The 57,671-nt window shown below is 54.0% G+C and carries 51 protein-coding genes (1 of these 51 only partly in view); 33 read left to right on the forward strand and 18 right to left on the reverse strand.

What is annotated here, in order from left to right; genetic code table 11:
- The first annotated feature begins 154 nt into the window (after positions 1–154).
- From KCR01S_RS09270 to KCR01S_RS09285, 4 genes are all read left to right on the forward strand, one after another.
- Positions 155–1,081, forward strand: a complete 927-nt coding sequence (locus tag KCR01S_RS09270; protein WP_061282351.1) for an ABC transporter ATP-binding protein — start codon at positions 155–157, stop codon at positions 1,079–1,081.
- Positions 1,078–1,848 carry an ABC transporter permease gene (locus KCR01S_RS09275; RefSeq protein WP_052282997.1) on the forward strand — a complete coding sequence of 257 codons (771 nt, stop codon included), beginning with the start codon at positions 1,078–1,080 and terminating at the stop codon, positions 1,846–1,848. The genes KCR01S_RS09270 and KCR01S_RS09275 overlap by 4 nt, the downstream gene beginning before the upstream one ends.
- A 111-nt stretch (positions 1,849–1,959) precedes the next feature.
- The gene (locus tag KCR01S_RS09280; RefSeq protein WP_061282353.1) at positions 1,960–2,400 is read left to right on the forward strand and encodes a PTS sugar transporter subunit IIA; all 441 of its coding nucleotides are present in this window, start codon (positions 1,960–1,962) and stop codon (positions 2,398–2,400) included.
- Between the two features lie 63 nt (positions 2,401–2,463).
- Positions 2,464–3,693 (forward strand): polysaccharide deacetylase family protein, encoded by a 1,230-nt coding sequence (locus KCR01S_RS09285; RefSeq protein WP_061282355.1) that lies wholly within the window; start codon positions 2,464–2,466, stop codon positions 3,691–3,693.
- 35 nt (positions 3,694–3,728) lie between these two features.
- Here the strand turns inward: KCR01S_RS09285 and panD are convergent, their stop codons facing one another.
- The 9 genes from panD to thpR form a co-directional block, all read right to left on the reverse strand.
- Complete coding sequence (panD, locus tag KCR01S_RS09290) at positions 3,729–4,109, reverse strand: aspartate 1-decarboxylase (RefSeq protein WP_052282994.1); 381 nt, start codon at positions 4,107–4,109, stop codon at positions 3,729–3,731.
- A 277-nt stretch (positions 4,110–4,386) separates the two neighbouring features.
- Positions 4,387–5,235: a pantoate--beta-alanine ligase gene (gene panC / locus KCR01S_RS09295; RefSeq protein WP_061282357.1), complete on the reverse strand. Its 849-nt coding sequence runs from the start codon at positions 5,233–5,235 to the stop codon at positions 4,387–4,389.
- Positions 5,236–5,246: 11 nt separating this feature from the next.
- Complete coding sequence (panB, locus tag KCR01S_RS09300; protein ID WP_061282359.1) at positions 5,247–6,038, reverse strand: 3-methyl-2-oxobutanoate hydroxymethyltransferase; 792 nt, start codon at positions 6,036–6,038, stop codon at positions 5,247–5,249.
- A gap of 120 nt (positions 6,039–6,158) precedes the next feature.
- Complete coding sequence (gene folK, locus KCR01S_RS09305) at positions 6,159–6,638, reverse strand: 2-amino-4-hydroxy-6-hydroxymethyldihydropteridine diphosphokinase (RefSeq protein ID WP_061282361.1); 480 nt, start codon at positions 6,636–6,638, stop codon at positions 6,159–6,161.
- Entirely contained in the window at positions 6,635–8,032 is a 1,398-nt protein-coding gene (pcnB, locus tag KCR01S_RS09310) for a polynucleotide adenylyltransferase PcnB (protein WP_167348822.1), read from the reverse strand. The genes folK and pcnB overlap by 4 nt, the downstream gene beginning before the upstream one ends.
- A 61-nt stretch (positions 8,033–8,093) precedes the next feature.
- Positions 8,094–8,984, reverse strand: coding sequence for a tRNA glutamyl-Q(34) synthetase GluQRS (gluQRS, locus tag KCR01S_RS09315; protein ID WP_061282365.1), 891 nt, complete (start codon positions 8,982–8,984; stop codon positions 8,094–8,096).
- Positions 8,985–9,053: 69 nt separating this feature from the next.
- The gene (gene dksA, locus KCR01S_RS09320; protein WP_035891939.1) at positions 9,054–9,509 is read right to left on the reverse strand and encodes an RNA polymerase-binding protein DksA; all 456 of its coding nucleotides are present in this window, start codon (positions 9,507–9,509) and stop codon (positions 9,054–9,056) included.
- Between the two features lie 156 nt (positions 9,510–9,665).
- Positions 9,666–10,388 (reverse strand): DNA/RNA nuclease SfsA, encoded by a 723-nt coding sequence (gene sfsA / locus KCR01S_RS09325; protein WP_061282367.1) that lies wholly within the window; start codon positions 10,386–10,388, stop codon positions 9,666–9,668.
- A 13-nt stretch (positions 10,389–10,401) separates the two neighbouring features.
- Positions 10,402–10,932, reverse strand: coding sequence for an RNA 2',3'-cyclic phosphodiesterase (thpR, locus tag KCR01S_RS09330; protein WP_061282369.1), 531 nt, complete (start codon positions 10,930–10,932; stop codon positions 10,402–10,404).
- Positions 10,933–11,004: 72 nt separating this feature from the next.
- On the opposite strand from thpR, the gene hrpB reads away from it, so the two are divergent.
- The 6 genes from hrpB to fhuB all read left to right on the forward strand — a co-directional run bounded on the left by hrpB (position 11,005) and on the right by fhuB (position 22,258).
- Positions 11,005–13,434 carry an ATP-dependent helicase HrpB gene (gene hrpB, locus KCR01S_RS09335; RefSeq protein ID WP_061282371.1) on the forward strand — a complete coding sequence of 810 codons (2,430 nt, stop codon included), beginning with the start codon at positions 11,005–11,007 and terminating at the stop codon, positions 13,432–13,434.
- Between the two features lie 120 nt (positions 13,435–13,554).
- A complete protein-coding gene (gene mrcB, locus KCR01S_RS09340) occupies positions 13,555–16,098 on the forward strand; it encodes a bifunctional glycosyl transferase/transpeptidase (RefSeq protein WP_061282373.1) in 2,544 nt (847 codons plus the stop codon).
- Positions 16,099–16,323: 225 nt separating this feature from the next.
- A complete protein-coding gene (gene fhuA / locus KCR01S_RS09345) occupies positions 16,324–18,543 on the forward strand; it encodes a ferrichrome porin FhuA (RefSeq protein ID WP_061282375.1) in 2,220 nt (739 codons plus the stop codon).
- Positions 18,544–18,591: 48 nt separating this feature from the next.
- On the forward strand, positions 18,592–19,389 hold the full coding sequence (fhuC, locus tag KCR01S_RS09350) for a Fe3+-hydroxamate ABC transporter ATP-binding protein FhuC (RefSeq protein WP_061282377.1): 798 nt from the start codon (positions 18,592–18,594) through the stop codon (positions 19,387–19,389).
- Between the two features lie 2 nt (positions 19,390–19,391).
- A complete protein-coding gene (fhuD, locus tag KCR01S_RS09355; RefSeq protein WP_112202340.1) occupies positions 19,392–20,279 on the forward strand; it encodes a Fe(3+)-hydroxamate ABC transporter substrate-binding protein FhuD in 888 nt (295 codons plus the stop codon).
- Positions 20,276–22,258, forward strand: coding sequence for a Fe(3+)-hydroxamate ABC transporter permease FhuB (gene fhuB, locus KCR01S_RS09360; protein ID WP_061282381.1), 1,983 nt, complete (start codon positions 20,276–20,278; stop codon positions 22,256–22,258). Before fhuD ends, fhuB begins: the two co-directional genes overlap by 4 nt.
- A gap of 82 nt (positions 22,259–22,340) precedes the next feature.
- Here fhuB and hemL read toward each other — a convergent pair whose 3' ends face one another.
- Both hemL and KCR01S_RS09370 read right to left on the reverse strand, forming a co-directional pair.
- Positions 22,341–23,621: a glutamate-1-semialdehyde 2,1-aminomutase gene (hemL, locus tag KCR01S_RS09365; RefSeq protein WP_061282383.1), complete on the reverse strand. Its 1,281-nt coding sequence runs from the start codon at positions 23,619–23,621 to the stop codon at positions 22,341–22,343.
- A 170-nt stretch (positions 23,622–23,791) separates the two neighbouring features.
- On the reverse strand, positions 23,792–24,526 hold the full coding sequence (locus KCR01S_RS09370) for a GntR family transcriptional regulator (protein WP_061282385.1): 735 nt from the start codon (positions 24,524–24,526) through the stop codon (positions 23,792–23,794).
- 463 nt (positions 24,527–24,989) lie between these two features.
- Here KCR01S_RS09370 and tkt point away from each other — a divergent pair, with 463 nt between their 5' ends.
- The 6 genes from tkt to erpA all read left to right on the forward strand — a co-directional run bounded on the left by tkt (position 24,990) and on the right by erpA (position 31,321).
- Positions 24,990–26,981 carry a transketolase gene (gene tkt / locus KCR01S_RS09375; protein WP_061282387.1) on the forward strand — a complete coding sequence of 664 codons (1,992 nt, stop codon included), beginning with the start codon at positions 24,990–24,992 and terminating at the stop codon, positions 26,979–26,981.
- A 39-nt stretch (positions 26,982–27,020) separates the two neighbouring features.
- Positions 27,021–27,485 (forward strand): PTS sugar transporter subunit IIA, encoded by a 465-nt coding sequence (locus tag KCR01S_RS09380; RefSeq protein WP_061282389.1) that lies wholly within the window; start codon positions 27,021–27,023, stop codon positions 27,483–27,485.
- Between the two features lie 33 nt (positions 27,486–27,518).
- On the forward strand, positions 27,519–27,791 hold the full coding sequence (locus tag KCR01S_RS09385; protein WP_061282391.1) for a PTS sugar transporter subunit IIB: 273 nt from the start codon (positions 27,519–27,521) through the stop codon (positions 27,789–27,791).
- 38 nt (positions 27,792–27,829) lie between these two features.
- Positions 27,830–29,197, forward strand: coding sequence for a PTS ascorbate transporter subunit IIC (locus KCR01S_RS09390; RefSeq protein WP_061282393.1), 1,368 nt, complete (start codon positions 27,830–27,832; stop codon positions 29,195–29,197).
- 278 nt (positions 29,198–29,475) lie between these two features.
- Positions 29,476–30,894 (forward strand): H(+)/Cl(-) exchange transporter ClcA, encoded by a 1,419-nt coding sequence (gene clcA, locus KCR01S_RS09395; RefSeq protein ID WP_061282396.1) that lies wholly within the window; start codon positions 29,476–29,478, stop codon positions 30,892–30,894.
- Positions 30,895–30,976: 82 nt separating this feature from the next.
- A complete protein-coding gene (gene erpA, locus KCR01S_RS09400) occupies positions 30,977–31,321 on the forward strand; it encodes an iron-sulfur cluster insertion protein ErpA (protein WP_052285393.1) in 345 nt (114 codons plus the stop codon).
- A gap of 79 nt (positions 31,322–31,400) precedes the next feature.
- Here the strand turns inward: erpA and KCR01S_RS09405 are convergent, their stop codons facing one another.
- From KCR01S_RS09405 to mtnN, 3 genes are read right to left on the reverse strand one after another with little or no spacing between them, the layout of a single operon-like run.
- Positions 31,401–32,024 (reverse strand): TRIC cation channel family protein, encoded by a 624-nt coding sequence (locus KCR01S_RS09405; protein ID WP_061282398.1) that lies wholly within the window; start codon positions 32,022–32,024, stop codon positions 31,401–31,403.
- 14 nt (positions 32,025–32,038) lie between these two features.
- Entirely contained in the window at positions 32,039–32,839 is an 801-nt protein-coding gene (btuF, locus tag KCR01S_RS09410) for a vitamin B12 ABC transporter substrate-binding protein BtuF (protein WP_061282400.1), read from the reverse strand.
- Positions 32,832–33,530, reverse strand: coding sequence for a 5'-methylthioadenosine/S-adenosylhomocysteine nucleosidase (gene mtnN / locus KCR01S_RS09415; protein WP_061282402.1), 699 nt, complete (start codon positions 33,528–33,530; stop codon positions 32,832–32,834). The genes btuF and mtnN overlap by 8 nt, the downstream gene beginning before the upstream one ends.
- Before the next feature lie 83 nt (positions 33,531–33,613).
- On the opposite strand from mtnN, the gene dgt reads away from it, so the two are divergent.
- The 3 genes from dgt to cdaR all read left to right on the forward strand — a co-directional run bounded on the left by dgt (position 33,614) and on the right by cdaR (position 38,028).
- The gene (gene dgt / locus KCR01S_RS09420) at positions 33,614–35,128 is read left to right on the forward strand and encodes a dGTPase (RefSeq protein WP_061282404.1); all 1,515 of its coding nucleotides are present in this window, start codon (positions 33,614–33,616) and stop codon (positions 35,126–35,128) included.
- Between the two features lie 136 nt (positions 35,129–35,264).
- Positions 35,265–36,710 (forward strand): serine endoprotease DegP, encoded by a 1,446-nt coding sequence (gene degP / locus KCR01S_RS09425; protein WP_052285398.1) that lies wholly within the window; start codon positions 35,265–35,267, stop codon positions 36,708–36,710.
- Between the two features lie 160 nt (positions 36,711–36,870).
- Positions 36,871–38,028, forward strand: a complete 1,158-nt coding sequence (gene cdaR, locus KCR01S_RS09430) for a DNA-binding transcriptional regulator CdaR (protein WP_061282406.1) — start codon at positions 36,871–36,873, stop codon at positions 38,026–38,028.
- Between the two features lie 47 nt (positions 38,029–38,075).
- Here the strand turns inward: cdaR and KCR01S_RS09435 are convergent, their stop codons facing one another.
- The 4 genes from KCR01S_RS09435 to map all read right to left on the reverse strand — a co-directional run bounded on the left by KCR01S_RS09435 (position 38,076) and on the right by map (position 42,958).
- Positions 38,076–38,465 (reverse strand): DUF3461 family protein, encoded by a 390-nt coding sequence (locus tag KCR01S_RS09435; RefSeq protein WP_061282408.1) that lies wholly within the window; start codon positions 38,463–38,465, stop codon positions 38,076–38,078.
- Positions 38,466–38,572: 107 nt separating this feature from the next.
- Positions 38,573–39,397 (reverse strand): 2,3,4,5-tetrahydropyridine-2,6-dicarboxylate N-succinyltransferase, encoded by an 825-nt coding sequence (gene dapD / locus KCR01S_RS09440; RefSeq protein ID WP_052285401.1) that lies wholly within the window; start codon positions 39,395–39,397, stop codon positions 38,573–38,575.
- A gap of 33 nt (positions 39,398–39,430) precedes the next feature.
- Positions 39,431–42,103, reverse strand: a complete 2,673-nt coding sequence (gene glnD, locus KCR01S_RS09445) for a bifunctional uridylyltransferase/uridylyl-removing protein GlnD (protein ID WP_061282411.1) — start codon at positions 42,101–42,103, stop codon at positions 39,431–39,433.
- Positions 42,104–42,163: 60 nt separating this feature from the next.
- Positions 42,164–42,958: a type I methionyl aminopeptidase gene (gene map, locus KCR01S_RS09450; RefSeq protein WP_052285403.1), complete on the reverse strand. Its 795-nt coding sequence runs from the start codon at positions 42,956–42,958 to the stop codon at positions 42,164–42,166.
- Between the two features lie 331 nt (positions 42,959–43,289).
- Here map and rpsB point away from each other — a divergent pair, with 331 nt between their 5' ends.
- The 14 genes from rpsB to lpxB all read left to right on the forward strand — a co-directional run.
- The gene (gene rpsB / locus KCR01S_RS09455) at positions 43,290–44,015 is read left to right on the forward strand and encodes a 30S ribosomal protein S2 (protein ID WP_052285404.1); all 726 of its coding nucleotides are present in this window, start codon (positions 43,290–43,292) and stop codon (positions 44,013–44,015) included.
- 134 nt (positions 44,016–44,149) lie between these two features.
- Complete coding sequence (tsf, locus tag KCR01S_RS09460) at positions 44,150–45,001, forward strand: translation elongation factor Ts (RefSeq protein WP_045439976.1); 852 nt, start codon at positions 44,150–44,152, stop codon at positions 44,999–45,001.
- Positions 45,002–45,162: 161 nt separating this feature from the next.
- On the forward strand, positions 45,163–45,888 hold the full coding sequence (pyrH, locus tag KCR01S_RS09465; RefSeq protein ID WP_052285405.1) for a UMP kinase: 726 nt from the start codon (positions 45,163–45,165) through the stop codon (positions 45,886–45,888).
- Positions 45,889–46,162: 274 nt separating this feature from the next.
- Positions 46,163–46,720: a ribosome recycling factor gene (gene frr, locus KCR01S_RS09470; RefSeq protein ID WP_061282413.1), complete on the forward strand. Its 558-nt coding sequence runs from the start codon at positions 46,163–46,165 to the stop codon at positions 46,718–46,720.
- A 274-nt stretch (positions 46,721–46,994) separates the two neighbouring features.
- Positions 46,995–48,191, forward strand: a complete 1,197-nt coding sequence (ispC, locus tag KCR01S_RS09475; RefSeq protein ID WP_061282415.1) for a 1-deoxy-D-xylulose-5-phosphate reductoisomerase — start codon at positions 46,995–46,997, stop codon at positions 48,189–48,191.
- A gap of 237 nt (positions 48,192–48,428) precedes the next feature.
- Entirely contained in the window at positions 48,429–49,187 is a 759-nt protein-coding gene (gene ispU, locus KCR01S_RS09480; RefSeq protein ID WP_061282417.1) for a (2E,6E)-farnesyl-diphosphate-specific ditrans,polycis-undecaprenyl-diphosphate synthase, read from the forward strand.
- A gap of 12 nt (positions 49,188–49,199) precedes the next feature.
- Positions 49,200–50,057 (forward strand): phosphatidate cytidylyltransferase, encoded by an 858-nt coding sequence (gene cdsA / locus KCR01S_RS09485; protein ID WP_061282419.1) that lies wholly within the window; start codon positions 49,200–49,202, stop codon positions 50,055–50,057.
- 11 nt (positions 50,058–50,068) lie between these two features.
- Positions 50,069–51,421 carry a sigma E protease regulator RseP gene (rseP, locus tag KCR01S_RS09490; RefSeq protein ID WP_061282421.1) on the forward strand — a complete coding sequence of 451 codons (1,353 nt, stop codon included), beginning with the start codon at positions 50,069–50,071 and terminating at the stop codon, positions 51,419–51,421.
- Positions 51,422–51,451: 30 nt separating this feature from the next.
- A complete protein-coding gene (gene bamA / locus KCR01S_RS09495) occupies positions 51,452–53,863 on the forward strand; it encodes an outer membrane protein assembly factor BamA (protein ID WP_061282423.1) in 2,412 nt (803 codons plus the stop codon).
- A 127-nt stretch (positions 53,864–53,990) separates the two neighbouring features.
- Entirely contained in the window at positions 53,991–54,476 is a 486-nt protein-coding gene (gene skp / locus KCR01S_RS09500) for a molecular chaperone Skp (protein WP_061282425.1), read from the forward strand.
- A 3-nt stretch (positions 54,477–54,479) separates the two neighbouring features.
- Positions 54,480–55,505, forward strand: a complete 1,026-nt coding sequence (lpxD, locus tag KCR01S_RS09505; RefSeq protein ID WP_061282426.1) for a UDP-3-O-(3-hydroxymyristoyl)glucosamine N-acyltransferase — start codon at positions 54,480–54,482, stop codon at positions 55,503–55,505.
- Between the two features lie 103 nt (positions 55,506–55,608).
- Positions 55,609–56,064, forward strand: coding sequence for a 3-hydroxyacyl-ACP dehydratase FabZ (gene fabZ, locus KCR01S_RS09510; protein WP_052285413.1), 456 nt, complete (start codon positions 55,609–55,611; stop codon positions 56,062–56,064).
- Between the two features lie 3 nt (positions 56,065–56,067).
- A complete protein-coding gene (lpxA, locus tag KCR01S_RS09515; RefSeq protein ID WP_052285414.1) occupies positions 56,068–56,856 on the forward strand; it encodes an acyl-ACP--UDP-N-acetylglucosamine O-acyltransferase in 789 nt (262 codons plus the stop codon).
- Positions 56,856–57,671 carry the 5' portion of a lipid-A-disaccharide synthase gene (lpxB, locus tag KCR01S_RS09520; protein ID WP_061282428.1) on the forward strand. 333 nt of this gene lie beyond the right edge of the window, so 816 of the gene's 1,149 nt are visible here — the first part of the coding sequence; it begins with the start codon at positions 56,856–56,858; its stop codon lies beyond the right edge, outside the window. The genes lpxA and lpxB overlap by 1 nt, the downstream gene beginning before the upstream one ends.

The following is a 57,671-nucleotide window of genomic DNA, read 5'->3' on the forward strand; positions in this document are numbered from 1 at the left end:
TTGTACTTTACGTTGCCACTGCGTTGGCTTTCCTCGCTTACCCCAGTCACGTACTGGTGTACGCTCCTGGAGATTCGCTGCGTCGCCGCCTTGTCGCAACGTAAATTACGTAGAGTAAATATCAAGTATCAGAATGTAAGGTAAGCGAAAATCTATGACCATTGCACTGGAATTAGAGCAACTGACAAAGACCTATCCCGGCGGCGTTCAGGCGCTGCGAGGGATAGATTTAAAAGTTGAAGCCGGCGATTTTTATGCGCTTCTGGGGCCTAACGGCGCGGGGAAATCGACCACCATCGGTATTATCAGTTCGCTGGTAAATAAAACTTCCGGCCGCGTCAGCGTTTTTGGGTACGACCTGCAAAAGGACGTAGTCAATGCGAAACGTCAACTGGGGCTGGTGCCGCAGGAATTTAACTTCAACCCATTTGAAACCGTGCAGCAGATCGTGGTGAACCAGGCCGGTTACTACGGTGTTGAATACAAAGAAGCGGTTGTTCGCAGTGAAAAGTACCTCAAGCAGCTCGACTTGTGGGAAAAGCGCAACGAACGTGCGCGGATGCTTTCCGGTGGTATGAAACGTCGTCTGATGATTGCCCGTGCGCTGATGCATGAGCCGAAGCTGTTGATTCTTGATGAGCCAACGGCCGGTGTGGATATCGAGCTGCGTCGTTCAATGTGGGGCTTCCTGAAAGATCTTAACGATAAAGGCACGACCATTATTCTCACCACTCACTATCTGGAAGAAGCCGAAATGCTGTGTCGCAATATCGGTATCATTCAGCGCGGTGAGCTGGTGGAAAATACCTCAATGAAAAACCTGCTTTCCAAATTGAAATCAGAGACCTTCATCCTCGATCTGGCACCGAAAAGCCCACTGCCGAAGCTGGAGGGTTACCAGTACAACCTGGTGGATACTTCAACGCTGGAAGTGGAAGTGCTGCGCGAGCAGGGGATTAACAGCGTCTTCGCACAGCTTAGCGCCCAGGGCGTCCAGGTGCTGAGTATGCGTAACAAAGCCAACCGTCTGGAAGAGCTGTTTGTTTCGCTGGTTCATGAAAAACAAGGAGATCGCGCATGATGCAGCTTTATTGGGTCGCGCTGAAAAGCATCTGGGCGAAAGAGATCCATCGCTTTATGCGTATCTGGGTGCAGACGCTGGTGCCGCCCGTCATCACCATGACGCTGTACTTTATTATCTTCGGTAACCTGATTGGCTCACGAATTGGTGAAATGCATGGCTTTAGCTACATGCAGTTTATCGTGCCGGGATTAATCATGATGGCGGTAATCACCAACGCTTATGCCAACGTGGCGTCATCGTTCTTCAGCGCTAAGTTCCAGCGCAATATTGAAGAGCTGTTGGTTGCGCCAGTGCCAACGCACGTTATCATCGCTGGCTTTGTTGGCGGTGGCGTAGCGCGTGGCCTGTGCGTTGGCGTTCTGGTGACCGCGATTTCGCTGTTCTTTGTGCCATTCCAGGTGCACTCATGGGTATTCGTGGCGCTGACGCTGGTGCTGACGGCGGTGCTGTTCTCGCTGGCAGGGCTGTTGAATGCGGTCTTCGCCAAAACCTTTGATGACATCAGTCTGATTCCAACCTTCGTACTGACGCCGCTGACTTATCTGGGTGGGGTGTTCTATTCGCTGACTCTGCTGCCACCTTTCTGGCAGGCGCTGTCGCATCTGAACCCGATCGTCTACATGATTAGCGGCTTCCGCTATGGTTTCCTCGGTATTAACGATGTGCCGCTGGTGACCACCTTCGGCGTGCTGGTGGTGTTTATTGCTGCCTTCTACCTGCTCTGCTGGTATTTGATCCAGCGCGGTCGCGGTCTGCGTAGCTAATTACGCTGTTATTCCCGGCAGCTAGCCTCTGCCGGGATGCGTTTTATGACAATCATCACCCCAAAATATCGATTGCTCCGCTAAACTACTTGCCTGCTAAGGAGGCAAGCTATGTTGGGTTGGGTCATTTCCTGCCATGACGATCGCGCACAGGAACTGCTGGATCGTCTCGAAAATAAATACGGTCCGCTGCCGCAATGTCGGGCGGTTAATTATTGGCGTGGGCTGAGCGCCAATATGCTCAGTCGTATGATGTGCGAAGCGTTACATCAAACCGATTCTGGTGATGGCGTCATCTTTCTTACCGATAGCGCAGGCGCGGCACCGTACCGCGTAGCATCGCTGATGAGCCATAAGCACAGCGGCTGCGAAGTGATTGCCGGTATCCATTACTCATTAATTGAACAAATGGTTCCTATGCGGGAATCCATGAGCAGCAGCGCGTTCCGTCAGCGTATTGTTGAGCTGGGAACGCCCGGGGTGACGAGCCTATGGCATCAGCAGCAAAAAAATCCGCCTTTTGTTCTACTGCATGATTTGTATGAGAATTAAACGTTGGTATTGATGCCGCTTTTGTTACAATAATCAGGTCGGTTCCCGCTTTGGTTATTACTCATGGCTATACGCGCGCTAGTGCTGCTTGTTTTATTCCTCTCCGGTGGCGCTGCTGCCGCTTTACCTATGCGTTATATGCAAACCACCGAAGATGCCACGGTCTGGGCGCGTATTGGCAATAAAACGATGACGGTCGGTAATCTACGGGCCGGGCAAATCATTGGCATTGAGCCGGACGTCGAGGATTACTACACCTTCAATTTCGGCTTCGGTAAAGGCTTTATCGACAAAGGCCATCTTGAGCCGGTGCAGGGACGTCAGCGCGTTGAAGATGGGCTGGGGGATTTAAATAAGCCGCTGAGTAATCAAAACCTGATTACCTGGAAAGATACTCCGGTTTATAACGCCCCGGATATTAGCAGCGCGCCGTTTGGTACGCTGGCGGAAAACCTGCGCTATCCGGTTATCAACCGACTTAAAGATCACCTTAATCAGACCTGGTATCAAATTCGCATTGGCGATCGCCTGGCCTATATCAGCGCGCTGGATGCGCAGCCAGATAACGGTATTCCGGTGCTCACCTATCACCATATTCTGCGTGATGAGGAAAATACCCGTTTTCGTCATACCTCCACCACCACTTCCGTGCGAGCCTTCAGTAACCAGATGACCTGGCTGCGTGATATGGGCTATACGACGCTGACGATGTATCAGCTGGAAGATTACGTACATAACCGCGCCAATTTGCCTGCGCGAGCGGTGGTTATCACCTTCGACGATGGCCTGAAATCCGTCAGTCGCTACGCGTGGCCGATACTGCATCAGTATGGCATGAAGGCGACGGCATTTATTATTTCGTCACGCATCAAACGGCACCCGCAAAAGTGGGCACCGAAATCGCTGCAATTTATGAGCATCTCTGAGCTCAACGACATTAAAGATGTGTTCGACTTCCAGTCGCATACCCATTTTCTGCATCGGGTGGATGGCTACCGCCGGCCTATTCTGCTCAGCCGCAGCTATCACAACATTTTGTTCGATTTTGAGCGCTCCAGACGCGCTCTGGCGCAGTTTAACCCGCACGTGCTGTACCTTTCCTACCCATTCGGTGGCTATAACGCGACGGCGGTGAAGGCGGCGGGGGATGCCGGTTTTCATCTGGCGGTGACAACGGTAAAAGGGAAGGTGAAGCCGGGGGACAATCCGATGCTACTCAAGCGACTGTACATTCTGCGGACGGATTCGCTGGAGACGATGTCGCGGTTAGTCAGTAACCAGCCGCAGGGATAAGCTGGCGCTCGACGAATGCCGGGCGCCAGAAGGTATCAGGCAACCTGTACTGGAATGGCTTTCGCCGTACGCTTCATTTCATTGTCGCCTTCAAAATAGGCTACATTTGGGCGCCAGGTACGGGCTTCTTCATCAGACATGGTGACGAAGCTAGCGATGATGACGATATCGCCAACATCGGCGTTATGCGCCGCTGCACCGTTAACGGAGATGATTTTAGAACCACGTTCCGCCGCGATGGCGTAGGTTGAGAAACGTTTACCGTTGTTAACATTCCAGATATCAATGGCTTCGTTTTCCAGGATCCCCGCGGCGTCAAGGAAGTCCTGATCAATCGCGCAGGAACCTTCATAGTGCAGGTCAGACTGCGTGACCTTAACGCGGTGGAGTTTGCCCTGCAGCATAGTGCGAATCATAGCGTCTACCTTTAATTCTTAACGGAAACAAAGCAGTCAGCGGCTGCCTTGAGAAATTTCGCAGGCAGTATTGCCCGATTTAAACCGGGTGTCTATATGCTATTCACCGGGCTTTCGATTAATTGCGTTTCATCACTCACAATGCTCTGCAACCGTTGTCGTATCACAAGAACGCTACCATTCATGTAGCCAAAGCATTGCTTAGACGCGGTGAGTTACGCCGCTATTCACCGCGAGCCCGGACCGGCGAAATGCAGTCGGGCTCTGGGAACTGACGTTAAAGCTCTACGCTTTGATTATCGATCAAACGCGCTTTGCCAAGCCAGGCGGCCATCAGGATCACCGCACGTTTGCTGTTTTCAGTCAGGTCGAGCAGGGTATCGGCATCGCGGATTTGAATATCGTCCGCGCGGAAGCCTTTCTCGTTTAATGCCTGCTCTGCAAGGGTGATTATCTCATCCTGATCGCGTTCGCCAGCCTTCAGCTTTTCAGCCACGCTGCTGAGTACTTTATACAGACCTGGCGCGATTTTACGCTGCTCTGCCGTCAGGTAACCGTTGCGTGAACTGAGGGCCAGGCCGTCCTTTGCACGGATAATCGGCACGCCGACGATCTCGATGTCATAGCCCATATCGGCCACCATCTTGCGCAGCAGCGCTAACTGCTGGAAGTCTTTTTCGCCGAAGCAGGCAATGTCAGGCTGAATCAGATTGAACAGTTTGCTGACAATGGTTGAGACGCCGCGGAAGTGGCCCGGACGGCTGGCACCTTCGAGCATCGTGGATAAACCCGGCACATCAACGAAGGTGTGGCTTTCGGTTCCCTGCGGATAGATTTCGGCAACGGCTGGTGCGAAGACGTAATCCACTTTGCGCTTATTCAGCTTCTCACAGTCTTCCTGGAGCGTGCGCGGATAGTTGGCCAGATCCTCGGCGCGGTCAAATTGCATTGGGTTGACAAAGATGCTGACAATGACCACATCGGCTCGCGTTTTGGCCTCTTCAACCAACGTCATATGACCATCGTGCAGGTTGCCCATTGTCGGGACTAATGCGACGCGTTTGCCTTCCTGACGCAGGCGACGAATGTGCTGACGCAGCAGCGGCAGGGTTTCGATAATTAGCACAACAAGACTCCTTAATGGAAACTGTGTTCTTCGCCCGGATAGACTCCGGACTCCACTTCAGCCATATACTGCCGCACGGCGGCGCGCATGTCGCCCGCTTCGGCGAGGAAATTTTTAGCAAATTTAGGGATATGACCGCCGGTAATACCGAAGGCGTCGTGCATCACGAGGATCTGCCCATCGGTGACGTTGCCAGCACCAATGCCGATAACGGGGATCGACAGCGCTTCGGTGACGCGTTTCGCCAGCTCGACCGGCACACACTCCAGCACCAGCAGCTGTGCGCCTGCCGCTTCCAGGGCCAGCGCATCATCTAGAAGTACCTGACCGGCATCGCCGCGGCCCTGGACTTTGTAACCACCAAAGATATTGACCGACTGCGGCGTTAAACCGAGGTGACCGCATACCGGTACGGCGCGGTCGGTGAGCATTTTCACCGTATCGACCAGCCAGGCACCGCCTTCGATCTTAACCATGTTGGCCCCCGCGCGCATCACGGTGGCGGCGTTCTCAAACGCTTGCTCAGGGGTGGCGTAAGCCATAAACGGCAGGTCGGACAGCAGCAGGCAGTTTGGCGCGCCACGACGAACGGCACGGGTATGATAAGCAATCTCTTCAACGGTCACCGGCAGGGTGGAATCGTGCCCCTGTACCGTCATTCCCAGGGAATCGCCAACCAGCATCACGTTAATACCCGCGTCAGCAAACAGTTTGGCAAAGCTGTAATCGTAAGCCGTAATAGTGGCGAAGCGTTTTTTCTCTTGCTTGCATTTCTGCAATAAAGCGATGGTGGTTGGTTTCATAATAATCCCTGATGATAAGGTCGAATTACCCGGCATTTTAACAGCCGAATTCAGGGGGGCAATTATTTTAGGCAACCGATTCCCCGTAAAGCAGGGAACGTTAAAAATGAGAGCTGTATGCTACCAGAGGGTGGGATGTTCAGCGCCTAGGGTAGCAAGGCGTTGCTGCAGGCTGATGCCGTCAGGGAAGGTCAGAGCAGGGGCGATTTCGTACAACGGCCACAGCATAAAACCGCGGTTGTACATGTCGTAGTGGGGAACGGTCAGATTATCGGTATGAATTATCGCCTGACCAAACAGCATAATGTCTAAATCGAGGGTGCGGGGCCCCCAGCGTTCGGCTTTACGTACGCGCCCCTGCTGCAGTTCAATACGCTGGGTATGGCGTAACAGCTCCTCGGCAGCCAGCGTTGTTTCCAGTGCGACGGCAGCGTTCAGATAGTCTGGTTGATCCTGCGGGCCAAGCGGCGGCGTACGATAAAACGAGGATACCGCGACCAGACGGGTCTGCGGTATCTCTCCGAGCGCCTTCACGGCAGCACTCACCTGTTCAAGCGGCGAGGCGAGGTTGCTGCCGAGCGCGATATAAACCAGCGTCACGCGCTGCCCTCGCGGCTCGGTGCACGTTTACGCGGGCGGCGATGGCGGCGACGGTTGTCCGGCTCGTCATCCAGTTCATTAAGCATGTCTTTTTGTGCCGGCGGCGCAACAACCTGGAACTCACTCCACCACTGGGTGAGACGCTGCAGCTCATGGTTATTCTCGGCTTCAGCGCGCAGTGCCAGCAGATCGTAGGCTGCACGGAATTTCGGATGCTCCATCAGCTTCCAGGCGCGTTTCCCCTGACGACGGGACATGCGCAACTGCAGCTGCCAGATATCGCGGACCAGTGAGGTAATGCGTTTTGGAATCGCCAACGAACGGCAGGCTTCATCCAGCACTTCGTTCATCGCCAGCGCAAAGGCGTCGTGGTAGGCCAGACCGCTTTCCTGGGCAATTTTTTGCGCCATTTCCAGCAGTGGATACCAGAACATCGCGGCAAACAGGAAGGCCGGATTGACGCGCATATCGTTATGAATACGGTTATCGGTGTTCTTCAGCACCTGCGCAATGATGCGCTCCATCGGACTATCACCGTCTTCGGTGAAGTAACGGGTGATGGTCGGGAACAGCGGCTGGAACAGGTTGTATTCGCGCAGCAGCTGGTAGGTTTCATAGCCGTAGCCCGCCTGCAGCAGCTTAAGCGCTTCTTCAAACAGGCGCGCCGGAGGCACGTCGTTCATCAACGTCGCCAGACGCGGAATGGGTTCGGCGGTTTCCGGGCTGATACGCATGCTCAGCTTGGCGGCAAAACGCACGGCGCGCAGCATACGCACCGGGTCTTCACGGTAGCGGGTTTCCGGGTCGCCAATCAGGCGAATCACGCCATCAGACAGATCCTGCATGCCGCCAACGTAGTCGCGGACGGTAAAATCAGCCACGCTGTAATAAAGACTGTTGATCGTAAAGTCGCGGCGCTGGGCATCGTCTTCGATAGAACCGAAGATATTGTCGCGCAGCAGCATGCCGTTTTGCCCACGCTGTGAGGTGGTGCGGTCAGACTGGCCGTCTTCGTGGTGACCACGGAAAGTGGCAACCTCGATAATTTCCGGGCCAAACATGACGTGAGCCAGGCGGAAGCGGCGGCCAACCAGACGGCAGTTGCGGAACAGCTTGCGTACCTGATCGGGGGTCGCGCTGGTGGTCACATCAAAATCTTTCGGTTTTTTGCCTAAAAGCAGGTCGCGGACACCCCCGCCGACGAGGTAAGCCTCGTAGCCTGCTTTGTTCAGACGATAAAGAACCTTGAGGGCGTTCTCGCTAATATCTTTGCGGGAAATAGCGTGCTGCTCGCGCGGAATGACAGTCATAACAGGTTTAGCAACGGCGTTTTCAGCCTCGCTCTCCTCACGGCTTAGCACCTTGCGGCAGAAATTAGCGACTCGGGTAAAAATGGTGCACCTCGGTAATATCAGTATCCAGGACAAAAAAATAGCGGCTAATCATAGCTCAGCATTACGCATTTGAGAATGGCGGATTGATCTTCGCCGTCTCGGGTACGGTAGAAAGCGACCACGCTGCGACCGCATTTTGCAATATTTCCGCCGTACTCATATCCTGCCATTGCGCCGGAATGTCCTGGCCCAAAAAGCGCAGAGCCTGAATAAGTACCGGGCGGGGATCGCCGTGAGGCAAAGCAGGTGCATGATTTTGCTTGGAAAGTTTAGCACCTTCTGCCGTCAATGCCAGCGGCAGATGAATATAGTCAGGCGCCTGCCAGCCAAACTGCTGGTAGAGCGAAATTTGTCGTACCGTGGGTTCAATTAAATCCGCGCCGCGGACAATTTCGCTGACCCCCTGAAAATGGTCATCAACCACCACCACCAGGTTATAGGCAAAAAGCCCATCACGACGGTGAATAATAAAGTCTTCGCGCGCCAGGCGTTCATCAGCCTGAAGCGTACCGCGCAGCCGATCGTTGAATTCGAGCACCGGATGCCGTTGGCGCAGACGTAACGCGGCGTTTTCAGGGCCGTGATTCAGCGAACGGCAGTGGCCATCGTAGGTTCCGCCAATGCTCTGAATACGCGCACGCGTGCAGGTACAGAAATAGCAGAGGTCCTGATTTTTTAACCAGGCCAGCGCCTCGCGATAAGCGTCATGACGCTGAGACTGCCACAGGACCTCTCCGTCCCAGTGCAGACCGTAATGTTCCAGCTGATGCAAAATGGTGGTTGCAGCACCGGGAACTTCACGCGGGGGATCGATATCTTCGATGCGAACTCGCCAGATACCCTGGTGGGCACGAGCCTGCAGATAGCTGCCAAGCGCAGCAATGAGCGAACCAAAATGCAGTTCACCGGAAGGCGAGGGGGCGAAACGCCCTATATAAGGTTGTGATGACATGTTTATAGCAATAAAAAACAACAAGGCGGGAAGTGACTCCCGCCTTGAAGATAGAGTGTTAGCGTTCTATCAACCTGCCATCTGCTTTTCGCGGATTTCTGCCAGCGTTTTGCAGTCAATACACAGGTCGGCCGTTGGGCGCGCTTCCAGACGACGAATACCAATTTCAACACCACAGGATTCGCAGTAGCCGAAATCTTCATCTTCGACTTTCTTCAACGTCTTCTCGATCTTTTTGATCAGCTTACGTTCACGATCGCGGTTACGCAGTTCGAGGCTGAACTCTTCTTCCTGTGCGGCACGGTCAACCGGGTCCGGGAAGTTTGCAGCTTCGTCCTGCATGTGAGTAACGGTGCGATCGACTTCATCCCTAAGTTGATTACGCCATGCTTCAAGAATACGTCGGAAGTGCGCTAGCTGGGCTTCGTTCATATACTCTTCGCCCGGTTTCACCTGGTACGGCTCCACCCCTGCGATGGACAGAATACTCAGGGACGATGTTTTACGGTTTTGCCCTTCTTGCATGTTGTTTCTCCTTAACACGCACTATCGATCCCCGTGTTCGGGGGAAAAATCAGGCCGCTATAAATAACAGATGCTTTTCCGGTTGGCAATTATCTAAACGTAACACTTGACAATGCTGTGAGGAAAAGCGTATTTGCGCCGCAGCCCGAACACTTTCTATGCAATATCACCCGAGACTAACGAAACGGGTAACGGCGATATCAGAGTCATATTATCGGCAGAAAGTTCCGCTTTATAAGCCAAAATCTCCACCCCCTTTTTGTGTGCCTCATTCAATAGCTTTGCGTATTGAGCATCAATATGGTGTGCAGGAGAGAAATATTCAATGGCTGAGTGCAAGATTGCAAACAGCAAAACGGCGCGCTCTCCGTTCGCCACAACGCCCATAAGCTCGCGTAAATGTTTTTGTCCCCGTAGCGTCACGGCATCGGGGAAATAGCCAAACTCATTTTCTGCCAGCGTTACCGACTTCACTTCAATATAGCATCTGGGACGATCATCTGCCTGTAACATGATATCAATACGACTGTTTTCCTCGCCGTATTTCACTTCGCTTTTCAGCGAGTTGTAACCAACAAGCTCTGGAATACTTCCCGTATTTATTGCTTCTATCGCTAACGTATTAGCCCGTAGCGTGTTGACGCAGATAAAGGCGCCATTTTGCGTTTGGGTCAGCTCCCAGGTATGGGGGTACTTACGCTTGGTATTGTCGGACGTGGAATACCACACGGTATCGCCCGGCGTTGCGCAACCGGTCATCGCGCCGGTGTTTGGGCAATGCAGGGTAAAAATGTCACCCGAGGAGGTCACCACATCGGCCAGAAAACGTTTATAGCGCTTAATCAGCGTGGCGGACTGGAGCGGCGGTGTAAACTGCATCGGGTTTCCTTATTTATTCGCTGAGCGTCCAGCGCTGTAATGGTGTATATCGCGTGCGCCCTCCGGCATAGCGCGATTCGTACAGAACAAACTCCGTCACCGGAAACTCCCAATGAAAACCCGGCGCCGGGATCGGCATCGCCTGGCCTGCGTGACGCAGCAACGTCAGGTGTGGGTGAAACGGCTGTGGACTCTGGTAACAGCCGCTGCGGGCGGCCTGTGCACGTAGCATATTGGCGAGCTGCAATAGCCCGCGCGGCGGCTGGCGCGTACCGAGCCAGACCACGCGAGAACGCAGCCACTGCCCGGCATCGTCAAGGTGCAGCGTAAAACCCGGCTGTTGAATACGCCCGGCCAGCGCCGCCAGCGCGCGCTGTTTCTCCGCGCTCACCTCGCCGAGAAACGCCAGCGTCATATGCATGTTGGCCGCTGCCACCGGTACACCGGCATCAGCGGGAAAATGATCCGCGCGCCACTGCACTAGCTGCTTCTGAATTTTCGCCGGGATCTCAATGGCGAAAAACAGTCTTTTTGACTCAGACATCGTGGGTACTCGGTTATGAATTGACGCGATGCTACAATGTCCGCCGTTTAATGTTAACCCCTGGAGCCATTCGTGTCCCTGTTGCCGGTCGCAAGCATCCTTCCTGAACTTCTTCTCGCCTTACGGCAATCCCCGCAGGTGCTGCTGAATGCGCCGACGGGGGCGGGTAAATCGACCTGGCTGCCGCTGCAAATTTTACGCGACGGCGGCATTGAGGGGCGCATCCTGCTGCTGGAGCCACGTCGGCTGGCGGCGCGTAACGTTGCGCAACGGTTGGCTGAGCTGTTGGGAGAGAAACCCGGGGAAACGGTGGGTTATCGCATGCGCGCCGAAACCTGCGTCGGTGCGACAACGCGGCTGGAAGTGGTAACGGAGGGGATCCTGACTCGCATGATCCAACACGATCCGGAACTCTCCGGCGTGGGGTTGGTGATCCTCGATGAGTTTCATGAACGGAGTCTGCAGGCGGATCTGGCGCTGGCGTTACTGCTGGACGTGCAGCAGGGGCTGCGCGATGACCTGAAGCTGCTGATCATGTCGGCGACGCTGGATAGCGACAAACTCCAACGCCTGCTGCCGCAGGCTCCGATCCTCATTTCCGAGGGCCGGGCCTTCCCGGTGGAACGCCGCTATCAGTCATTGCCATCGCATCAGCGCTTTGATGAAGCGGTGGCGATTGCCACGGCTGAGTTGTTGCGCAATGAGCCAGGTTCACTGTTGTTATTTTTACCCGGCGTTGGCGAAATCCAGCGGGTGCAGAATTTGCTTGCTGAGCGCGTGGCTGACGACGTGCTGCTTTGTCCTTTATATGGTGCGCTGCCGCTGAGCGAACAGCGGCAGGCGATTCTTCCCGCCCCAGCGGGCAAACGCAAGGTGGTGCTGGCGACCAATATTGCGGAAACCAGCCTGACGATTGAAGGGATTCGGCTGGTGGTCGATAGCGCGCAGGAGCGCGTGGCGCGCTTTGATGTCCGCACTGGGCTGACGCGTTTATTAACCCAGCGCGTCAGTCAGGCGTCGATGACCCAGCGCGCCGGGCGTGCCGGGCGACTGGAATCGGGCGTTTGCGTGCATCTGCTGGCAAAAGAACAGGCCGAACGCGCGGCAGCGCAAAGCGATGCGGAGATCTTACAAAGCGATCTGTCGTCTCTGCTGCTGGAGCTGCTGCAGTGGGGATGTACCGATCCGGCGCAGCTTAGCTGGCTGGATCAGCCGCCCGCGGCGAATCTTGCTGCCGCGCGCCGTTTGCTCACGCAGCTTGCTGCGCTGGCCGATGAGCGTTTAACGGCGAAGGGGCAAAAAATGGCGGCGCTGGGTAACGATCCGCGTCTTGCAGCCATGCTGGTTGCCGCGCAAAGCGAGGATGAAGTGGCGACGGCGGCGCGTTTGGCGGCGATTCTGGAAGAGCCGCCGCGTGGCGCAAGCCATGATCTGTTGCAGGCATTTTCTCGCCCACAGGGCCAGTGGCAGCAGCGCAGCCAGCAGCTTTGCAAGCGCCTCAATCGCCGTGCGGGACAGCCGGACAGCGATGCCATTCCGACGCTGCTGGCGCAGGGCTTTCCCGATCGTATTGCCCGCCGACGCGGACAAGAGGGGCGCTATCAGTTGGCCAACGGTATGGGGGCGATGCTGGATGCGGACGATGCGTTAAATCGCCACGAATGGCTGATAGCTCCGCTGTTGCTTCAGGGCAACGCTGCACCGGACGCTCGCATTTTGCAGGCCTGCGCGCTGGATATCGACGCGCTCGTCGCCCGTTGCCCCTCATTGCTTCAACAATCTGACACGATTGAGTGGGACGATGCTCAGGGGACGCTTAAAGCGCTGCGGCGCAGCCAGATTGGCCAACTGACGCTCAGCGTGCGTCCGTTGGCAAAACTGTCCGAAAGTGAACTGCATCAGGCGATGCTGACCGGTATTCGCGAGAAAGGATTAAGCGTGCTTAACTGGACGAGCGAAGCGCAGCAGCTACGCTTGCGTTTACAGTGTGCCGCGCGCTGGCTTCCAGAAGAGCCGTGGCCAGCGGTTGATGACGCGACGTTGCTGGATGAACTGGAAAGCTGGCTGCTGCCGCATATGACCGGCGTTCACTCGCTGCGTGGGCTGAAATCCGTGGATATTTATCAGGCGCTGCGGGACCGGCTGCCGTGGTCATTACAACAACGTCTGGAGAGTTCCCTGCCAACTCATTACACTGTGCCGACGGGAAGCCGAATTGCGATTCGCTATGACGAAGACAATCCGCCTGCGCTGGCGGTGCGAATGCAGGAAATGTTTGGTGAAGCCAGCACGCCGACTCTCGCCCAAGGGCGGGTGGCGCTGGTGCTGGAGCTACTTTCACCCGCTCAGCGTCCGTTGCAGATTACGCGTGATTTAAGCGCGTTTTGGCAAGGGGCGTACCGCGAGGTGCAAAAAGAGATGAAGGGGCGCTATCCGAAGCACGTCTGGCCGGACGATCCGGCGAATACCGCGCCAACGCGGCGGACGAAGAAATATTCATGATGGTGCCGGCCCGGCGGAGACGTTTACGCCGGGGAGCAAAATTGAGAGATATCTTCTTCTGTCACAGGACAGAAGAATTGAGAATCAGGCCTTTATGCCTGAATGTTGCGGAGAGAAAGCATGGCGGGGAATGACCGCGAGCCGATTGGACGGAAAGGTAAACCTGCACGTCCGGCGAAACAAAAGGTAAGCCGTCGACAGCTCAGAGATGATGAGTATGACGACGATTATGATGATGATGACTATGAAGATGAAAAACCGCGTTCGCGTAAAGGCGGCGGTAAAGGGGGCAAACCGCGCGGCAAACACCGTTGGTTCTGGTTCCTGCTCAAACTCGGCATCGTCTTTGCGGTACTGATCGCGATTTACGGCGTCTATCTGGACCAAAAAATCCGTAGCCGTATCGATGGCAAAGTCTGGCAGCTTCCGGCGGCGGTGTATGGCCGTATGGTCAACCTTGAGCCGGATATGACCATCAGCAAAAAAGAGATGGTGCAACTGCTGACCGCGACGCAGTATCGTCAGGTGACGGCGATGACGCGGCCTGGTGAATTCACCGTGCAGGCCAACAGCATCGAAATGATCCGCCGCCCGTTCGATTTCCCGGACAGTAAAGAAGGGCAGGTGCGCGCGCGTCTGACCTTTGATGGCGATCATCTGGAAACCATCGAGAATATGGACAGCAACCGCCAGTTCGGTTTCTTCCGCCTCGATCCGCGCCTGATTACCATGATGTCCTCGCCAAATGGCGAGCAGCGTCTGTTCGTCCCGCGCAATGGTTTCCCGGATCTGCTGGTCGACACGCTTATCGCTACCGAAGACCGCCACTTCTACGAGCATGACGGCATCAGCTTCTTCTCGATTGGTCGTGCGGTACTGGCCAACCTGACCGCCGGACGTACGGTGCAGGGCGCGAGTACGCTGACCCAGCAGTTGGTGAAAAACCTGTTCCTCTCCAGCGAACGTTCTTACTGGCGTAAGGCGAACGAAGCGTATATGGCGCTGATCGTCGATGCGCGTTACAGCAAAGACCGTATTCTTGAACTGTATATGAACGAGGTGTACCTCGGTCAGAGCGGCGACAATGAAATTCGTGGTTTCCCGCTGGCCAGTCTTTACTACTTTGGCCGCCCGGTTGAAGAACTGAGCCTCGATCAGCAGGCGCTGCTGGTGGGCATGGTGAAAGGGGCGTCGGTCTATAATCCGTGGCGTAACCCGAAACTGGCGCTGGAACGTCGTAACCTGGTGCTGCGTCTGCTGCAACAGCAGAAAGTGATCGACCAGGAACTGTATGACATGCTGAGTGCCCGTCCGCTGGGCGTACAGCCGCGCGGCGGGGTGATTTCACCACAGCCGGCGTTTATGCAGATGGTGCGCCAGGAGCTGCAGGCGAAGCTGGGCGATAAGGTTAAAGATCTGTCCGGGGTGAAAATCTTCACCACCTTCGACTCCGTTGCCCAGGATGCGGCAGAGAAAGCGGCCACCGAAGGCATTCCGGTGCTGAAGAAACAGCGTAAGCTGAACGACCTGGAAACAGCGATGGTGGTAGTTGACCGCTTCAGTGGTGAAGTGCGTGCCATGGTTGGCGGCGCCGAACCGCAGTTTGCGGGCTACAACCGTGCGATGCAGGCACGTCGCTCGATTGGTTCTCTGGCAAAACCGGCGACCTATTTGACCGCGTTGAGCCAGCCGAATCAGTATCGCCTGAACACCTGGATTGCCGATGCGCCGATTGCCTTGCGTCAGCCAAACGGCCAGGTGTGGTCACCGCAGAACGACGATCGTCGCTATAGCGGCCAGGTGATGCTGGTGGATGCGCTAACGCGTTCAATGAACGTACCTACCGTGAACCTCGGGATGGCGCTGGGTCTGCCTGCCGTCACCGACACCTGGCTGAAGCTGGGTGCGCCGAAAGATCAGCTTAACGCGGTTCCCGCGATGCTGCTGGGGGCGCTGAACCTGACGCCAATCGAAGTGGCGCAGGCGTTCCAGACTATCGCCAGCGGCGGCAACCGTGCCCCGCTGTCGGCGCTGCGTTCGGTGATTGCTGAAGACGGTACCGTGCTATACCAGAGCTTCCCACAGGCTGAACGTGCCGTTCCAGCACAGGCGGCGTACATGACGCTGTGGACCATGCAGCAGGTTGTTCAGCGCGGTACAGGCCGTCAGCTGGGGGCGAAATACCCGAATCTGCATTTGGCAGGGAAAACCGGGACCACCAACAACAACGTTGATACCTGGTTTGCCGGGATCGATGGCCGTGAAGTGGTGATTACCTGGGTAGGCCGTGATAACAACCAGCCGACCAAGCTGTACGGTGCTAGCGGTGCGATGTCTATCTATCAGCGTTATCTGGCGAGCGAGTCGCCTATCGCGCTGGATCTGACGCCGCCGGAAGATATCGTCAACATGGGCGTTGATGAGAACGGCAACTTTATCTGCGGCGGCGGTGGCATGCGCATGCTGCCGGTTTGGACCACCAATCCGGATGCGCTGTGCCAACAGAGCCAACAGCAGATCGAGCAGCAGCAGTCAGCGAACCCGTTTGATAATTCGTCCTCTCAACCGCCGCAGCAGCAGCAACAGCAGCAGCAACCGGCGCAGGAGAAAAAAGACGGTGACGGCGTAGCGGGCTGGATTAAAGATATGTTCGGCGGTAACTAATACTTTCTTGCGGTATATAAAAGGCCTCTGTGTGATACAGAGGCTTTTTTTTCATCTCTTTTTTCTTTTTTTTAACGCCTTTATTTCATCTGATTATTTCTTAACCCCTTAATTCTGGTAGGGGCTTATATCGCTTGCTATGCGTCCATCTGCTGTCCTATTATGCTTGCGGTTATAATAATAATTCTCGTTTACGTTATCATTCACTTCATCAGAGATATACCAATGGCGCGTCCTAAAACTGCTCAGCCAACCCACTCGCTGCGTAAACTCGCAGTCGTAGTCGCCACAGCGGTCAGCGGCATGTCTGTTTACGCACAGGCTGCAGATAAACCGAAAGAAGAAACCATCACCGTTACCGCAGCTCCTGCGGCTCAGGAAAGTGCCTGGGGCCCGGCGGCAACGATTGCTGCCAAACATTCGGCAACGGCAACCAAAACGGATACCCCGATTGAGAAGACGCCACAGTCTGTTTCGGTTATTACCCGTCAGGAGATGGATATTCGTCAGCCGACGACCGTGAAGGATGCGATGGCTTATACGCCAAGCGTCTTCTCCACTCGCGGTAGCTCCTCAACTTATGATGTTGTTTCCATTCGCGGTTTTACGGCACCAACCACCGTTAACACCAATCAGTATCTGGATGGCATGAAACTTCAGGGTAATAACTATTCTGAAATTTCGATGGACCCTTATTTCCTGGAACGCGTAGAAGTCATGCGTGGGCCAACGTCTGTGCTGTACGGTAACAGCAACCCGGGCGGTATCGTCAGCATGGTCAGCAAGCGTCCGACCACCGAACCGCTGCGTGAAATCCAATTTAAAATGGGTACGGATAACCTCTGGCAGACCGGCTTTGACTTCAGCGATGCCATTGATGACGCTGGCGTTTGGTCCTACCGTCTGACCGGTTTAGGCCGTAGCCAGGATGCTCAGCAGGATATGGTTAAGTCCAGCCGTTATGCGGTGGCACCGTCCTTTAGCTGGCGTCCGGATGATAAAACTGATTTCACCTTCCTGAGTAACTTCCAGAGCGATCCGGATGCAGGCTACTATGGCTGGCTACCGCGTGAAGGTACGGTGGTTCCTTACGTTGATGCTAACGGTAACTCGCACAAGCTGCCGACCGATTTCAACGAAGGTGAAAGAGATAACAAGATGCAGCGACGCCAGCAGATGGTGGGCTACAACTTCTCACACGCGTTTAACGATACCTTCACCGTGCGCCAGAATCTGCGCTACGACCAGGTGAAAACGCTTTACCGTTCCGTGTACGGCTTTGGCTATGACGGCGCCGGTAATATCAAACGTAACTACGTTCGTTCCGACGAAGATCTCAATACCTTTACCGTGGATACGCAGCTGCAATCCAACTTTGCGACCGGTGACGTAGGTCATACGCTGCTGACTGGCGTTGATTACTCACGTATGCGCAACGACATTGATGCACTGTACGGTTCTGCTGATTCTCTGAATATGCAGAATCCACAGTACGGTAACCCGAACATCGACGTCAGCGGTCCGTATGCGAAATACCAGGTTCTGAACCGCATGGAGCAGACGGGTCTGTATGCACAGGATCAGATGGAATGGGATAAATGGGTGCTGACGTTGGGTGGTCGCTATGACTACGCGAAAACGTCAACGCTGACCCGTACCAACGGTAATGAAGCCATGAATCACGACCAGCAGTTCACCTGGCGTGGCGGTGTAAACTACCTGTTTGATAACGGTATTTCCCCATACTTCAGCTACAGTGAATCCTTCGAACCGACGTCTGGCTCCACGAAAGAAGGCAAGCCATTCGATCCTTCTCGCGGCAAGCAGTATGAAACCGGCGTGAAGTACGTTCCGAAAGATATGCCAGTTGTGCTGACCGCCGCTATTTACCAGCTGACCAAGAACAAAAACCTGACGTCTGATCCGAACGACTCTACGGGTCTGTACAGCGTTCAAACGGGTGAAATTCGCTCCCGTGGTCTTGAGCTGGAAGCGAAAGCCGCTGTTAACGAAAATATCAACGTGACCGCTGCCTACAGCTACAACGATGCTGAATATACTGAAGACACCATCTTCAAAGGCAAACGCCCAGCAGAAGTTCCGCGTAATCAGGCGTCTCTGTGGACGGACTACACCTTCTACGATACCGCGCTCAGCGGGCTGACCTTCGGTGCGGGTGTACGTTATACCGGTTCAACGGTTAGCTATTACAAATACGACACGACAACCGGTAAGAAAAACGATTCGTTTAACGTCGCTGGCTACACCGTTGCTGATGCGATGGTCAAATACGATCTGGCGCGCTTCGGCCTGCCGGGATCGTCTGTCGCGGTTAACGTCAATAACCTGTTCGATCGTGAATACGTTTCCAGCTGCTATAGCGAATACGCATGCTACTGGGGCGCTGAACGTCAGGTTGTTGCAACCGCAACGTTCCGTTTCTAACCACCTCCAGGGCGCGGATTTTCCGCGCCCTTTAACATGTTGACGGTTATGCAGGACAACACAACTCATTCTGATACGACCTTTTCTTTGGAACAGGTCGTTTTTCGCGTTCCAGGCCGTACGCTTCTTCATCCTCTGTCGTTAACGTTCCCTGCGGGCAAGGTGACTGGCCTTATCGGCCATAATGGCTCGGGAAAATCCACGCTGCTGAAAATGCTCGGGCGCCATCAGCCGCCGTCAGAGGGCGAGATTCTGCTGGATGGTCAGCCGCTGGCGAGCTGGAACAGTAAAGCGTTTGCCCGCAAAGTTGCCTATCTGCCGCAGCAATTACCGCCAGCGGAAGGAATGACGGTGCGCGAACTGGTGGCGATTGGCCGCTACCCGTGGCACGGTGCGCTGGGGCGTTTTGGCGTAGCCGATCGCGAGAAAGTGGATGAAGCCATCGCGCTCGTGGGATTAAAACCGCTGGCGCAGCGCCTGGTTGACAGCCTCTCCGGCGGCGAACGCCAGCGGGCGTGGATTGCCATGCTGGTGGCGCAGGACAGCCGCTGCTTGCTGCTGGATGAGCCGACCTCGGCGCTGGATATTGCGCATCAGGTTGATGTGCTGGCGTTAGTGCACCGCTTAAGCGAACAGCGTGGCCTGACGGTGATTGCCGTACTGCACGATATCAATATGGCGGCGCGCTACTGCGACTACCTGGTGGCGCTACGTGGCGGTGAGATGATTGCCCAGGGCACGCCGAATGAGCTGATGCGCAGCGAAACGCTGGAAAAAATCTACGGCATTCCTATGGGCATTTTGCCTCATCCCGCCGGTGTTGCACCGGTAAGTTTTGTTTATTGATGATGGTTGATAATCGGATTAGCCGCCGTCGTTTACTGACGGCAATGGCGCTCTCTCCGCTACTGTGGCAGATGCAAAAAGCGCAGGCTGCGCCAGTGAGCGCTGAACGTATCGTGGCACTGGAGTGGCTGCCCGTTGAATTGATGCTGGCGCTAGGCGTCACGCCCTACGGCGTGGCGGACATCCCTAACTACCGGATGTGGGTCAACGAACCGGTGCTGCCGGAGTCGGTGATTGACGTCGGGTTACGTACCGAGCCCAATCTTGAACTGTTGACGCAGATGAAGCCCTCGATGCTCGTCTGGTCAGCCGGTTATGGCCCTTCGCCAGAAATCCTCGCAAGAATCGCGCCAGGCCGCAGCTTTGCCTTCAGCGATGGAAAACTCCCGCTGGCCCAGGCGCGTCGTTCGCTGCTGGAGATGGCAGAGATGCTGGATAAACAGGCGGTGGCGCAGCGTCATTTGGCGGAGTTCGACGCCTATATCGACAGCCTGAAGCCGCATTTTAAACAGCGCGGTGATCGACCATTGCTGATGGTTTCACTGCTGGATCCTCGCCATATGCTGGTGTTCGGTCCTAACTGTCTGTTCCAGGAAATTCTGGATCGCCTGGGGGTGAAAAACGCCTGGCAGGGGGAGACCAATTTCTGGGGCAGCACGGCGGTGGGGATCGACCGGCTGGCGGCCTATAAAGACGTCGACGTGCTGTGCTTCGATCACGGCAACGCCGCGCAAATGCGTCAGCTTGAGGCCACGCCGCTATGGCAGGCGATGCCGTTCGTCCGCGCTAACCGCCTGCAGATTGTTCCGGCGGTGTGGTTCTACGGCGCGACGCTGTCGGCGATGAACTTTGCGCGTATTTTGGATACTTCTCTTGGAGGCAAGGCGTGAAAGCTAAACTGTCGCCATTTGCCGCCGTCTTATTGCTGGTGCTGCTGGTAGCCGCGCTGGCGTTAACCTGGTTTAACTTCACTCTCGCGCTGCCGAAGAGCCTGTGGTTTAAGGCGATGCGTCAGCCGGATATTGACGCTATCGACCAGATGCTCTTCCACTACAGCCTGCTGCCGCGCCTGGCGATTTCGCTGCTGGTTGGTGCCGGATTGGGCCTTGTTGGCGTATTGTTCCAGCAGGTGCTGCGCAATCCACTGGCTGAACCGACCACGCTTGGCGTCGCGACCGGTGCGCAGCTTGGTATGACCGTCACTACGCTGTGGGCACTTCCGGGCGTGCTGACTTCACAATTTGCCGCGCTGGCGGGGGCGTGTATCGTTGGGGCGCTGGTGTTCGGCGTGGCGTGGGGCAAGCGCCTTTCGCCGGTGACGCTGATTCTGGCAGGGCTGGTGGTGAGCCTGTACTGCGGGGCTATCAATCAGCTGATGGTGTTATTCCATCACGACCAGCTACAAAGCATGTTCCTGTGGAGTACCGGGACGCTGACCCAGACCGACTGGAGCGTAGTGCAGCGCCTATGGCCGCAGCTATTGGGCGGCGTGATGCTGACTCTGCTGCTGCTGCGCCCGCTGACCCTGATGGGACTCGATGACGGTGTGGCCCGCAATCTGGGGCTGGCATTGTCACTAGCGCGTTTGGGTGCGCTGACGTTGGCCATCGTGATCAGCGCATTCCTGGTGAATGCCGTTGGTATCATTGGTTTTATTGGCCTGTTCGCGCCGCTGTTGGCGAAAATGCTCGGTGCACGACGTTTGCTGTCGCGCCTGCTTTTAGCACCGCTGATTGGCGCGCTGATCCTTTGGCTTTCGGATCAGCTGATTCTCTGGTTGACCCGCGTGTGGATGGAAGTCTCCACGGGGTCTGTGACGGCGCTGATTGGTGCACCGCTGCTGCTGTGGTTACTGCCGCGTTTACGCAGCATGAGCGCCCCGGCAATGAACGCCAGCGATAGCGTGGCGAAAGAACGGCATCATGTGCAGTGGTTTGCGCTGGGCGGGCTGGTCATTTTACTGGTGGGCGTCGTTGTCGCACTGACGTTGGGACGTGATGCACAAGGCTGGCACTGGGCAAGCGGATCGTTGCTTGATGAACTACTACAGTGGCGCTGGCCACGTATCGCGTCGGCGCTGATTGCTGGGGTGATGCTGGCAGTGGCGGGCTGTATTATTCAACGCTTAACCGGCAACCCCATGGCTAGCCCGGAAGTGCTGGGGATAAGCTCCGGCGCCGCGTTCGGCGTGGTGCTGATGCTATTTATGGTGCCTGGAAATGCCTTTGGCTGGCTGTTACCCGCCGGTAGCCTTGGCGCTGCGGTCACGCTCATTGTGATCCTCGTGGCGGCCGGACGCGGCGGTTTTTCACCGCAGCGTATGCTGTTGGCCGGGATGGCGTTGAGTACCGCCTTCACCATGCTGCTGATGATGCTACAGGCCAGCGGCGACCCGCGCATGGCGCAAATCCTGACGTGGATCTCCGGCTCGACCTATAACGCCACCGGCAAGCAAGTGGCGCAATCCGCGATAGCCATGCTGGTGCTGTTGCTGCTGGTACCGCTATGCCGCCGTTGGCTGACGATTTTACCGCTCGGTGGCGAAACGGCGCGCTCGATTGGGATGGCGCTGACCCCCGCGCGTATCGGTCTGTTGCTGCTTGCCGCGTGCCTGACGGCGGCGGCAACGCTGACCATCGGGCCGTTGAGCTTCGTTGGGCTGATGGCGCCGCATATCGCGCGCATGATGGGGTTCCGCCGCACGATGCCGCATATCGTGATTTCGGCACTGATTGGCGGGTTGCTGCTGGTGTTCGCTGATTGGTGTGGGCGCATGTTGATGTTCCCGTATCAGATTCCTGCGGGGCTGCTGTCGACCTTTATCGGCGCACCGTACTTTATCTATCTGCTCAGAAAGCAGAGCCGATAAAAAAGCCGGATAAGCATGCGCTTATCCGGCTTTCAGAGAAAACCGTCACATCTGCCGGGTCTGACCCGGCAAGTTCGCTGAATTACAGCTGGGCAAATACTCGACGCGCCGCGTCGATGGTATTGTCGATATCTTCTTCGCTGTGGGCGATAGACATAAAGCCCGCTTCAAACGCCGATGGTGCCAGATACACGCCTTCATCCAGCATCAGATGGAAGAAGTGTTTAAAGCGCTCAACGTCGCACTTCAGCACGTCCTGATAGCAGGTCACTTCTTTTGCATCGGTGAAGAAAATGCCGAACATGCCACCCACGTTGTTAACGACCAGCGGGATGCCCGCATCTTTTGCCGCATCCAGCAGGCCTTGCGCCAGCTGATTGGTCAGCTCGGTCAGAGTCTCGTGTACGCCCGGCTGTGCGACTTCGGTCAGGCAGGCGAAGCCGGCGGCCATGGCAATCGGGTTGCCTGAGAGCGTTCCCGCCTGGTAAACCGGGCCGGTGGGTGCCAGCGCGTCCATTACGTCACGACGACCACCGAAGGCACCCACCGGCATGCCGCCGCCGATGATTTTGCCAAGGCAGGTCAAATCCGGTACCACGCCGTAATAATCCTGGGCACCCGCGAGTGCGACGCGGAAGCCGGTCATTACTTCATCGATAATCAGCAGTGCGCCGAACTCATCGCACAGCGCGCGCAGGCCCGGCAGGAACTCAGGCTGCGGCGGAATACAGTTCATATTGCCGGCGACGGGTTCAACGATGATACAGGCGATTTCCTGTGGGAATTGTTCGAATGCCGCGCGCACGGAGGCCAGATCGTTATAGGTGCAGGTGAGGGTGTGTTTGGCGAAATCAGCCGGTACGCCCGGCGAGTTTGGCTGGCCGAGGGTCAGCGCGCCGGAACCGGCTTTCACCAGCAGGCAGTCGGCGTGGCCATGGTAGCAACCTTCAAATTTGATGATTTTGTCGCGGCCGGTAAAGCCGCGGGCCAGGCGGATGGCGCTCATGGTGGCTTCGGTACCGGAGTTCACCATACGAACCATATCCATGGTTGGCACCAGTTCGGTAACCAGTTTGGCCATGGTGACTTCCATTTCGGTCGGCGCACCGAAGCTCAGGCCGCGCTCTGCCGCTTCAATCACCGCGTTACGGATGGCAGGGTGGTTGTGGCCCAGCACCATCGGTCCCCAGGACCCGACATAATCGATATAGGCTTTGCCATCGACGTCATACAGATACGCGCCATCTGCACGCTCGATAAACAGCGGTGTGCCACCAACGCCGGTGAAGGCACGTACCGGCGAGTTCACGCCGCCGGGAATCAGTTCACGCGCAGCGCTATAGAGATTTTCAGATTTGCTCATTGCCAGGTTCCTGGTTCGTGAAAAAAGTTTTGCCCGGTATTCTAAATTATTACGCGGAGGTTATGAAATTTTTGGGCATGGTGGTGTCAATGAGGCGCAGGATTGACCTCAACTGACGCTGAGGGCAGATTTCGCGCCATAGGGGGATTGCCGTGCGGAGAGTGCCCGCGTTATGAGCGGCTCGAGTTCTGTCGCAGTGGGAAAATTCGCGTGTTAATGATGGCGATATTGACCTCGCAAGGAGTGCCATCATCCAGATAAACGGTTTCATCAATTTCCATAACGGCATCATTCTCTTTGAGATTCAAAAGATTAATGATGTCTTCATCCATTAGATTAATGGATGTCAGGTTCTGATCCCTGCGCTGGACTTTTTTCCCGGTAATGCTTTCGATATAGCTATATTTGGATATTTCGAGCTGACTTAATTCCATGCTGGTGAACATATTTACCGGCAAATGGATATGTTCCAGCGCCACCGGAATATCATCGAAACACATCAGGCGTAATATTTTATATATTTGGTCACTATTTTTAATGCGTAATGATTGTGCCATTTCAGGCGTGGGCACTTTCATTATACTGAATTTAATGACTTTTCTGACACCTTTATGGCCGTTTTTTTGGGCCTGGTAATCGAAAGGCGACAGCGCATGAAATCTTCCCGAGTGATTACTTTTGCCAATAGATCCGACGAATAAACCGGAACCTTTCACGCGATAAATTCGCTGCTGCTCGATTAACAGGCGCGTCGCTTCACGCACCGTCGCTCGCGTGATGCCGATATTTTTAGCAATCGCAATCTCGGTGTCCAGTTTATCTCCGGGCAAAAGGTTATCCGTCTTTATTTTCCTGAGAATGTAATCGACTACCTCTTTTTGCTTCTCTGTGATGCCATCAACCATCGACTTTGTTCCTAACCAATGTGAGCGGTAACGCTGCTGAGTCCTGTTTACATGTATGCCTGACTTTGTTTTCTATCGACCAGACAGTTCACGTCATATTGTGAGCAAGTTAACGAATTTGATCTAACAAACGCGGCATCTCGATAAAATCCATTTTTGCATATTGTATCTGGACACGTCTATGTGCATCATCAAGATGACTAGACAAGTGAAACATGTATAGACTTACTTAGCGAGTCATAAGAATGCAGAAAAAAGAGACGGAAATTAAGCAATTATTTGTATTTTAATGTTTATTTTGTCTTTTTTTGGCGATGGGGACGTGAGTGGCGTCTGTAGGCATGTCTGAACCGCACCACGAGAAAAACCAAGGTTTCTGGCGACATGTCTGTTCATGCTGGCCTGGGATGAAAACCCAGGAATGTGATTCTTGAAGGTAAAAACCAGGTTAAGAGAGAGACGTATGAGCAACAGAAAGTTAGCGAATGCCATTAGGATCCTGAGCGTTGACGCGATTCAGAAAGCCAATTCCGGCCACCCCGGCGCACCAATGGGGATGGCGGATATCGCCGAGGTCGTATGGCGTCATCACCTTCGCCATAACCCGAAGAACCCACAATGGTTCAACCGCGATCGCTACGTGCAGTCGAATGGGCATGGCTCAATGCTGATTTATTCCCTGTTGCATCTCACCGGCTATGACCTGAGCATGGATGACATTCGTGAATTCCGTCAGCTGCATTCCCGCACGCCGGGCCACCCTGAGTATGGCTATACGCCGGGCGTTGAAACAACCACCGGCCCGCTGGGGCAAGGGGTCGCCAATGCCGTGGGGATGGCAATAGCTGAAAAGGCGCTGGCCGCTGAATTCAACAAGCCTGGATTTGATATCGTGGATCACCACACCTGGCTGTTCCTTGGCGATGGCTGCCTGATGGAAGGCATCTCCCATGAGGCCTGCGGCCTGGCGGGCACGTTAGGTCTTGGTAATCTAATTGCCGTTTGGGACGACAACGGTATTTCAATCGACGGCCACGTTGACGGCTGGTTCGCCGAAGATACCGCCGCACGTTTTCGTGCCTACGGTTGGCACGTGATTGAAGGCATTGATGGTCACGATCCACAGGCCGTTAACGCCGCTGTTGTTGAAGCCAAAAACGTCACTGACAAACCAAGCCTGCTGTGCTGTAAAACCATCATTGGCTTTGGTTCACCGAATAAAGCGGATAGCCATGAATGTCACGGTTCGGCGCTGGGCGCTGATGAAGTGGCGTTGGTCCGTGAGCAACTGCAGTGGCCGTATCCTCCTTTTGAAATTCCAGCCGATGTGTATGCCGCCTGGGATGCCACCGAACAAGGGGCAAAGGTCCAGCAGGAGTGGGACGCGCTGTTTGCTGAATACGCGCAGCAGTGGCCGGAACTGGCGGCGGAATTTACGCGCCGCATGAAGGGAGAATTACCTGCGACGTGGGCTGAGAATATGCAGCAATACGTGCGCGATTTACAAGCGAATCCTGCGGCGTTAGCCACGCGCCAGGTCAGTCAGAAGTGTTTGAATCACTTCGCCGGTCTGCTGCCTGAACTGATGGGTGGTTCAGCGGATCTCTCTCCGTCCAACCTGACTCGTCACCAGAAATCCGTTGATTTCACTGCCGCGAATGCCGCTGGGAACTATATCTCTTACGGCGTCCGTGAATTTGGCATGTCAGCCATTATGAATGGCCTGGCGCTACACGGCGGTTTTATCCCTTACGGCGGGACCTTCCTGATGTTTATGGAATATGCGCGTAACGCTCTGCGCATGGCGGCACTGATGAAAATCCGCTCGGTATTCGTCTATACCCACGACACCATTGGCCTTGGTGAAGATGGCCCAACGCACCAGCCGGTCGAACAACTGGCATCACTGCGCCTGACGCCAAATATGGAAACCTGGCGCGGCTGCGATCAGGTTGAAGTGGCGGTTTCCTGGCAGCAGGCGATTGAACGTCAGGATGGCCCATCGGCCCTGATTCTGACCCGCCAGCCGCTCCCTCAACAGCCGCGCAGCGAAGCGCAGCTCGGTGCCATTTCCCGCGGTGGCTACGTGTTGGTTGACTGCGAAGGCGTTCCAGAATTGATACTGATCTCCGCAGGGTCGGAGATTGAACTGGCGGTGGCGGCAGCGCAAACATTGCAGCAGGAAGGCCATCGTATTCGCGTGGTTTCTCTGCCTTGCACCGAGCGGTTTGATAAACAGGATGAAGCCTATAAAGAGTCCGTTCTGCCAAAACAGGTGCGTAACCGTCTGGCTATCGAAGCCAGCATTGAAGGGTTCTGGCAGCGCTACGTTGGGCTGGATGGCAAGGTTATCGGCATGAACTCATTCGGTGAGTCCGCGCCGGCCGGCGTGCTCTTCAAACACTTTGGTTTTACAAAAGAAAATGTGACTGAAACTGCGCGCAGCATGCTTTAGCCGCCACTTTTTTAACATTAAGAACGATAGGTAATACTCATGCCAACATTATCCAACTGGCTGAATAAAGACAAAGTTCAGTATGTAGAATCCGTCGCTGACTGGAAAGAGGCGATTGAGACCGCCGCCCGTCCGCTGCTGGCTGAGGGAGCGATTTCTACAGAATACGTTGCGTCGATCATCAAGCAAAAAGAAGAGATCGGCCCCTATTTTGTGATTGCCCCCCGCATTGCGATGCCGCATACGCGACCAGAGCATGGGGCGAAGGCGCTGGGACTGTCCATCGTGAAGTTGGGGCAAGCGGTGGCCTTCAATTCTGAAGAGAACGATCCGGTCGATGCGATTTTCATGTTCTCGGCACCTGACAGTAATAGCCATATTGAAATGATTTCGCAGTTGGCTGAAGTGCTCTCTGATGATGAGGTCATGGAGCAAATTTATCGCGCGGAAAGTACAGAACAGTTACAGGCAATTTTACTCAGTGAAGCATCTGCTTCTTGTTAAATATACCCTAATCGAAAAAAGATGAGGTCGACTATGAAAATTATGGCGGTATGTGGCTCAGGTCTGGGAAGCAGCTTTATGATGGAAATGAACATCAAGAAAGTGCTTAAGAAAATTAATATCACGGCTGACGTCGAGCACTCTGATTTAGGCTCTGTGACGCCGGATGTTGCCGATGTATTTGTGATGGCGAAAGACATCGCTTTTAGCGCCAATTTACCAGCGGATAAAGTTATTATCATTAATAACATCATCGATTTAAATGAAGTTGAACAAAAAATAAAAGACTACTTTGATCAGCACTAATTAAGTGGGCAATAAAATACCCTGCTACAGAGGTTAATATGTTTGTTCAAAACTTTTTACAGCTTATCGTCGATATCCTGAAGGTGCCATCAATCCTCGTCGGCTTGGTCGCATTGTTCGGTTTGGTTGCCCAAAAAAAATCGTTCCCTGATGTGATTAAAGGGACTGTTAAAACAATCCTGGGCTTTTTGGTGCTGTCAGGCGGTGCTTCGGTCCTGGTCGGTTCGTTGTCACCACTGGGTGACATCTTTAAGCAATCCTTTGATGTGCAGGGTATTATCCCAAACAACGAAGCAATGGTTTCCATTGCGTTGGAAAAATACGGTGCGCCAACCACGCTGATCATGGCTTTTGGCATGGTGGCGAACATTGTCGTTGCCCGCTTTACCCGACTGAAATATATCTACCTTTCCGGGCATGTTACTTTCTACATGGCCTGTATGGTGGCAATTATTCTGTCTGTGGCTGGCTTCGAAGGCGTGCAGCTGATTTATACCGGTTCGCTGGCGCTCGGTATGCTGATGGCCTTCTTCCCGGCCATTGCGCAGCCCTACATGCGTAAGATTATCGGTAGCGATCAGGTCGCGCTGGCGCATACCGGTACGATTGGTTATGTTCTTTCGGGGTGGATTGGCTCCGTTGTCGGTAAAGGTTCCAAATCTACCGAAGAAATGAACATGCCTAAGAACCTGAGCTTCTTACGCGACAGCACGATTTCAATCTCGCTGACGATGATGATCATTTATCTGGTCTTATCTATTTCGGCAGGTAAGGAGTATGTCGAAAGTCATTTCAGCCACGGTCAGAACTACCTCGTCTATTCCTTTATTCAGGCGATTACCTTTGCGGCTGGGGTGTTTATTATCCTGCAGGGTGTTCGTTTAATTCTGGCTGAGATTGTCCCGGCGTTTACCGGTTTCTCTGAGCGTCTGGTGCCTAACGCAAGACCGGCTCTGGATTGCCCGATTGTCTTCCCATATGCCCCGAATGCCGTGCTGGTCGGCTTTATCTCCAGCTTTGTCGGTGGTCTGGTTGGGCTGTTTATTCTTGGGCAACTGAAGTGGGTGCTGATCCTGCCAGGCGTCGTGCCTCACTTCTTCTGCGGTGCGACGGCGGGTGTGTTTGGTAATGCTACCGGCGGTAAACGCGGTGCAATTATCGGGGCATTTGCTCACGGTATTCTGATTACCTTCCTGCCGGTTGCGCTGATTCCGGTGCTGGGTGCGCTGGGTTTAACCAATACCACCTTCTCCGATACCGATTTTGGGGTCGTTGGGATTATCCTGGGCAACATGGCGCGCTTTATGACGCCAGGCACGATCACCATGACGATTACCGGTATTTTTGCTCTCCTCGTGGTCTACAACTTCTTGGGTAAAAAGAAAGTTGTGGTAGAAGAGCAGTAAATTACGCGGGATAAAATATGCCTCCTTGCGGAGGCATATTGCATTTAAGCGCCTATCTTATCCGGTGCAGAGATCGAATTATCAGGGACCTTAACCGGTCAGTTCGTCCAATTGATCTTCTGCGCCGCTTCCAATTCATCCACGCTAACCGCAGATGAACTAAAATTTTACCCCAATGCAACAAAGCATTCGTGAAACGTTTTTTTTCGCGACGTCGCGCACAGGTGTGGGTAAAATGCTCTCCCTTTCTATTTGTATTACCAATTAGTGATAACGTGATGAAAGCAGAGATAACCCCTTTAGAGGCACAACGGATCGTTCATTTACGCCGCCGCGATGTGGTACGTAAATTGTTGAACCGGGATAAAACGCCGCTGATGGTGCTGCTGTCGGCTGCCGTTGTGGGTACCCTGGTTGGGATGGTCGGCGTAGCCTTTGAACATGCGGTGAACTGGGTACAGAACGTGCGCATTGGCACCCTGGCTCAGGTGGCTGACCACTGGTTTATAGTATGGCCGCTGGCGTTTATTTTATCAGCCCTGCTGGCAATGGTGGGCTACTGGCTGGTGCGTCGCTTTGCGCCTGAAGCCGGCGGATCAGGCATTCCTGAGATTGAAGGGGCACTGGAAGAACTGCGTCCGGTGCGCTGGTGGCGCGTGTTACCGGTGAAATTTGTCGGTGGCATGGGTACTCTCGGTGCAGGAATGGTATTGGGGCGTGAGGGGCCGACGGTACAAATCGGCGGTAATATCGGGCGTATGGTTGGGGATATTTTCCGCCAGCGCGGTGAGGAGTCGCGCCATACGCTGCTGGCGACCGGCGCAGCGGCGGGCCTCTCGGCTGCGTTTAATGCGCCGCTGGCGGGTATTCTGTTTATCATCGAAGAGATGCGCCCGCAGTTTCGCTACAGTCTGATTTCTATTAAAGCCGTCTTCGTGGGCGTGATTATGTCCAGCGTTGTCTTTCGCATTTTCAATGGCGAAACGCCGGTGATTGAAGTCGGAAAGCTGACTAATGCGCCAGTGAACACGTTGTGGCTGTATTTGGTCCTGGGGATTATCTTTGGCTGCGTTGGCCCGCTGTTCAACACACTGGTGCTGAAAACTCAGGATATGTTCTTCCGTATTCACGGCGGTGATATTAAAAAATGGGTGCTGATTGGCGGTCTGATCGGCGGCGGCTGTGGTGTTCTGGGCTTGTTTCACCCTGCGGCGTCGGGCGGTGGTTTTAGCCTGATCCCAATTGCGGCTGCCGGAAATTATACCGTGGGCGCGCTGTTGTTTTTGTTTATCGCCCGCGTCGCGACAACGCTGCTGTGCTTTTCCTCCGGCGCGCCCGGCGGGATTTTTGCGCCGATGCTGGCGCTAGGCACGCTGCTGGGAACGGCTTTTGGTATGGCGGCGATGAATCTTTTCCCGGCTTATCATTTGGAAGCCGGCACCTTTGCGATTGCCGGAATGGGCGCGCTGTTAGCCGCCTCAGTGCGCGCACCGCTGACCGGAATCGTTTTGGTTTTGGAGATGACCGATAATTATCAGCTCATTTTGCCAATGATTATTACCGGCCTCGGTGCCACGCTATTGGCGCAGTTCCTCGGCGGACAGCCGCTCTACGCCACGATCCTGGCAAGAACCCTTGCCAAGCAGGAAGCTGAACAGGAGGCGAAAGCCCAGCGGCCGGCTCCGGAGAATACTTGAACGATTTACTCGGGTATTAGATAATGACACAAAGAGTCGGGTGAATATTAACCTGAACCTGCAGTATTAATGGGAGCAAAAAATGAGTGATGACGTAGCGCTGCCGCTGGAGTTTACCGACGCCGCAGCCAAAAAAGTAAAAGTCCTGATCGCGGATGAAGAAAATCCAAACCTGAAACTGCGCGTGTACATCACGGGCGGTGGTTGCAGCGGCTTCCAGTATGGTTTTACCTTTGATGACCAGATCAACGACGGCGATATGACCATCGAAAAACAGGGCGTAGGCCTGGTGGTCGATCCGATGAGCCTGCAGTATTTAGTTGGCGGTTCCGTTGATTATACCGAAGGTCTGGAAGGTTCACGCTTTATCGTGACCAACCCGAACGCGACCAGCACCTGCGGCTGCGGTTCTTCGTTCAGCATCTGATGCACGACGCCGGATAGCGATAGCGCTTCTGAGCCTCGCGACAAACTTCAATTGCCCGCCTTCTGGCGGGCAATTTCATTTAGCGGCCTGGTTCGTCCAGCGCAAAGGTTGGCAGCTTGAGGTGCCAACGAATGGCGGCCAGACGAATGACCAGCGTCACTACCATGCCCATCATACTGGCGTTTTCCAGCGGGACATCGAAAGTGTAATAGGCCGTCGCATGGACTATCCCGCCGACAATACAGGCCGTGGCATAGATTTCAGTTCGTAGAATCATCGGGACTTCGCGTGCCAACACATCGCGGATAATCCCACCGCCGACGCCGGTAACCACTCCCATACAGACCGCAACCAGCGGCCCGGAGTGGGCAATAAACGCTTTGTTGACGCCAATACCAACGAATACCGCCAGACCGACCGCATCTAACACCGGCAACACCCATTTGGGTAAACGGCGCGGTTGGCGCACCAGAACGATGGTCAGCATACAGGTGACCATCGCCACTACCAGGTCGGTTGGATCTTTTACCCAGAACACCGGGCCGTTGGCCAGCGCCATATCCCTGATGGTGCCGCCACCGACGGCGGTGACCACGCCAAGTACCAGTACACCGAACGGATCCATACGCAGCTTACCCGCAAGCAAAACGCCGGAGACCGCGAAAACAATGGTGCCTACAATATCCAGCCAGTAAACAAGCATGACCAATTACCCAATTAATGAACCTGCGCGAGTGCAGTACAGAGTTGTTTTGCGGCGAGGATAATACGTGGGCTTGCCCGTTCAAACCAGTCACTATTGAGGGGAATAATAGGGATTGTGAGCTGGTTGGCCCAGTACTGCTGAATTTTGGGTATTTGGCTCGCATCGCCTGCTGCAACGATCACCTGCGGCTGACGCGTTAACACCTGTTCCCGACTGACCTGCGGCCAGGCGACGCGGCTGTCGGCGAAAATATTCTCGCCGCCGCAAACCTCCAGCACCTGATTTTGAATGGCGCTTTTGTTGCTGGTGAAAATGGGATTGAAACCAAACTGCATGAACACCCGCTTTTTCGGCGCGTTGGCGTATTGCGCTTTGAGCGCGGAATAATCATGAAGCAGGGCGGTGGCGGCCTGTTCGGCTTTCTCCGGCGTTGGGCTCCATTTGGCGAGCAGACGCAGCGTGGCGGCAATCTCTTCAATGCTGTGAGTATCCACCCATAAAACGGTGATCCCGATAGCGCGAAGCTGATTGACCTGGCGTTCGGCATTGCCTTCTTTCCACGCCAGCACCAGGTCTGGATGGAGTGCGACGATGCGTTCCAGGTTAATGCCCTGCCAGGAGGCAACCTGCTCAATGGTTTTGGCTTCGGCAGGATAGTCGGACCAGGCGCTCACGCCAATTGGCGTGATTCCGGCGGCAAAGGCCAGTTCGGTATTGGCGGGAGAGAGAGAAATCACCCGCGGCGCGGCACAGAGCCACGCCGGGATGCTTAGCAGCAGGGCCAGCAGCCCTATCGTGAGCCGCTTAGCCACGCGCCAGCTTCTGCACCAGCGTTTCGACCATCAGGGTCGACTGTTTTGCCGCAACCGCCAGGAACTCGTCAAAGCTGAGGTGGGATTGCTGATCGGCAACGTCAGAGATCGCGCGCACCACCACAAACGGTACCGCGAAGCTGTGGCAAACGTGGGCGATTGCCGTCGCTTCCATCTCAACCGCAATGGCTTGTGGGAAGTTGTGGCGGATTTTTGCCAGGCCAACGGAACCGTTGATGAAAGCGTCGCCGCTGACGATCAGGCCGCGTACTGCATTGAGGTCTAAGGATTTAATGCATTCTTCGGCAGCGGCAATCAGTTTGTCGTCTGCTTTGAAGGCCGCTGGGCAGCCCGCCATCTGGCCGATTTCGTAGCCGAATGCGGTGACGTCAGCGTCGTGGTAGCGCGCTTCATCGGAAACCACGATGTCGCCTACTTTCAGGGTTGGCGCGAGGCCGCCTGCGGAACCGGTATTAATGATGACATCCGGCTGGCAGCGCTCCAGCAGCAGGGTTGCGCCCATTGCTGCGGCGACTTTACCAATGCCAGATTTCAGTAACGCGACGTCAACGCCGTTTAGCTGGCCGGTGTAGATCTCGCTGCCGCCAATGGTGATGGTCTGACGATTCTCGATTTTGTCACGCAGCAGCGTAACTTCTTCTTCCATTGCGCCAATAATGCCGATTTTCATAGATTTACTCGCGATGTGCCATGTTTAAAGGCATAGTCTATCATGCGGTTCAGGGGAAGCGCATTTCTCGCGACGGAGAGGCTATGGCTACGATTGATTTTCGCAATAAAATTAACTGGCATCGGCGCTATCGTTCACCGCAGGGCGTCAGTTCTGAACATGACATTCTGCGCATTTTTGAGAGCGATCGCGGGCGCATTATTAACTCTCCGGCGATTCGGCGACTGCAGCAAAAAACGCAGGTCTTCCCGCTTGAACGTAACGCCGCCGTACGCACGCGCCTGACGCACTCAATGGAAGTGCAGCAAGTTGGGCGCTACATCGCCAAAGAGATCCTAAGCCGTCTGAAAGAAAAGACGCTGCTCGCGACCTATGGGTTAGATGAGCTGACCGGGCCGTTTGAAAGTATTGTTGAGATGGCGTGCCTGATGCACGACATTGGCAACCCACCGTTTGGTCATTTTGGTGAAGCGGCAATTAACGACTGGTTCAGCCATCGCCTGGCGCCAAAAGATGCCCGACAGCAACCGCAGAGCCATGACCGCTGCGAAGTGGGGGAGCTAAAGTTACGAGAAGGCGAAGACGCGCTTAATTTGCTGCGCAGCAAAGTGCGGCAGGATTTGTGTCATTTTGAAGGTAATGCGCAGGGTATTCGTTTAGTACATACCTTGATGCGTATGAATCTGACCTGGGCGCAGGTGGGATGTATTTTAAAATACACACGTCCGGCTTGGTGGGCGGCAGAAGTGCCAAAAACGCACAGCTATTTAATGAAAAAACCAGGCTATTACCTGGCGGAAGAGCACTATATTGCGCGCTTACGTAAAGAACTTGATTTGGCACCTTACAATCGCTTCCCGCTAACCTGGATTATGGAAGCGGCCGATGATATTTCTTATTGTGTTGCCGATCTTGAAGATGCGGTAGAAAAAAGAATTTTCAGCGTCGAACAGCTGTATCAGCATTTATATGAAGCATGGCCTAAACACGGCAAAGGATCGCTGTTCGCTCAGGTCGTGGAAAATGCCTGGGATAAATCCCGCGCTAATTCATTAAGTCGGAGCGCAGAAGACCAATTCTTCATGTATTTGCGGGTCAATACATTAAATAAATTGGTGCCTTATGCGGCACAGCGTTTTATCGATAATCTGCCGCAGATTTATGACGGTGATTTTAATCACGCGCTGCTGGAAGATGAAAGTAGCTACAGCGAGCTGCTTGCGTTATACAAGAATGTGGCAAGAAAACATGTGTTTAGTCATCCAGAGGTTGAGCAACTTGAGCTACAAGGCTATCGCGTCATTGGCGGCCTGTTGGATATTTATTCACCGCTGTTAAAATTATCTCTGAGTGATTTTAGTGAGTTGGTAGAACATGAACGTGTGCGCCACTTACCAATAGAATCACGACTCTTTTGCAAGCTCTCAACGCGCCATCGTTTAGCTTATGTTGAAGCTGTTAATAAAATTTCGCGGGAGTCTGTGGAATTTCCCATAATGGAATATTATTATCGCTGTCGCCTGATTCAGGATTATATCAGCGGGATGACCGATCTCTATGCGTGGGATGAATATCGGCGGCTGATGGCGGTGGAATAATCAGAAGTTTTGTAAAGGCGCTCAATAAATTTTTACTTTTCCCATGTGCAGTTGCAGGGAACTTAGTGCCATAAAGTGAATCTGATTAGTCACGAACATCGTAACTTTGCGTAATCTGAAATTGAGATTGAAACACATGAAAAAAACCACGTTAGCAATGAGTGCACTGGCTCTTAGTTTAAGTCTGGCTCTGTCTCCGTTGTCCGCTAGCGCGGCCGAGACGGCTTCTTCCTCCGCATCTGCTGCGCAGCCAATGCCAAGCCTGGCGCCGATGCTGGAAAAGGTTATGCCGTCAGTCGTCAGCATTAATGTTGAGGGCAGCACAACGGTAAACACGCCGCGTATGGGGCGTAATTTCCAGCAGTTCTTCGGTGACAATTCGCCGTTCTGCCAGGATGGCTCGCCTTTCCAGAGCTCTCCATTCTGCCAGGGCGCAGGCCCGGATGGCGGTAACGGGGGCGGAAGTCCGCAGCAGCAACAGAAATTTATGGCTCTGGGTTCCGGGGTGGTGATTGATGCGGCGAAAGGCTATGTCGTCACCAATAACCACGTGGTGGATAACGCCAACGTGATTAAGGTTCAGCTGAGCGATGGCCGTAAGTTTGACGCCAAAGTGGTGGGGAAAGATCCGCGTTCTGATATCGCGCTGATTCAGATTCAGGATCCGAAAAACCTGACGGCAATTAAGCTGGCGGATTCCGACGCTCTGCGTGTCGGTGACTACACCGTGGCTATCGGTAACCCGTTTGGTCTGGGTGAAACCGTGACCTCCGGTATTGTGTCAGCGCTAGGCCGTAGCGGCCTGAACGTCGAAAACTACGAAAACTTTATTCAGACCGATGCTGCGATTAACCGCGGTAACTCCGGCGGTGCGCTGGTTAACCTGAACGGCGAACTTATCGGTATCAACACCGCGATTCTTGCACCGGACGGCGGTAACATCGGGATCGGCTTTGCTATCCCAAGTAATATGGTGAAAAACCTTACCGACCAGATGGTGAAATACGGTCAGGTGAAACGCGGCGAACTGGGCATTATGGGGACCGAACTGAACTCCGAACTGGCAAAAGCCATGAAGGTTGATGCTCAGCGCGGCGCATTCGTAAGCCAGGTCATGCCGAACTCGTCCGCAGCGAAAGCTGGGATTAAAGCGGGTGACGTCATTACCTCTCTGAACGGTAAAGCAATCAGCAGCTTCGCGGCGCTGCGTGCGCAGGTTGGTACGATGCCAATCGGCAGCAAAATCAGCCTCGGCCTGCAGCGTGACGGTAAGCCGCTGACGGTCGAAATTGAGCTGCAGCAGAGCAGCCAGAACCAGGTGGACTCCAGCTCAATCTTCAACGGTATCGAAGGGGCGGAGATGAGCAACAAAGGCCAGGATAAAGGTGTCGTGGTGAGTTCCGTGAAAGCGGGTACGCCGGCGGCGCAGATTGGCCTGAAAAAAGGTGATGTGATTGTGGGGGCTAACCAGCAGGCGGTGAAAAATATCGCCGAGCTGCGTAAAATCCTCGACAGCAAACCTTCCGTTCTGGCGCTGAACATTCAGCGTGGCGATAGCTCTATCTATCTGTTGATGCAGTAATCTTCCTCCCAACCCTTTCCCCATCCGGGGAAAGGGTTTCTTTTCCCCGGTTATGTGAAGCCTCCCACAACTCCATAGATCTCAATCGTGCTTTGTGCGTTTGCACAGTGCGAGGCTAAATTATCTTTCTTATCATGTAACCTGCTCACAGGAGGGGTTCATGGCTAGCTGGCATCTTGATACGAAAATGGCGCAGGATATCGTGGCGCGAACAATGCGGATTATCGATACCAATATCAACGTGATGGATGCCCGTGGGCGCATTATCGGCAGCGGCGATCGCGAGCGTATTGGTGAATTGCACGAAGGCGCGCTGCTGGTGCTGTCTCAGGGACGGGTGGTCGATATTGACGATGCGGTCGCTCGTCACCTGCACGGGGTGCGTCAGGGGATTAACCTGCCGTTGCGCCTGGAAGGAGAAATCGTCGGCGTTATCGGCCTGACCGGTGAGCCGGAGACGCTGCGCAAGTACGGCGAGCTGGTCTGTATGACGGCGGAGATGATGCTGGAACAGTCGCGCCTGATGCACCTGCTGGCGCAGGATAGTCGCCTACGCGAAGAGCTGGTGATGAATCTTATCCAGGCTGAGGAGAATACGCCGGCGCTAACCGAATGGGCGCAACGCTTGGGAATCGATCTTAATCAGCCGCGCGTTGCGGCGGTGGTGGAGGTCGACAGCGGTCAGTTGGGCGTGGATAGCGCCATGGCGGAATTGCAGCAATTGCAAAACGCGCTAACCACACCGGAGCGTAATAACCTGATAGCCATTGTTTCGCTGACTGAAATGGTGGTGCTGAAACCGGCGCTGAACCAGTTTGGCCGCTGGGATGCGGAAGATCATCAGAAACGGGTAGAACAGCTGATTTCGCGCATGAAGGAGAATGGGCATCTGCGTTTTCGCGTTGCGCTGGGTAACTACTTTACCGGGCCTGGCAGTATTGCGCGCTCTTATCGCACCGCGCGCACCACCATGATGGTGGGTAAGCAGCGAATGCCCGATAGCCGCAGCTATTTTTACCAGGATCTGATGCTACCGGTGCTGCTTGATAGCCTGCGCGGTGGCTGGCAAGCCAATGAGCTTTCCCGTCCATTAATGCGGCTAAAAGCGATGGATAATAATGGGCTGTTACGCCGAACGCTGGCCGCGTGGTTTCGTCACAATGTGCAGCCATTGGCCACGTCAAAGGCGCTGTTTATCCACCGTAACACGCTGGAGTACCGGCTGAACCGGATTTCGGAGCTGACGGGGTTGGATTTGGGGAATTTTGACGACCGACTGCTGCTGTATATTGCATTGCAGCTCGATGAGCAGCGGTGATGAACCCGGCGGTGCTGCGCCGCCGGGATAATAAAGTAGACGAAACCTTATTTATTACGCGTCAGTTTTTCCAGATCGGCTTCAATTTCGCTGATCTTGTTGGTGACCACGCTTTCCAGATGACGCAGGTCGTCGAGGATCTTACGCTTCAGATCGACTTCGGTACGGTCGCGCTGGCAAATCTGATCTAGTTCATCAATGATATAGCGCAGATTAGGACTGATCTCCTGCACCTCTTTGAAACCCTGGCCTACGCCATCGGCGGCCACGGTTTTACGCTGGCGTGGATATTTGAACTTCACGCTTTTCGCGAAAAACTCACCCTTATCCTTCTGGAAATAGATTTTCAGGATATCGTTGTTGGCTTCCTGCCGGAGGCTGTAACGATCGATTTCATCAGGATTGGTAATGCCCAAACTTTTCAGATTATCGTACATAGCGGTACCCTTGATCTAAATTAACTATTGAATAATTAACGAAAAAATCATTTTCCGCCAGCGTGTAGATAAAAAAAAGCGGGGTAGCCCCCGCTTTTTATATCTTCTTAATCGATGGTGCGTAGCAGTTCGTTGATGCCCACTTTACCGCGGGTTTTCGCGTCAACTTTCTTCACGATAACCGCGCAGTACAGGCTGTATTTACCGTCTTTAGATGGCAGATTGCCGGAGACCACCACGGAACCTGCCGGCACGCGACCGTAGAATACTTCGCCGGTTTCACGGTCGTAGATTTTGGTGCTCTGGCCCAGGTAAACGCCCATGGAGATAACAGAGCCTTCTTCAACGATAACGCCCTCAACCACTTCGGAGCGTGCGCCGATGAAGCAGTTGTCTTCGATGATGGTTGGGTTAGCCTGCAGTGGCTCCAGTACGCCACCAATGCCGACGCCGCCGGACAGGTGAACGTTTTTACCGATCTGTGCACAGGAACCCACGGTTGCCCAGGTATCCACCATGGAACCTTCATCAACGTAGGCACCAATGTTGACGTAGGAAGGCATCAGCACGGTGTTACGTGCGATGTAAGCACCCTGACGGACGGCCGCAGGTGGTACCACGCGGAAGCCTTCTTTCTGGAAACGCGCTTCGTCGTAGTCGGCGAATTTCATCGGCACTTTATCGAAGTAGCGGCTTTCCGCGCCATCGATAACCTGGTTATCGTTAATGCGGAAAGAGAGCAGAACCGCTTTCTTCAGCCACTGGTGAGTGACCCACTGGCCGTCAATTTTTTCAGCGACACGCAGCGCGCCGGAATCCAGCAGGGAAATAACCTGGTTGACCGCTTCGCGAGTTACGGTATCCACGTTTGCCGGCGTGATGTCGGCGCGACGCTCAAAAGCGGACTCAATAACGTTCTGTAATTGCTGCATTGTTTACTCTTTCCATTTACTAATAAAAAATCGTTACCCTTTATCGTTTGGATTGAGGGCTGCTGTCAACCGTTGTTGCACTTCTTGTTGCAGCACATTATTAAGGGCACGCCGGTCTGCGGTGGCGATTATAAATAAATCTTCTACTCGTTCACCAATTGTCGTAATTCTGGCCCCATGGAGTGAAATTCCGAGGTCAGCGAACACCTGCCCGACGCGGGCGAGCAGCCCAGGCTGATCGAGCGCAATCAGTTCGAGGAATGAGCGACGGTCGGTGTGCGTTGGCAGGAAATTGACCTCGGTATCCACGGAGAAGTGACGCAGTTTGGCGGCCTGGCGGCGAGGCTGAGGGGGCTGCCAGCTATGCTGGGTGATGGCCTGTTCGAGTCCGAAGCGAATCGCTTCGTGACGATCGCCGGAAAGCGGGCTGCCGTCAGGCTCAAGCACAATAAAGGAGTCCATCGCCATGCCGTCGCGGGTGGTGAAAATCTGCGCGTCGTGCACGCTGAGGTTACGGCGGTCAAGTTCGGCGCAAACCGCGGCGAACAGGTACGGTCGGTCCGGGCTCCAGATAAAAATTTCGGTTCCGCCGCGCGTAGCCTGCGGGCTAAGCAGGATCATCGGCTGGGTCAGGTCGTGCTTCAGCAGATGACGGGCGTGCCACGCCAGTTGATTTGGCGTGTGGCGCACAAAGTAGTTGGCGCGACAGCGGTTCCAGATCTGATGCAGCGCCTCTTCATCAATATTGTCCATGCGCAGCAGCGCCAGCGCCTGCATCTGGTGATGGCGTACGCGCTCGCGCATATCCGGTGTGTTCTGCATCCCGCGACGCAGTTGTTTTTCGGTGGCAAAGTACAGCTCACGCAACAGGCTCTGTTTCCAGCTATTCCACAGGGTTTCGTTTGTCGCGCAGATATCGGCCACCGTCAGGCATACCAGGAAGCGCAGACGGTGTTCAGTCTGTACTTCTTCGGCGAACTGTTTGATCACTTCTGGATCCTGAATATCGCGACGCTGGGCAGTGACCGACATCAACAGATGCTGGCGCACTAACCAGGCAACCAACTGGGTTTCCCGCGAGTTGAGACCGTGCAATTCGGCAAACTTGAGCACGTCCTGCGCGCCGAGGACGGAATGGTCGCCGCCGCGCCCTTTGGCGATATCGTGGAATAGGGCGGCAATCAGGATAAGTTCCGGATGGTTCAATCGCGGCCACAGATCGACGCACAGCGGATGACGTGGGCGCGTCTCTTCATGAGCAAAGCTTTCCAGCTTCAGTAAGACGCGAATGGTGTGCTCGTCCACGGTGTAGGCGTGGAACAGGTCAAACTGCATCTGCCCGACGATATGCGACCACTGCGGCATATAGGCCCACAGCACGCTGTGGCGATGCATCGGCAGCAAGCCGCGGCTGACGGCGCCCTGGTGACGAAGCATGCTCAGAAACAGCTCGCGGGCTTCCGGGATGTAGCACAGCGGTTGACTGAGGTGACGACGGGCGTGACGTAAATGACGTAACGTGGTCGAGTAAATCCCGGTAATGCTGCTGTTACGTACCATGATGTGGAACATGCGCAGAATGGCCTGCGGCTCGCGGACGAACAGCGTATCGTCACGCAGATCGATAAGCGTGCCGCGTAGCTGAAAATCGTCGTCAATCGCCCGGGGTTTTTCATCTTCGGTGAGCGCAAGGATCGCCTCATCAAACAGCTGCAGCAGCATGTGATTGAGCTCGCCGACCCGGCGCGTCACACGATAGAAATCCTTCATCATGTGTTCAATCGGCTGGTTGCCTTCACCCGCGTAATTGAGCCGTTGGGCGACGCTGAGCTGGCGGTCGAACAGTAGGCGGTTATCGTAGCGGTTAAGCTCCAGATGCAGGGCGAAGCGAATCCGCCACAGCAGATGCAGACATTCATTAAGCTCGTTACGTTCGGCTTCGGTTAGAAAGCCAAAGCTCACCATTTCATCGAGCGAAGTGGCGCCAAAGTGGCGGCGGGCGACCCACTGAATCGTGTGGATATCGCGCAGGCCGCCGGGGCTGCTTTTAATGTCCGGCTCCAGGTTGTAGCTGGTGCCGTGATAGCGCTGGTGGCGCGCCTCTTGTTCGGCAACCTTCGCCGGGAAAAAGGTTTCCGACGGCCAGAAGCCTTCGCTGAAGACGTTTTTCTGCAATTCAAGAAACAGCGCGACGTCGCCAATCAGCAGACGGGACTCAATCAGGTTGGTGGCGACGGTTAAATCCGACAGCCCTTCCAGCAGGCACTCTTCCAGCGTACGTACGCTGTGGCCAACTTCCAGCTTCAGATCCCACAGCAGCGTCAGCAGTTCGCCAATCTTCTGCGCCTGATCGTCGGGCAGCTTTTTACGGCTTAGGATCAGCAAATCAACGTCAGAAAGCGGATGCAGTTCACCGCGGCCGTAGCCGCCGACGGCGACCAGCGCGGCATCTTCCACTTCACCAAAACCGTACAGCAGCCACAGGCGCTGTAAGAGCTGATCGATAAATTCGGTACGGGCTTCGATCAACTGTTCAGCGGAGATACCGCTGTCGAAGGCCTCCCCCAGCCAGCGCTGAAAATCATCGAGACGGTTTTTAATCTCCGCGCAGTTCAGGCTGCTTTGCGGCCAATCAACCGGGTTTTCCGGCTGGCCGGGCAGGGTGGGGAGAATTGTGCATGCCAGTTCAGGTAAGGAGTTACTCATCAAACCACCCATAAGAAAAAACTATCACCGATAAAAAAGCCGGCAATCGCCGGCTTTTCATTATTCGTTGTGCGAGATTATCGCCGGGATGGTGTCATCCTTGCGTAACGTCAGTATTTCGCAGCCGTTGTCTGTTACCACAATAGTATGCTCGTACTGCGCAGACAAGCTACGGTCTTTGGTTTTTACCGTCCAGCCATCTTTCATGGTACGGATCTCTTTCTTGCCGGCGTTGACCATCGGTTCGATGGTGAAGGTCATGCCCTGCTTTAATACCACGTCGGTTTCGCGAGAGTCGTAATGCAGTACCTGTGGTTCCTCATGGAAACCGCGGCCGATACCGTGTCCACAGTATTCACGCACTACGGAGAAGCCTTCTGCTTCGACGAATTTCTGGATGGCAGCACCAATTTCACGCAGGTTCACGCCCGGTTTTACCATCCTCAGCGCAACGTACAGGCTTTCTTTGGTGACGCGGCACAGACGCTCGCCCAGAATGGTAGGTTTGCCGACGATAAACATCTTGGACGTGTCACCGTGGAACTCATCTTTAATCACGGTCACGTCGATGTTGACGATGTCGCCGTCTTTCAGATGTTTTTCGTCATCCGGGATACCGTGACACACCACTTCGTTAATCGAGATACAAACGGATTTTGGGAAACCGTGGTAGTTAAGGCAGGCAGAGATCGCTTTCTGTTCGTTGACGATATAGTCGTTACAAATGCGATCCAGTTCACCGGTGGTGACGCCTGGCTTCACATACGGTTCGATCATTTCCAGCACTTCAGCGGCCAGACGGCCGGCAACGCGCATTTTTTCAATATCTTCAGGGGTCTTAATAGAAATAGCCATGGAATATGTCCATCAGTGTCGATTTAATCGACAATAATTGAGTATTAGTGATGTCAATGTTAACAGCCCGGGGCCATCCCTGCCAAATTGAGAATCATTCTGAACTTCGCCTTTCGTGCCCCCGGAGAACAACAACAACTGTTGGTATCTTCGGCTGATTTATGGTATAAAGCGCGCCGAACTTCCGCTCAATGTTTTTGGCTGGAAGCGACAAATCTCACTTTGTGTAATAACACACACGTATCGACACATATTCCGGGGTGCCCTTAGGGGTCGGTAATATGGGATGCGTGGAGGCTTAACCCCAACTTTATCTATAGAGGTTTTTACCATGGCAACTGTTTCCATGCGCGACATGCTCAAGGCTGGTGTTCACTTTGGTCACCAGACCCGTTACTGGAACCCGAAAATGAAGCCTTTCATCTTCGGCGCACGTAACAAAGTTCACATCATCAACCTTGAGAAAACTGTACCAATGTTCAACGAAGCTCTGGCTGAACTGAACAAGATCTCTTCTCGTAAAGGCAAAATCCTTTTCGTTGGTACTAAACGCGCTGCAAGCGAAGCTGTGAAAGAAGCTGCTAACAGCTGCGACCAGTTCTTCGTGAACCATCGCTGGCTGGGCGGTATGCTGACTAACTGGAAAACCGTTCGTCAGTCCATCAAACGTCTGAAAGATCTGGAAACTCAGTCTCAGGACGGTACTTTCGACAAGCTGACCAAAAAAGAAGCGCTGATGCGTACTCGTGAGCTTGAGAAACTGGAAAACAGCCTGGGCGGTATCAAAGACATGGGCGGCCTGCCGGACGCACTGTTCGTTATCGATGCTGACCACGAGCACATTGCTATCAAAGAAGCGAACAACCTGGGTATCCCAGTATTCTCTATCGTTGATACCAACTCTGATCCAGATGGCGTTGATTTCGTTATCCCAGGTAACGACGATGCAATCCGTGCTGTGACCCTGTACCTGAGCGCAGTTGCTGCTACCGTTCGTGAAGGCCGTTCCCAGGATCTGGCTTCCCAGGCGGAAGAAAGCTTCGTAGAAGCTGAGTAATAAGGCACGCTCGTTAGAGCCCTTATAGACCAGGTAGTACACGTTTGGTTAGGGGGCCTGTCTATGGCCCCCTTTTTTACTTTTAAATCTGTGCGGTTTTGGCCGGGCAGATCAAATCTTCCGAGGATTTTAGAATGGCTGAAATTACCGCATCCCTGGTAAAAGAGCTGCGTGAGCGTACTGGCGCAGGCATGATGGATTGCAAAAAAGCACTGACTGAAGCTAACGGCGACATCGAGCTGGCAATCGAAAACATGCGTAAATCTGGCGCGATCAAAGCTGCTAAGAAAGCAGGCAACGTTGCTGCTGACGGCGTGATCAAAACCAAAATCGAAGGCAACTTCGGCGTGATTCTGGAAGTTAACTGCCAGACTGACTTCGTTGCTAAAGACGGTGGTTTCCAGGCGTTCGCTGACAAAGTTCTGGACGCAGCTGTTGCTGGTAAAGTGACTGACGTTGAAGTCCTGAAAGCACAGTTCGAAGAAGAGCGCGTTGCACTGGTTGCTAAAATCGGTGAAAACATCAACATCCGTCGCGTTGCAATCCTGGAAGGTGACGTTCTGGGCAACTACCAGCACGGTGCACGTATCGGTGTTCTGGTTGCGGCTAAAGGCGCTGATGAAGAGCTGGTTAAACACCTGGCAATGCACGTTGCTGCAAGCAAGCCAGAATTCGTTAAGCCAGAAGACGTGTCTGCTGAAGTGGTAGAAAAAGAATACCAGGTACAGCTGGATATCGCGATGCAGTCCGGTAAGCCGAAAGAAATCGCAGAGAAAATGGTTGAAGGCCGCATGAAGAAATTCACCGGCGAAGTTTCTCTGACTGGTCAGCCTTTCGTTATGGACCCAAGCAAAAACGTTGGCCAGCTGCTGAAAGAGCACAACGCTGACGTGACTGGCTTCATCCGCTTTGAAGTGGGCGAAGGCATCGAGAAAGTTGAGGCTGACTTCGCAGCAGAAGTTGCTGCAATGTCCAAGCAGTCTTAATTGCTGTAAAGGAGCCGCCTAAGGGCGGCTCTCTTTTGTGTAGTATAGATTTAAGAAGTAAAGATAATCGTCATGTGGAAATCAGCCAGCTCCTATTGGGGTTCACAGGCAAGGAACGCATGATGTCACTCATCCCATTCGTGACACTCTCAGGAAACAAAATGGCTACCAACGCAAAACCTGTCTACAAACGTATTCTGCTCAAGCTTAGCGGTGAAGCATTGCAGGGGACTGAAGGCTTCGGTATTGACGCAAGTATTCTTGACCGCATGGCGCAAGAAATTAAAGAACTTGTTGAGCTGGGCATTCAAGTGGGTGTCGTTATTGGTGGTGGCAACCTGTTCCGTGGCGCGGGTCTGGCAAAAGCAGGCATGAACCGCGTTGTGGGCGACCACATGGGCATGCTGGCAACGGTAATGAACGGCCTGGCAATGCGTGACGCACTGCATCGCGCCTATGTGAACGCCCGCCTGATGTCAGCGATTCCGCTGAATGGCGTTTGTGATAACTACAGCTGGGCAGAGGCCATTAGCCTGCTGCGTAACAACCGCGTCGTGATTCTGTCCGCCGGTACCGGCAACCCGTTCTTCACCACTGACTCAGCAGCCTGCCTGCGTGGCATCGAAATCGAAGCCGACGTCGTGCTGAAAGCCACCAAAGTTGACGGCGTATTCACCGCTGACCCGGCGAAAGACCCGTCTGCTACCATGTACGAACAGCTGAGCTACAGCGACGTGCTGGAACAAGAACTGAAAGTCATGGATCTTGCTGCCTTTACGCTGGCCCGTGACCATAAATTGCCGATTCGCGTATTCAACATGAACAAACCGGGCGCACTGCGTCGCGTGGTCATGGGCGAAAAAGAAGGCACTTTAATTACGGAATAATTTCCGTAGCGGCCAATTCCGGGTAAGATTCGCCTTTACCTGGTCTAATTGATTCACTCTATGGATTTCGAGTTGCGGTAGGCGGCAAGTAAGAGAACCCCGATTTGCTTACGTTAGGAAGCGATTTGGGGGAACGAATGCAGTCAATACATCCGCAGCTTGAAAGACGACGAGTATATTCTGTGGCCTGATTTAAACGAGACTATACTTAGCGCATTGTTTGCAATGTGTCATCGTCTGGTCTGACTGAGACTAGTTTTCAAGGATTCGTAACGTGATTAGCGATATCAGAAAAGATGCTGAAGTACGCATGGAAAAATGCGTGGAAGCGTTCAAAAACCAAATCAGCAAAATTCGCACGGGTCGTGCTTCTCCCAGCCTGCTGGACGGCATTGTCGTTGAGTATTACGGCACCCCAACTCCGCTGCGTCAGCTGGCAAGCGTTACGGTAGAAGACACCCGTACGCTGAAAATCAACGTGTTCGACCGTTCTTTAGGCCCGGCCGTTGAGAAAGCGATTATGGCGTCTGACCTCGGTCTGAACCCAAGCTCTGCGGGTACTGACATTCGCGTTCCGCTGCCTCCGCTGACCGAAGAACGTCGTAAAGACCTGACCAAAATTGTTCGCGGTGAAGCAGAACAGGCGCGCGTATCCGTACGTAACGTCCGTCGCGATGCGAACGATAAAGTGAAGGCGCTGCTGAAAGACAAAGAGATCAGCGAAGACGACGATCGCCGTTCTCAGGAAGAAGTACAGAAAATGACGGATGCTGCTATCAAGAAAGTTGAAGCGGCACTGGCAGAGAAAGAAGCAGAGCTGATGCAGTTCTAAAACTGTGTAAGTTGTGTGATGAACGCCGTACAGGGAGCATTGCTGCTTCGCTGGCGGCGTTTTGCTTTATACTCATCGACTTTCAAGCCGCAGGCGCGCGGGCTACGTTCACTCCCCGAATGACTAAATATCGGGATTGATGAGGGATTTCCTTCCCCCTCACTGAAGGTTAGCCCTCAGTCGGTAAATTCGCTGTCGACGAATTTTTCGCTCACTTGCCGCCTTTGTGCCGCTTGAAACCCACAGAGTATATTTTATCTATTCTGGATCTCTCATGAATCGATTAGCTGTTCTGGGCTCAACAGGCTCTATTGGTTGCAACACGCTGGACGTTGTACGCCATAACCCCGAGAAATTTACGGTGACGGCGCTGGTGGCGGGTAAAAACGTCGCGCGCATGGTCGAACAGTGCCTGGAGTTTGCCCCGCGCTATGCGGTGATGGATGACGCGCTCAGCGCTCAGGCCGTGAAGCTCGCTTTGCGTGAACATGGCAGCCTTACTGAAGTGCTCAGCGGCCAGCAGGCAGCTTGCGATGTGGCGGCGTTGGATGACGTCGATCAGGTCATGGCGGCGATTGTCGGTGCCGCGGGGCTGCTGCCGACGCTTGCCGCAATTCGCGCAGGCAAAGTGATTCTGCTGGCCAATAAAGAGTCGCTGGTGACCTGTGGACGTCTGTTCCTCGAGGCCGTCAAACAACATCACGCACGGTTACTGCCGGTCGACAGCGAACATAACGCTATCTTTCAGAGTTTACCGCAAAGTTTTCAGAGCAATTTAGGGTACGCTGACCTGGCGCAGCATGGAGTGTCCTCCATTCTGCTGACCGGATCAGGTGGCCCATTCCGGGAGACGCCAATCTCTGAACTGAGCGCAATGACGCCGGATCAGGCTTGCCGTCATCCGAACTGGTCAATGGGGCGTAAGATCTCCGTCGACTCGGCCACCATGATGAATAAAGGTCTGGAATACATCGAAGCCCGCTGGCTGTTCAATGCATCAGCCCAGCAGATGGAAGTGCTGATTCACCCACAGTCGGTGATTCACTCCATGGTGCGATACCAGGACGGAAGCGTACTGGCGCAACTGGGTGAGCCCGATATGCGGACGCCAATTGCCAATACCATGGCGTGGCCGCATCGCGTGGTTTCCGGCGCGAAGCCGCTGGATTTCTGCAAGATGGGATCGCTTAGCTTTAGTGAGCCTGATTACGCGCGCTATCCTTGTCTGAAGCTGGCCATGGAGGCCTTTGAACAGGGCCAGGCGGCGACCACGGCGCTCAATGCTGCTAATGAGATTGCCGTTGCCGCATTCCTTGACGGTCAAATCCGCTTTACCGATATTGCCGCGGTCAATTTGGCTGTGCTGGAACACCTCGAACTCAGTGAACCACAGAGCGTAGAGGCGGTAATGGAGATTGACGTCAGGGCGCGAGAAGAAGCGGCTGTACAGGCTAAGCATTTCGTCCTGTAATGAGAGCGGAATCAGCATTCAAAACATCACGGCATTTGTGAGCATCTGGCTTCAGTGATATAGTCTGCGCCACTCGGTAGCGCTGCGTTTTCGTTTTGCTATCGGGAGAGCCGTGATTAAACACGGCTTTTTTGCGACACAAAGATACGTAAAATCATTCAGGTTAACCTGAAAGATAAAGTGTATAGCTGTATTCCGGGGTACCGCTCATCCCTTTTCATGGATTAAAAACGCGTTATGTTGTCTGCTAATCAACCAACCAGCGAGAACCCGCCAGCCCACGGTTGCCGCCATGTGGCAATTATTATGGATGGCAATGGCCGCTGGGCGAAAAAGCAAGGTAAGATTCGCGCCTTTGGACATAAAGCCGGGGCGAAATCCGTGCGCCGCGCCGTATCCTACGCCGCAAGTCACGGTATCGAAGCATTAACGCTATACGCATTCAGCAGTGAAAACTGGAATCGCCCGGAGCAAGAGGTGAGTGCGTTGATGGAGCTGTTCGTTTGGGCGCTGGACAGTGAAGTAAAAAGCCTGCACCGCCATAACGTTCGGCTGCGAATTATTGGCGATACCCGTCGTTTTAATTCGCGCCTTCAAGAGCGGATCCGGAAAGCGGAAGCGCTGACGGAAAAAAATACGGGGTTAACATTGAACATCGCTGCAAACTACGGTGGTCGATGGGATATTATTCAGGGAGTTCAGCGCTTAGCCGAACAGGTTCAGCAAGGGGAACTCCGCCCCGATCAAATTAATGAAGAACTGCTGAACCAGCAGATCTGCATGCATGAGCTGGCTCCCGTAGATTTAGTGATTAGGACCGGGGGAGAACATCGGATCAGTAACTTTCTTATCTGGCAAATTGCCTATGCTGAACTTTACTTTACAGATGTTCTTTGGCCCGATTTCGATGAACAAGACTTTGAGGGTGCGCTGCATGCTTTCGCCAATCGAGAGCGACGTTTCGGCGGCACCGAGCCTGGTGGCGACAAAGCCTGATGGGGGTAGCTTTTGCTGAAGTATCGCCTGATTTCTGCATTGATTTTAATACCGGTTGTTATCGCAGCCCTGTTTTTGCTGCCGCCCGGTGGCTTTGCTATTGTGACGCTCGTTGTGTGTATGCTGGCAGCGTGGGAATGGGGGCAATTTAGCGGTTTCACTTCGCGCTCTCAGCGCGTTTGGCTGGCGGTACTTTGCGGCCTGTTGCTGGCGGTGATGCTCTTTTTGATTCCGGAATATCACCATAATATCCATCAGCCGGTTGTCGAAATATCGCTGTGGGCCTCGCTGATTTGGTGGGTCGTGGCGCTGGTGTTAGTCCTCTCATACCCAGGATCTGCTGCGCTTTGGCGTCAGTCGAAAGCGCTGCGTCTGATTTTCGGTATCGCCACAATCGTTCCTTTCTTCTGGGGCATGCTGGCACTTCGCTCCTGGCATTACGATGAAAATCACTACAGCGGCGCGCTGTGGCTGCTTTACATCATGATTCTGGTATGGGGCGCAGACTCCGGGGCATACATGTTTGGCAAGCTATTTGGCAAACATAAGCTCGCACCGAAGGTCTCTCCGGGGAAAACCTGGCAGGGCTTTATCGGCGGCCTGGTCACGGCAGCCGTTATCTCCTGGGCTTATGGCGTATGGGCAAATCTGGACGTTGCACCATCCATCCTGTTAACCTGTTCCATTATTGCCGCGCTGGCTTCTGTTTTGGGCGATCTCACTGAGAGCATGTTCAAACGTGAAGCGGGTATTAAAGACAGCGGGCATCTGATCCCGGGTCACGGCGGGATACTGGACCGAATTGACAGTCTGACGGCGGCGGTACCGGTCTTCGCTTGCCTGCTGTTGCTGGTATTCAGGACGATTTAACGGATGGACTTATGCTGAGCATTCTCTGGAACCTGGCCGCTTTTATTATCGCGCTAGGGGTATTGATCACCGTACACGAATTTGGTCATTTCTGGGTTGCTCGGCGCTGCGGTATCCGTGTAGAGCGCTTTTCCATTGGTTTTGGTAAGGCGCTGTGGCGCCGCGTTGATAAACGCGGCACCGAATTTGTGGTTGCCCTTATTCCTCTGGGCGGCTACGTCAAAATGCTCGACGAGCGTGTTGATGCGGTGGCGCCTGAAATGCGCCACATGGCGTTCAACAATAAAACGGTCGGTCAACGCGCCGCCGTCATCGCCGCAGGCCCCATCGCTAACTTCCTCTTTGCTATCTTCGCTTATTGGCTGGTGTTTATCATCGGAGTCCCTGGCGTTCGTCCGGTTGTTGGTGAAATAACCGCCAACTCCATCGCGGCGGAAGCACAAATTGCACCAGGCACGGAACTAAAAGCCATAGATGGTATCGAAACGCCTGACTGGGATGCTGTACGCCTGGCGTTAGTGGCAAAAATTGGTGACGAAAGCACCACTCTCACCGTTGCCCCTTTCGGGAGTGACCAGCGACAGGATAGAATCCTCGATCTGCGTCACTGGGCGTTTGAGCCAGATAAAGAAGATCCGGTAATCTCGCTTGGGATACGTCCTCGCGGCGCGCAGATTGAACCCGTATTAGCCGAGGTGCAATCTGACTCTGCGGCGCGTAAAGCCGGTTTACAAGCAGGGGATCGGATCGTTACAGTCAACGGTCAACCGCTGACGCAATGGCTGACGTTTGTTACGCTAGTGCGTGACAATCCTGGCAAAGCGCTACAGCTGGGGATCGAAAGGCAGGGGAGTCCCTTGTCTTTAACTCTGATACCGGATACAAAACACGGTAGCGGAAAAGTAGAAGGGTTCGCAGGGGTAGTACCGAAAATTATCCCGCTGCCTGAGGAATATAAAACAGTGCGCCAGTATGGGCCCTTCAGCGCGATCGTCGAAGCCACGGAGAAAACCGGGCAGTTGATGAAGCTGACGGTCAGTATGCTGGGAAAATTGATAACCGGTGACGTCAAACTGAACAACCTCAGTGGGCCGATTTCTATCGCCCAAGGGGCTGGGATGTCTGCGGAGTTTGGGTTGATTTACTACCTGATGTTTCTTGCACTCATCAGCGTGAATTTAGGCATAATCAACCTGTTCCCGCTCCCCGTTCTTGATGGGGGACATTTGCTGTTTTTAGCGATTGAGAAGCTAAAAGGCGGCCCGGTATCCGAGCGAGTTCAAGACTTTAGTTATCGCATTGGCTCGGTTTTGCTGATGCTGTTAATGGGGCTTGCACTTTTCAATGATTTCTCTCGGTTGTAGAGAGATAGTTAGGAAGAACGCATAATAACGATGGCGATGAAAAAGTTGCTCATAGCGTCGCTGCTTTTTGGCAGCGCGACCGTATACGGTGCTGACGGATTCGTAGTGAAGGACATTCATTTCGAAGGCTTGCAGCGAGTCGCTGTTGGTGCGGCCCTCCTCAGTATGCCAGTACGTCCTGGCGATACCGTCACTGATGATGATATCAGTAACACCATTCGCGCCCTGTTTGCGACGGGCAACTTTGAGGACGTACGCGTCCTGAGAGACGGCGATGTGTTATTGGTGCAGGTCAAAGAACGCCCAACGATTGCCAGCATCACTTTCTCCGGTAATAAATCGGTGAAAGATGACATGCTGAAGCAAAACCTCGAAGCTTCTGGCGTCCGCGTTGGTGAATCCCTCGATCGTACAACCCTCTCTGATATCGAGAAAGGGCTGGAAGATTTCTACTACAGCGTCGGTAAGTACAGCGCAAGCGTGAAGGCGGTTGTTACGCCGCTGCCGCGTAACCGTGTCGACCTGAAGCTGGTCTTCCAGGAAGGGGTTTCCGCCAAGATCCAGCAGATTAACATCGTCGGTAACCACGCGTTCAGCACAGAAGATCTGATTTCGACCTTCCAGCTGCGTGATGAAGTGCCGTGGTGGAACGTGGTCGGCGATCGCAAATACCAGAAACAGAAGCTGGCGGGTGACCTTGAAACCCTGCGTAGCTACTATCTGGATCGCGGCTATGCCCGTTTCAATATCGATTCCACGCAGGTAAGCCTGACGCCGGATAAAAAAGGCATTTACATCACCGTTAACATCACCGAAGGCGACCAGTACAAACTGTCTGGCGTGCAGGTGACGGGTAACCTGGCAGGCCACTCAGCAGAAATTGAAGGGCTGACGAAGATTGAGCCAGGTGAACTGTATAACGGCGCGAAAGTGACCAAAATGGAAGATAACATTAAGAAACTTCTTGGTCGCTATGGCTATGCCTATCCGCGCGTACAGTCGCAACCGGAAATTAACGACACCGACAAAACCGTCAAGCTGCATATCAACGTGGATGCTGGCAACCGCTTCTACGTGCGTAACATCCGCTTCGAAGGTAATGATACCTCCAAAGATTCCGTTCTGCGTCGCGAAATGCGCCAGATGGAAGGGGCATGGTTAGGTGGGGACTTAGTTGACCAGGGTAAAGATCGTCTGAACCGTCTGGGCTACTTCGAAACCGTCGACACCGATACCCAGCGCGTGCCGGGCAGCCCGGACCAGGTAGACGTTGTCTACAAGGTTAAAGAGCGTAACACCGGTAGCTTCAACTTCGGTATCGGTTACGGTACTGAAAGCGGCGTGAGCTTCCAGGCAGGCGTTCAGCAGGATAACTGGTTAGGTACCGGTTACTCTGTCGGTATCAATGGTACCAAGAACGACTACCAGACCTATACCGAGCTTTCTGTGACCAACCCGTACTTTACGGTTGATGGCGTTAGCCTTGGCGGTCGTGTCTTCTACAATGACTTTAAAGCTGACGATGCAGACCTCTCCTCCTACACCAACAAAAGTTATGGTGTAGACGGGACGTTAGGCTTCCCGATTAACGAATACAACTCACTGCGTGCGGGTCTGGGCTATGTCCACAACGACCTGTCCAACATGGAACCGCAGGTGGCGATGTGGCGTTATCTGGAATCTATCGGCCAGAAGGCGGGTACAACCAGCGACGATAACGGTTTCTCGGCAAACGACTTCACCTTCAACTATGGTTGGACGTACAACAAACTTGACCGCGGTTACTTCCCGACGGACGGTTCACGCGTCAACCTGAACGGTAAAGTGACCATTCCGGGCTCCGATAACGAGTTCTACAAAGTGACGATGGATACTGCGTCCTACTTCCCAATTGATGACGATCATCAGTGGGTCGTTCTGGGCCGTACCAAGTGGGGCTATGGTGACGGGATTGGCAGCAAAGAACTGCCATTCTATGAAAACTTCTATGCCGGTGGTTCCAGCACCGTACGTGGTTTCCAGTCCAATACCATCGGTCCGAAAGCGGTTTACTACGGCGCATCGGGCCTGGATAACTGTGACCAGTCCGGCGGCTACTGTAAGTCTGACGATGCGGTGGGCGGTAACGCCATGGCCGTTGCCAGCCTGGAGCTGATTGTTCCTACGCCGTTTATCAGCGATAAATACGCGAACTCGGTCCGTACGTCCTTCTTCTGGGATGCCGGTACCGTTTGGGATACCAACTGGCAGAACACGGCAGCAATGAAAAATGCGGGTGTTCCAGACTACAGCGATCCAGGTAATATCCGTATGTCCGCAGGTATCGCATTGCAATGGATGTCCCCATTAGGGCCGTTGGTCTTCTCCTACGCCCAGCCGTATAAGAAATACACTGGAGATAAATCCGAGCAGTTCCAGTTTAACATTGGTAAAACCTGGTAATTGCTCATTGCAAAGGAATGCACGCTCAGTTTAGTTTTGCTGGCATAAGGCGATAGCGTCAGGTGGCCTCCGGGCCACCAAAAGAACAGTACCCTCGGGTACATATGGGATGGTAAGGAGTATTATTGTGAAAAAGTGGTTAGTCGCAGCAGGTCTGGGTTTAGCAATGGCCGCATCTGCTCAGGCAGCAGATAAAATTGCAATTGTTAACATGGGTAGCCTGTTCCAGCAAGTTGCACAGAAAACCGGTGTTTCCAGCACTCTGGAAAACGAATTCAAAGGCCGTGCTGGCGAACTTCAGCGTATGGAAGGCGACCTGCAGTCCAAAATGCAGCGTCTGCAGTCTATGAAAGCTGGTAGCGACCGCACCAAGCTGGAAAAAGACATTTCTGCACAGCGTCAGTCTTTCTCTCAGAAAGCGCAGTCCTTTGAGCAGGATCGCCAGCGTCGCACTAACGAAGAACGTGGCAAACTGGTTACTCGTATCCAGACTGCAGTGAAATCCGTTGCCGCTAGCCAGAGCATCGACCTGGTGGTTGACGCTAACGCCGTTGCATTCAACAGCAGCGATGTCAAAGACATCACCGCTGATGTACTGAAACAGGTTAAATAAGTAATGCCTTCAATTCGACTGGCTGATTTAGCTCAGCAGTTGGATGCGGAATTACACGGTGATGGCGATATCGTCATCACCGCTGTCGCGTCCATGCAATCCGCTAAGGCGGGTCATGTCACGTTCTTGGTTAATCCCAAGTACCGTGAACACCTGTCCGCTTGCGAAGCGTCGGCGATTGTCCTGACGCAAGATTTACTGCCTTTTGCCAAAGGCGCAGCGCTGGTAGTGAAGAATCCCTACCTGACTTACGCTCGCATGGCGCAAATTTTAGATACCACGCCACAGCCGGCGCAGGATATCGCACCGAGCGCGGTCGTGAGTCCGTCCGCAACGCTTGGTCACAACGTCTCCATCGGCGCAAACGCGGTGATAGAATCTGACGTTGTGCTTGGCGATAACGTCGTGATTGGGGCGGGGTGTTTCGTTGGTAAAAAGACCAAAATTGGTGCCGGTTCACGCCTGTGGGCGAACGTAACCATTTACCACGAAGTCGAGATCGGTGAGAATTGTCTGATCCAATCCAGCACCGTTATCGGTTCTGATGGTTTTGGCTACGCCAACGATCGTGGCAACTGGGTGAAGATCCCTCAGTTAGGTCGCGTGATTATTGGCGATCGTGTGGAGATCGGCGCTTGTACGACGATCGACCGCGGCGCGCTTGACGACACGCAGATCGGCAACGGTGTTATCATTGATAACCAGTGCCAGATTGCGCACAACGTGGTGATTGGCGACAATACCGCGGTTGCCGGCGGTGTTATCATGGCCGGAAGCCTGAAAATTGGCCGTTACTGCATGATTGGCGGTGCCAGCGTGATTAACGGTCATATGGAAATTTGCGACAAAGTAACCGTAACCGGTATGGGGATGGTGATGCGTCCTATTACCGAGCCTGGCGTGTATTCGTCCGGCATTCCGCTCCAGCCTAATAAGGCGTGGCGCAAAACGGCCGCACTGGTGATGAATATTGATGAAATGAGCAAGCGTCTCAAAGCCTTAGAGCGCAAGCTGAATAATCAAGACTAATTTTCATCTTATCGCCTTTCGTTTCCCGGCCTGTCGGCATTCTTGTAATCCGGCAGGCCGTGTTATTATTGCCCCTTAGTATATTTTTGACAGGAAGAGTATTTTGACAACTGACACTCATACTCTGCACATTGAAGAGATTTTAGAACTTCTGCCACACCGCTACCCGTTCTTACTGGTAGACCGCGTGCTGGATTTTGAAGAAGGTCGTTTTCTGCGCGCAGTGAAAAATGTTTCCGTAAATGAGCCGTTTTTCCAGGGACATTTCCCTGGCAAGCCGATTTTACCGGGCGTGCTGATTCTGGAAGCCATGGCGCAGGCTACGGGTATTCTGGCGTTTAAAAGCGTAGGTAAACTGGAACCAGGCGAATTGTATTACTTTGCTGGTATCGATGAAGCGCGCTTCAAGCGCCCAGTCGTGCCTGGCGATCAGATGATTATGGAAGTCACCTTCGAGAAAACCCGCCGTGGCCTGACTCGCTTTAAGGGCGTTGCGCTGGTTGATGGTAAAGTGGTTTGCGAAGCGACAATGATGTGTGCGCGTAGCCGGGAGTCCTAATCCGTGATTGATAAAACCGCCTTTATCCATCCTACTGCCATTGTGGAAGACGGTGCCGTTATCGGTGCTAATGCCCACATTGGCCCGTTTTGTATTGTGGGGCCCAACGTCGAAATCGGCGAAGGCACCGTACTGAAGTCTCACGTTGTTGTTAACGGCCACACCAAAATTGGTCGTGATAACGAGATCTATCAGTTCGCCTCTATCGGGGAAGTTAACCAGGATCTGAAATATGCTGGTGAACCGACTCGCGTGGAAATTGGCGATCGCAACCGCATTCGCGAAAGCGTCACCATTCACCGTGGCACAGAACAGGGCGGTGGATTGACGAAGGTGGGCAGCGATAACCTGCTGATGATCAACGCCCACGTGGCGCACGATTGTACGGTCGGTAACCGCTGTATTCTGGCCAATAACGCCACCCTCGCGGGTCACGTTTCGCTGGATGATTTTGTGATCATCGGCGGCATGACCGCGGTGCACCAGTTCTGCATTATCGGTGCCCACGTGATGGTTGGTGGCTGTTCTGGCGTTGCTCAGGACGTTCCACCTTACGTTATTGCTCAGGGCAACCACGCGACACCGTTCGGCGTCAACATCGAAGGCCTGAAGCGTCGCGGCTTTAGCCGTGAAGCGATCACCGCCATCCGCAACGCGTACAAAGCGTTGTACCGCAGCGGCAAAACGTTGGAAGAAGTAAAACCGGAAATCGCCGAGCTTGCGAAGCAGCATCCGGAAGTTCAGCCCTTTAGCGACTTCTTCGCCCGCTCTACGCGCGGCTTGATTCGTTAATGACTGAGCAGCGTCCCTTAACGATTGCCCTGGTCGCCGGAGAAACCTCCGGCGATATTCTTGGTGCAGGTCTCATTCGCGCCCTCAAGGCGCGAGTACCCAACGCTCGTTTCGTCGGTGTTGCTGGCCCGCTGATGCAGGCTGAAGGCTGCGAAGCCTGGTATGAGATGGAAGAGCTGGCGGTCATGGGCATTGTCGAAGTGCTTGGGCGACTGCGTCGCTTGCTGCATATTCGCGCCGATCTCACCCAACGTTTTACCGATCTCAAACCCGATGTCTTTGTGGGTATTGATGCCCCTGATTTCAATATTACTCTTGAGGGAAACCTTAAGGCGAAAGGGATCAAAACCATTCATTATGTCAGCCCATCCGTGTGGGCCTGGCGACAGAAACGCGTCTTCAAAATTGGCAGAGCCACCGATCTGGTGCTCGCTTTTCTGCCTTTTGAAAAAGCGTTTTATGACAAATTTAACGTCCCGTGCCGATTTATCGGCCACACCATGGCGGATGCCATGCCGTTGGATCCAGATAAAAATGCCGCGCGGGATACGCTGGGTATTGCCCACGATGTCCACTGTCTGGCCATGCTGCCGGGTAGCCGCGGCGCCGAAGTGGAAATGCTCAGCGCAGACTTTTTAAAAACCGCACAGCTGTTACGCCAGCAGTACCCCGACCTTGAAGTGGTGGTGCCGCTGGTGAATGCGAAACGCCGCGAGCAGTTTGAACGTATCAAGGCTGAAGTCGCGCCTGATATGGTCGTGCATATGCTGGACGGTAAGGCTCGCGAGGCGATGATCGCCAGCGACGCTGCGCTG

This window comes from Kluyvera cryocrescens NBRC 102467, from assembly GCF_001571285.1.
In the GTDB taxonomy this organism is placed as follows: domain Bacteria; phylum Pseudomonadota; class Gammaproteobacteria; order Enterobacterales; family Enterobacteriaceae; genus Kluyvera; species Kluyvera cryocrescens.

Excerpts from the sequence above, each read along its gene's own strand:
- mtnN (WP_061282402.1), bottom strand. The coding sequence starts at position 33,530 with ATGAAAATCGGCATTATTGGCGCAATGGAAGAAGAAGTTACGCTGCTG.
- KCR01S_RS09285 (WP_061282355.1), top strand. The coding sequence starts at position 2,464 with ATGGCTATACGCGCGCTAGTGCTGCTTGTTTTATTCCTCTCCGGTGGC.
- rpsB (WP_052285404.1), top strand. The coding sequence starts at position 43,290 with ATGGCAACTGTTTCCATGCGCGACATGCTCAAGGCTGGTGTTCACTTT.
- ispC (WP_061282415.1), top strand. The coding sequence starts at position 46,995 with ATGAATCGATTAGCTGTTCTGGGCTCAACAGGCTCTATTGGTTGCAAC.
- KCR01S_RS09435 (WP_061282408.1), bottom strand. The coding sequence starts at position 38,465 with ATGTACGATAATCTGAAAAGTTTGGGCATTACCAATCCTGATGAAATC.
- fhuC (WP_061282377.1), top strand. The coding sequence starts at position 18,592 with ATGCAGGACAACACAACTCATTCTGATACGACCTTTTCTTTGGAACAG.
- thpR (WP_061282369.1), bottom strand. The coding sequence starts at position 10,932 with ATGTCTGAGTCAAAAAGACTGTTTTTCGCCATTGAGATCCCGGCGAAA.
- panD (WP_052282994.1), bottom strand. The coding sequence starts at position 4,109 with ATGATTCGCACTATGCTGCAGGGCAAACTCCACCGCGTTAAGGTCACG.
- degP (WP_052285398.1), top strand. The coding sequence starts at position 35,265 with ATGAAAAAAACCACGTTAGCAATGAGTGCACTGGCTCTTAGTTTAAGT.
- dksA (WP_035891939.1), bottom strand. The coding sequence starts at position 9,509 with ATGCAAGAAGGGCAAAACCGTAAAACATCGTCCCTGAGTATTCTGTCC.
- dapD (WP_052285401.1), bottom strand. The coding sequence starts at position 39,397 with ATGCAGCAATTACAGAACGTTATTGAGTCCGCTTTTGAGCGTCGCGCC.
- cdaR (WP_061282406.1), top strand. The coding sequence starts at position 36,871 with ATGGCTAGCTGGCATCTTGATACGAAAATGGCGCAGGATATCGTGGCG.
- KCR01S_RS09280 (WP_061282353.1), top strand. The coding sequence starts at position 1,960 with ATGTTGGGTTGGGTCATTTCCTGCCATGACGATCGCGCACAGGAACTG.
- tsf (WP_045439976.1), top strand. The coding sequence starts at position 44,150 with ATGGCTGAAATTACCGCATCCCTGGTAAAAGAGCTGCGTGAGCGTACT.
- KCR01S_RS09385 (WP_061282391.1), top strand. The coding sequence starts at position 27,519 with ATGAAAATTATGGCGGTATGTGGCTCAGGTCTGGGAAGCAGCTTTATG.
- erpA (WP_052285393.1), top strand. The coding sequence starts at position 30,977 with ATGAGTGATGACGTAGCGCTGCCGCTGGAGTTTACCGACGCCGCAGCC.
- panB (WP_061282359.1), bottom strand. The coding sequence starts at position 6,038 with ATGAAACCAACCACCATCGCTTTATTGCAGAAATGCAAGCAAGAGAAA.
- glnD (WP_061282411.1), bottom strand. The coding sequence starts at position 42,103 with ATGAGTAACTCCTTACCTGAACTGGCATGCACAATTCTCCCCACCCTG.
- gluQRS (WP_061282365.1), bottom strand. The coding sequence starts at position 8,984 with ATGTCATCACAACCTTATATAGGGCGTTTCGCCCCCTCGCCTTCCGGT.
- ispU (WP_061282417.1), top strand. The coding sequence starts at position 48,429 with ATGTTGTCTGCTAATCAACCAACCAGCGAGAACCCGCCAGCCCACGGT.
- KCR01S_RS09270 (WP_061282351.1), top strand. The coding sequence starts at position 155 with ATGACCATTGCACTGGAATTAGAGCAACTGACAAAGACCTATCCCGGC.
- tkt (WP_061282387.1), top strand. The coding sequence starts at position 24,990 with ATGAGCAACAGAAAGTTAGCGAATGCCATTAGGATCCTGAGCGTTGAC.
- mrcB (WP_061282373.1), top strand. The coding sequence starts at position 13,555 with ATGGCGGGGAATGACCGCGAGCCGATTGGACGGAAAGGTAAACCTGCA.
- rseP (WP_061282421.1), top strand. The coding sequence starts at position 50,069 with ATGCTGAGCATTCTCTGGAACCTGGCCGCTTTTATTATCGCGCTAGGG.
- lpxD (WP_061282426.1), top strand. The coding sequence starts at position 54,480 with ATGCCTTCAATTCGACTGGCTGATTTAGCTCAGCAGTTGGATGCGGAA.
- KCR01S_RS09380 (WP_061282389.1), top strand. The coding sequence starts at position 27,021 with ATGCCAACATTATCCAACTGGCTGAATAAAGACAAAGTTCAGTATGTA.
- fhuA (WP_061282375.1), top strand. The coding sequence starts at position 16,324 with ATGGCGCGTCCTAAAACTGCTCAGCCAACCCACTCGCTGCGTAAACTC.
- bamA (WP_061282423.1), top strand. The coding sequence starts at position 51,452 with ATGGCGATGAAAAAGTTGCTCATAGCGTCGCTGCTTTTTGGCAGCGCG.
- KCR01S_RS09405 (WP_061282398.1), bottom strand. The coding sequence starts at position 32,024 with ATGCTTGTTTACTGGCTGGATATTGTAGGCACCATTGTTTTCGCGGTC.
- KCR01S_RS09370 (WP_061282385.1), bottom strand. The coding sequence starts at position 24,526 with ATGGTTGATGGCATCACAGAGAAGCAAAAAGAGGTAGTCGATTACATT.
- hemL (WP_061282383.1), bottom strand. The coding sequence starts at position 23,621 with ATGAGCAAATCTGAAAATCTCTATAGCGCTGCGCGTGAACTGATTCCC.
- sfsA (WP_061282367.1), bottom strand. The coding sequence starts at position 10,388 with ATGCAGTTTACACCGCCGCTCCAGTCCGCCACGCTGATTAAGCGCTAT.
- map (WP_052285403.1), bottom strand. The coding sequence starts at position 42,958 with ATGGCTATTTCTATTAAGACCCCTGAAGATATTGAAAAAATGCGCGTT.
- KCR01S_RS09390 (WP_061282393.1), top strand. The coding sequence starts at position 27,830 with ATGTTTGTTCAAAACTTTTTACAGCTTATCGTCGATATCCTGAAGGTG.
- clcA (WP_061282396.1), top strand. The coding sequence starts at position 29,476 with ATGAAAGCAGAGATAACCCCTTTAGAGGCACAACGGATCGTTCATTTA.
- fhuD (WP_112202340.1), top strand. The coding sequence starts at position 19,392 with ATGGTTGATAATCGGATTAGCCGCCGTCGTTTACTGACGGCAATGGCG.
- KCR01S_RS09275 (WP_052282997.1), top strand. The coding sequence starts at position 1,078 with ATGATGCAGCTTTATTGGGTCGCGCTGAAAAGCATCTGGGCGAAAGAG.
- pyrH (WP_052285405.1), top strand. The coding sequence starts at position 45,163 with ATGGCTACCAACGCAAAACCTGTCTACAAACGTATTCTGCTCAAGCTT.
- dgt (WP_061282404.1), top strand. The coding sequence starts at position 33,614 with ATGGCTACGATTGATTTTCGCAATAAAATTAACTGGCATCGGCGCTAT.